Raw genomic sequence first — 57,671 nt, 5'->3', positions numbered from 1 at the left:
CGAGGTCGGCGTGCTCGACGAGGAGCTCTTCGACTGCCTCGAACATGGGGTGGCCTTCTTCCCGGGGAATCGGAACGTGTGTGCGGGGGGACGGAGCGGTGGAGCCGCGGAACGCGCGCTGGGACGCGAACGGCGCCGGTTCCCAGCGCCCCCGACAACGAGTACGGGGGCACCGGGAACCGGCGCCGAGGGAGCGCTAGGCCTTCGCGCTGTGCTGCTTGCCGAAGCGGGCCTCGAAGCGGGCGACGCGGCCACCGGTGTCGAGGATCTTCTGCTTGCCGGTGTAGAACGGGTGGCACTGCGAGCAGACCTCGGCGCGGATCTCGCCGCTGGTCTCGGTCGAGCGGGTGGTGAACTCGGCGCCGCAGGTGCAGGTCACGCGGGTGACCACGTACTCCGGGTGAACGTTGGACTTCAAGGGGTTCTCCTATAGTTCGGGAGGGCACCGGGTCGGCGGCTGGAGTGCCGCACGTGAACCGGGACCGACGGTCCAGTCTGCCAGGACCGGCCGCATCTTCCCAAACCGGGTCCGGCTGCGGCTTATTCCGGGGGATATTCCGGGCGCCGTCTCACCGTACGGCGTCGGCCTTCCCGGTGGCCTTCTCGGTGGCCTTCGGGGACGCGGTGGGGGCCGCCTGGGCGGGGTTCTCCGGCTGGGCGGAGACGACCGACCGCGGGACCGGCTGGTCGGCCCTGAGCGCCGCCCAGACGGTCCCGGCCTGCGGCTGCTGCTCGACCACCCGGTTGGGGTCGGCGGGGGCGGTCATCACCGGCAGGGTGACCATGGTCAGCCGGTCCGGCCCGATCCCCTTGAGCTCCTGCGCCAGCCCCACCAGGGAGTTCACCGAGCCGAGCGCGGAGTCGGTGGTGATGCTCCTGGTCATGGTGTCGCCGATCGACCACAGCTTGACCGGGTCGGAGAACAGCCCGATCCCACCGGCCTGCTGGAGCAGCGACTTGACCATCTGCTTCTGCAGCTCGATCCGGCCGAGGTCGCTGCCGTCGCCGACGCCGTGCCGGGTGCGCACGAAGGCCAGCGCCTGCTGCCCGTCGAGGTGGTGCTGCCCGGCCGGCAGGTCGAGCCCGCTGTCCTTGTCGTGGATGGCCACCGTGGTGGTCACGGTGGCCCCGCCTATCGCGTCCACGACCCGGGCGAAGCCGGCGAAGTCCACCTGCAGGTAGTGGTCCATCCGCAGCCCGGTGAGCTGCTCGGTGGTCTTGACCGCGCAGGCCGCGCCGCCGGTCTCGAAGGCGCTGTTGTACATGGCGCGCTTGACGGCCTGGACGGTCTTGCCGGCGCCGTCCGTGCACTGCGGGCGGTCGACCAGGGTGTCGCGCGGGATCGAGACGATCGAGGCCCGGGAGTGGTCCTGGCTGACGTGCACCACCATCGCGGTGTCGGAGCGGGCGGAGTCACCGGTGCTCCCGCCGGCCAGGTCGCCGTTCGCGCCGGCCCGTGAGTCGGAGCCCAGTACCAGGATGTTGAACGAGCCGTCGGTGGCGGCCGGAGGCCGGGCGTCGCCGAGGCGGGAGTCGATGTCGACGCTCTTGATGTTGCCGTTCAGCTTCAGGTACGCCCACCCGGCCGCCCCGGCACCGACGACGACGAGCGCGACGAACGCGCAGGCGGCCACCAGCAGGACCTTGCGGCGGCGACTCGGGACCCTCTTGTGCTCGGCCATACGGTCCAGAGTAAATCGGACAAGAAGATCGAAAACTCCCAAGTTGTCCCAACTCTGGAACAAACGGCCCCGAACGCGCGGAACCCCGGACCGCTCGCGCGATCCGGGGTTCCGTGCTCGATCAGCCCTGCGGCTACGGTCAGTCGCCGGAGCCGGGGGTGGTCTTGGCGATCTGCATCAGGAACTCGGCGTTGCTCTTGGTCTGCTTCATCTTGTCCAGGAGCAGCTCGATCGCCTGCTGCGAGTCGAGCGCGTGCAGCACCCGGCGCAGCTTCCAGACGATGGCCAACTCCTCGTTGCCGAGCAGGATCTCCTCCTTGCGGGTGCTGGAGGCGTCCACGTCGACGGCCGGGAAGATGCGCTTGTCCGAGAGCTTCCGGTCGAGCTTGAGCTCCATGTTGCCGGTGCCCTTGAACTCCTCGAAGATCACCTCGTCCATCCGCGAGCCGGTCTCGACCAGCGCGGTGGCCAGGATGGTCAGCGAGCCGCCGTTCTCGATGTTGCGCGCGGCACCGAAGAACTTCTTCGGCGGGTACAGCGCGGTCGAGTCGACACCACCGGACAGGATGCGGCCGGAGGCCGGCGCCGCCAGGTTGTAGGCGCGGCCCAGGCGGGTGATCGAGTCCAGCAGGATGACCACGTCGTGGCCCAGCTCCACCAGGCGCTTGGCGCGCTCGATGGCCAGCTCGGCGACGGTGGTGTGGTCCTCGGCCGGGCGGTCGAAGGTCGAGGAGATGACCTCGCCCTTCACCGACCGCTGCATGTCGGTGACCTCTTCCGGACGCTCGTCGACCAGGACGACCATCAGGTGGCACTCGGGGTTGTTGTGGGTGATCGCGTTGGCGACCGCCTGCAGCACCATGGTCTTGCCGGTCTTCGGCGGCGCCACGATCAGACCGCGCTGGCCCTTGCCGATCGGCGACACCAGGTCGATGATCCGGGTGGTCAGCACGCCCGGGTCGGTCTCCAGGCGCAGCCGCTCCTGCGGGTAGAGCGGGGTGAGCTTGTTGAACTCGGGGCGGCCGCGGCCGGTCTCCGGGTCCATGCCGTTGACGGAGTCCAGCCGCACCATGGCGTTGAACTTCTCGCGGCGCTCGCCCTCGCGCGGCTGGCGCACCGCACCGGTGATGGCGTCACCCTTGCGCAGGCCGTTCTTGCGGACCTGGGCGAGCGAGACGTAGACGTCGTTCTGGCCCGGCAGGTAGCCGGAGGTGCGCACGAACGCGTAGTTGTCGAGGATGTCGAGGATGCCCGCGACCGGGATCAGGACGTCGTCCTCGCCGATCTGCGGCTCGACGGCACCGGTCTCGAAGCCCTCGCGGCCGCGACGGCCCCGACGGTCCCGGTAGCGGCCGCGACGGCCCCGACGGCCCTCGCCGAACTCGTCGTCGTCGTAGCCGCCCTGCTGGGCCTGCGGCTGCTGGACCTGCTGGCCGCCCTCGCGGCGCTGCTGGCCGTCGCCCTGGCCCTGCTGCTGGCCCTGCTGGCCGCCCTGGCGGTCGGCGCGCTCGCGGCGGTTGCGGCGGTCGCGACGAGACTCGCGCCCCTCGCCGTCCTGCCCGGCCTGGGCCTCGGCGCCGTCCTGGCGCTCGGTGCGCTCGCCCGCGTCGCGGCGGTCACGGCGCTCGCGGCGGTCCCGACGGGTCTCGCGACCCTCCTCGCGGCCCTCGAAGCCGCGGGTCTCGGCCGGACGCTCGGCCTGCTTGGGCTCGACCACCGCGACGGTGGCGGCCTCGCCGGCGGCCTCGGCGGCCGGAGCCGTAGGGGCGCCGGCGGCCGAGGTGGCGCGGCGGCGGGTGCGCTCGGCCCGGGCGGGCGCGGCGGTCTCGGCGGCGGCCTGGACCGGGATCTCGATCTGGGCCTCGGCGGTCGGCGCCGCGGCAGCGGCGGCGGCCTTGCTGCGGCGGGCCGGCTTCTCGGCGGGGGCCTCGGCCTCCGCCTTGGCGGCGGTGCGCTTGGCGGCCGGGGCGCCACCGGCGGCGAGCAGCGGGTCCCCGCCGCTCTTCTCCTTGATGGTCTCGATCAGCTGGCTCTTGCGCAGGCGTCCGGTACCGGTGATGCCCAGGTCCGCGGCGAGCTTCTGCAGCTCGGCGAGGACCATGCCGTCCAGGCCCGCGGCGGCACTGCGGCGGCGGCGCGGGGCGGCGGGGGCGGCGGCGGCCGCGTCCGACGCATCGGCGTCCGGGCGCGCGCCCATCAGATCGGTGGAGTCGCTCACTAAGGGTCCTTCCCTGGAGCGGACGTCGGCCTGTCTGGCTCGGCGACCGGTTGTGCTGTCCTGACCAACGCTCGACTGCGTCGGTCCGAGGCGGTGGTCCCTCGAATGGCGGGAGCCCGTCGAGGGAGAGCTGCGAGGTGCGGTGCATGAAGCACGGTGGTGCTGAGGTGGCGCGTGGGCCGGTCGTGTGTCGACCTCCCCAGAGGGCGTTGCCCCCACGCTGCCTGCGAATCCCGGGCCCCCGTCGCGTGACGGTGACCCGTGCTCCGCCCGTCCTGGCCTCGAGGTTGGAGGCCGCGGGTGGGAGTCAGGTGCCGTCACGGCTTCGGGATGCGGCCGCATGTCGCGCAGGCAGGCTGCGTACGCGCTGCGGTGGGCTCCCGGAGAATCGTCGCCCCGGACATCGCCACGACTCCACGGCCGTGGAGTGCTGGGATCGGGACGCGGCGCACCGAGCCCCGGAGGGCACCTGGTGCAGCAATGAGGTTAACACTACCGACCCCCTCAGACATTCCCCGACCTCGGGCCTGCCAATCGTGTCCGGACGGCCCGGCTCGCCGCAGGGCCGAACGAGCTGCTCAGACGTCCAGCGGGAGCACGGTGGCCCCGGTCCGGTCGATGCCCAGCCGGTGCGCGGCGAACGCCGGGTCGCCGCCGTGGCCGTGGTGCCCGGCGAAGGAGAGCACCTTGTCGACGCCCGCCTCGTCGGTGAGCGCCAGCACGGTCGGGCCGGCCCCGGAGACGACCGCGGGGACGCCCTCCGCGCGCAGCGCGCCGACCAGCGCGGCGCTGTCCGGCATCGCGGAGGCGCGGTAGTCCTGGTGCAGCCGGTCCTCGGTGGCGGCGAAGAGCAGCTCGGGCCGCCGGGTCAACGCCTCCACCAGCAGCGCGGACCGGCCCGCGTTGACGGCGGCGTCGGCCAGCGGGACGGTCTTCGGCAGCAGGCCGCGGGCGGTCTCGGTGAGCACCTCGCCGGCCGGGACGAACACCACCGGGACGACCTGCTCGGAGGGCTCCAGGGCGACCGCCTTGGCCGACTCCTCGTCGGTCCAGGCGATGGTGAAGTTGCCGCGCAGGCAGGCCGCGACGTTGTCGGGGTGGCCCTCCAGCTCGGAGGCGAGGGCCAGCAGCGCGTCGTCGTCCAGCGCGGACGGTCCGCCGATGGTGACCGCGCGGGCGGCCACGATGCCGGCGCAGATGGCGGCCGAGGAGGAGCCCAGGCCGCGGCCGTGCGGTATCCGGTTGGCGCAGACCACTTCGAGGCCGCGCGGCTGGCCGCCGAGCCGGTCGAAGGCGGCCCGCATCGAGCGGACCAGCAGGTGGCGCTCGTCCCGGGGCAGCGTCTCGGCGCCCTCGCCGGCGATGTCGACGGAGAGGCCGGAGTCGGCGACCCGGACGACCACGTCGTCATACAGACCCAGCGCGAGCCCGAAGGCGTCGAAGCCCGGGCCGAGGTTGGCGCTGGTCGCGGGAACCCTGACCCGGACGGCGGCGGCACGGAACGCAGGACCGGCCATGCGGTGGACTCTCCTGGGGAAATCGGGCGGCGCGGAGCGCGTCGTCGGTGCGAGGGTGGGGGAAAGGGCCGCGGGCCCCTCGGGCCTGGCGGTCACAGTCGTCGGCGCGGCCCGTACCAGGACGGGCCCGGGGCATGTGCCACACGGCCGAACCCAGAGTATCGAAGAGAGGTTCCCCAGTGGTACACCCCGTGGGCCTTCGATCTGGTGTGTTGCCGGTTCTGGCCGGAATGCACACCCCGCTCGGTCAGGGAGAGGGGCGGAATCGGATCGGAATGCGCAGCGGAATTGACCAAAAGAGTCAGCGGAGAACTTTGACGGGCCGCCCCCCGAAAGGGTCGGCCCGTCGAAGCGTCAGACCCCGTCGTCAGTCCAGCAGTCCGAGCCGCCGGGCGGCCGTCTCCGGGTCGACCGGGACGACCTGCGGCTGCGGCGCGCCGGCCACCGCCCAGTCCGGGTCCTTGAGGCCGTTGCCGGTCACCGTGCAGACGATCCGCTGGCCCGGGTCGACCAGGCCGGCCTCCGCCTTGGCCAGCAGACCGGCCACCGAGGCGGCCGAGGCGGGCTCCACGAAGACGCCCTCCTGCGCGGCCAACAGCCGGTAGGCGGCGAGGATCTGACGGTCCGTCACCTTGTCGATGAGGCCGCCGGACTCGTCCCGCGCGGCGAGCGCGAAGTCCCAGGAGGCCGGGTTGCCGATCCGGATCGCGGTGGCGATGGTCTGCGGCTTGAGGACGGGCGCGCCGTCCACGATCGGCGCCGAGCCGGCCGCCTGGAAGCCCCACATCCGCGGGGTGCGCGCGGCCATCCCGTCGGTCGCGTACTCCCGGTAGCCCTTCCAGTACGCCGTGATGTTGCCCGCGTTGCCGACCGGCAGGACGTGGATGTCCGGGGCGTCGCCGAGCATGTCGACGATCTCGAAGGCCGCCGTCTTCTGACCCTCGATCCGCACCGGGTTCACCGAGTTGACCAGGGCGACCGGGTACTTCTCGGACAGTTCGCGGGCCAGCGTCAGGCAGTCGTCGAAGTTGCCGTCGACCTGCAGGATCTTCGCGCCGTGCACCAGCGCCTGGCCCATCTTGCCCAGCGCGATCTTGCCCTGGGGCACGAGCACCGCGGAGACCATCCCGGCCCGCACCGCGTACGCGGCGGCGGAGGCCGAGGTGTTGCCGGTGGACGCGCAGATGACGGCCTGCGCGCCCTCCTCCTTGGCCTTGGAGATGGCCATCGTCATCCCGCGGTCCTTGAAGGAGCCGGTCGGGTTGGCGCCCTCGACCTTGAGGTAGACCTCGCACCCGGTGCGCTCGGAGAGCACCTGGGCGGGCACCAGGGGCGTGCCGCCCTCCAGCAGGGTGACCACCGGGGTGGCCGCGGTGACCGGCAGGCGGTCCCGGTACTCCTCGATCAGGCCGCGCCACTGGTGGGTGTGCGCGCCTCGGACGACGTTCTCGGCAACGGCGTTCATGGCTGGTTCCTTATTCCCCTTCGACCCGCATGATGCTGGCCACGTCCCGCACGCTGTCCAGCGCGCGGAGCTTGTCGACCGTCGCCGACAGCGCGGCGTCGGTGGCACGGTGGGTGACCACGACGAGCGAGGCGTCGCCGTCGCGGCCCTGCTGGCGCACGGTGTCGATGGAGACGCCGTGCTCGGCGAAGACGGACGCGACCTGGGCGAGCACGCCCGCCCGGTCGTCCACGTCCAGGCTGACGTGGTAGCGGGTGACCACCTCGTCCATCGGCTTGGCGGGCAGCCGGGTGTACACCGAGTCGCCCGGACCGGTGGCCCCGGCCAGCTTGTTGCGGCAGACCGCGACCAGGTCGCCGAGCACCGCGGAGGCGGTCGGCGAGCCGCCCGCGCCCGGGCCGTAGAACATCAGCCGGCCGGCCGCCTCGGCCTCGACGAACACCGCGTTGTACGCCTCCCGGACGGAGGCCAGCGGGTGCGAGAGCGGGATCATCGCCGGGTGGACCCGCGCGGTGACGGACTCGCCGTCGGCGGCCCGCTCACAGATCGCGAGCAGCTTGACCACGCACCCCATCTCCTTGGCGGAGGCGATGTCGGCGGCGGTCACCTCGGTGATGCCCTCGCGGTAGACGTCCGCCGCGGTGACCTTGGTGTGGAAGGCGATGCCGGCCAGGATCGCGGCCTTGGCGGCGGCGTCGAAGCCCTCCACGTCGGCGGTCGGGTCGGCCTCGGCGTAGCCGAGCGCGGTGGCCTCCTCCAGCGCCTCCGAGTAGCCGGCGCCGGTGGTGTCCATCTTGTCGAGGATGAAGTTGGTGGTGCCGTTGACGATGCCCAGCACCCGGTTGACCTCGTCCCCGGCGAGGGACTCGCGCAGCGGGCGCAGCAGCGGGATCGCGCCCGCCACCGCGGCCTCGTAGTACAGGTCCACGCCGGCCGCGGCGGCCGCCGCGTGCAGTTCGGTGCCGTCCTGGGCGAGCAGCGCCTTGTTGGCGCTGACCACCGAGGCACCCTGCTTGAAGGCGGACAGGATCAGCGATTTGGAGGGCTCGATCCCACCCACCACCTCGACCACGACGTCGATGTCGCCCCGGCCCACCAGGGCCTCGGCGTCGGTGGTGATCAGGTGCTCGGGCACCCCGGGGCGCACCCGGCCGGCCCGGCGGACCGCGATCCCGGCGAGCTCGACCGGGGCACCGATGCGAGCGGCGAGGTCGTCGGCCGTCGTCGTCATGATGCGCGCCACCTCGGAGCCCACCACACCACAACCCAGCAACGCCACCTTCAGCGGGCGCGTACGCATCATCCGACTCCGCTCTGCATTCTTCGTGCTTCGGTATTTCCGGCGGTTTTCGGGGCCTGCCGGAAACTTCGGTCCGTACCAGTCTCGGGGACTTTCCGGACGGATCTACGGTCGTTCCATGATCTGAGACGAGAATTTCGTCATCCGATATCCAGGCGCAGGAGATCCTCCTCCGTCTCGCGCCGGACGATCACCCGCGCCGCACCGTCCCTGACGGCGAGCACGGGGGGCTTGAGGGCGTGGTTGTAGTTGCTCGCCATCGAGCGGCAGTAGGCGCCGGTGGCGGGCACCGCGATCAGGTCGCCCGGGGCCAGGTCGGCCGGCAGGAAGGCGTCCCGGACCACGATGTCGCCGGACTCGCAGTGCTTGCCGACCACCCGGACCAGCATCGGCTCGGCGTCACTGGTGCGTGACACCAGGGCCACCGAGTACTCGGCGTCGTACAGCGCGGTGCGGATGTTGTCGGACATCCCGCCGTCCACGCTGACGTAGGTGCGCAGGCCCTCCAGCGGCTTGACCGTGCCGACCTCGTACAGCGTGAACGCGGTCGGGCCGACGATCGCCCGGCCCGGCTCCACGCTCAGCCGGGGGGCGTTCAGGTTCGCGGCGGCGCACTCGCGGCGGACGATCTCGGCCAGCGCGGCGGCGATCTCGGCAGGCTCCCGCGGGTCGTCCTCGCTGGTGTACGCGATGCCGAGGCCGCCGCCGAGGTCGATCTCGGGCAGCTCGACGCCGTGCTCGTCCCGGATCCCGGCCAGCAGGCCGACCACCCGGCGGGCCGCCACCTCGAAGCCGGCCATGTCGAAGATCTGCGAGCCGATGTGCGAGTGGATGCCGCGCAGCTCCAGGCTGTCGTGGCCGAGCACCCGGCGCACCCCCTCGGCGGCGGCCCCGCCGTTCAGCGACAGGCCGAACTTCTGGTCCTCGTGCGCCGTGGCGATGAACTCGTGGGTGTGCGCCTCGACGCCGACGGTGATCCGGATCAGCACCGGCTGGCGCACGCCCTGGCGGGCGGCGATCGCCGCCAGGCGCTCGATCTCCTCGTAGGAGTCGACCACGATGTGCCCGACACCGGTCTTCACCGCGTGCTCGAGCTCGTCCACCGACTTGTTGTTGCCGTGCAGCGCGATCCGCTTCGGCGGCATCCCGGCGGCCAGTGCCACCGCCAACTCGCCGACGCTGCACACGTCGAGGTTGAGGCCCTCCTCGTGCAGCCAGCGGACGATCGCCTTGGAGAGGAAGGCCTTTCCGGCGTAGTAGACGTCCGCGTCGGCGCCGAAGGCGTCCCGCCAGGCGCGGGCCCGGGTGCGGAAGTCGTCCTCGTCCAGCACGTAGGCCGGGGTGCCGAACTCGGCCGCCAGCCGCTTGACGTCGATCCCGCCGACGGTGGCCACGCCCTCGGCGTCGCGGGCGACGGTGCGCGACCACACCTTGGGGTCGAGCGCGTTCAGGTCGGCCGGCGGGGCCTGGTAGTGGCCCTCGGGCAGGACGTCGCCGTGGCGGGGACCTGCGGGGTGTGCGGAGCGACTCATGCTCTCAGTGTCCTTCGAGACCTATGGCGAGGGGCGGCGACGGTCGCCGTTGACCGTCAGCCGCCCCCGCTGGTGCGCTTGGGGGGGGTGGTGCCTACATCCGCTCGGGCGCCGTCACGCCCAGGAGCGTGAGGCCGTTGGCGATGACCGTGCGCGTGGCGTCGGCCAGCCAGAGGCGGGCGCGCGTGAGGTCCGTGACCTCCTCGTCGCCCCGGGGCAGGATGCGGCAGTTGTCGTAGAAGCGGTGGTACTTGGCGGCCAGGTCCTCCAGGTACACGGCGACCCGGTGCGGCTCGCGCAGCTCGCCGGCCGCGGCCAGCACGCGCGGGAACTCGCCGAGGTGGCCGAGCAGGTCGGACTCCCACTCGGTGGCCAGCAGCTCCGGTTTGAAGCCCTCGGCCGCACCGCGCGTGATGCCCTGCTCGTCGGCGTTGCGCTGGACCGCGCACATCCGCGAGTGGGCGTACTGGACGTAGTAGACCCGGTTCTCGTTGGTCTGGCTGGTCAGGATGTTGATGTCCAGCGTGATCGTGGAGTCCGTGGAGGAGCGCGCCAGGGTGTAGCGGGCGGCGTCGACGCCGATCCACTCGACCACGTCGTCGATCGTGATGATGTTGCCGGCCCGCTTGGACATGCGGACCTCTTCGCCGTCGCGAAGCATCTTCACGAACTGGCCGATCCTCACCTCGATGTTGCGGTTCATGTCGTCGCCCGCGCAGGCCGCGATGGCCTTGAGACGGTTGACGTAGCCGTGGTGGTCGGCGCCCAGCATGTAGAGCGCGACCTCGGCGCCGCGGTCCCGCTTGGACAGGTAGTACGCGGCGTCGGCGGCGAAGTAGGTCTTGTCGCCGTCGGCCTTGATCAGGACGCGGTCCTTGTCGTCACCGAAGTCGGTGGTGCGCAGGAAGACCGCGCCGTCCTGCTCGAAGACGTGGCCCTGCTCGCGCAGCCGGTCGATGGCCTTCTCGACGGCGCCGGAGTCGTGCAGCGTCTTCTCCGAGAACCACACGTCGAAGTGGGTGCCGAACTCGTCCATCGAGCGCTTGATCTCGGCCACCATGAGCTTGAGGCCCTCGGTGCGGAAGACCTCCAGCTGCTCGGCCTCGGGCAGGTCGAGCACGCCCGGGATCGCGTCGGTGAGGGTCTTGGCGATGTCGACGATGTACTCGCCGACGTAGCCGCCCTCGGGCACCTCGCGGCCGTTCGCGGCGGCCTGCAGGGAGGCGGCGAACTTGGTGATCTGCACGCCGGCGTCGTTGAGGTAGTACTCGGTGGTGACGTCGGCGCCGGAGGCCCGCAGCACGCGCGCCAGCGAGTCGCCGACCGCGGCCCAGCGGACGCCGCCGATGTGGATCGGGCCGGTCGGGTTGGCGGAGACGAACTCCAGGTTGATCCGCAGGCCCTTGAGCGCCTCGTTGCGGCCGTAGGCCTCCCCCGCCTCGACGATGGTGCGGGCGAGCGCGCCGGCGGTGGCGGTGTCCAGGGTGATGTTCAGGAAGCCCGGACCGGCGATGTCGACCTCGGCGACGCCGGTGATCCCTCGCAGGCGGTCGGCCAGCACCTCGGCAACGGCTCGCGGCGGCTTGCCGGCCGCCTTGGCGAGCTGGAGGGCCACGTTCGTCGCGTAGTCGCCGTGGTCCCGGTTCTTGGGCCGCTCGACCGTCACGTGCTCGGGCACGGCGACGGCCAGCTCGCCCGCCTCGACGGCGGAGCTCACTGCGGCCTGGATTGCCTGGGAAAGGTCTGCGGGGGTCACGACGCCAAGCGTAGGCGAGACGGGGTACCCGCCCGCCACCCGGTTTGCCGGTTGAGACACCCGGAGGGGCCGCCGCGCCGTCCACTCGGGGGTCTCAGCCGCGATCCGTCCGCTCTGTTCGCTCAGGGCGAAATCCGCCGGGCCGTTCGCCGGCCCGCATCAGGCGGCGGACCAGGGCCACCAGGTCGGCGGGGTCGAAGGGCTTGCCGAGGTAGCCGTCCACGCCGACCGTCTCCCCCAGGTCGAGGTCCGCCGGAGTGCAGGCGCTCACGATCGCGATCGGCAGTCCACGGGTGTCCGGAGTCGCGCGCAGCCGGGCCGCCGTCCGCAGGCCGTCCAGCCGGGGCATCACCACGTCCAGCGTCACCACGTCGGGCTTCACCCGGCGGATGACCTCCAGGCACTCGGCGCCGTCGGCGGCGGTCACCACCTCAAAGCCCTCCAGCTCGAGGTTGACCCTGATCAGCTGGCGGATCACCTCGCTGTCGTCCACCACGAGGACCCGCCCGGACACTCCCGACACCTCACCGAGGGTATCGGCGGCCCCGCCGCCCCGTCCGGCCTTTGGGCACTTCCGCCCACCGGGCCTCCGGGGCCGCCCGGACGATCTTTCCGGAAACCCGTGCACGGACCGCCCTCGAAGCCTGGTAGTGTTCATCACGTCGGAACGCGCGAGCGGCCGACAGGCCAGTAGGCCCCCGTAGCTCAGGGGATAGAGCACCGCCCTCCGGAGGCGGGTGCGTAGGTTCGAATCCTACCGGGGGCACTTCGCAGGGAGTGCAACTGAGGCCCAGATCAGTGGAGTTGATCCACAGATCTGGGCCTTCGTCATGTTCCGAGGGCGGTTCGGCGGCCCCGCCCGGGCCGAAGGCCGCGCCGGTGCCGAAAGGGACGAGCGACCAGCGACGAAGGAGCGCCGGAGCGTGGGGGCACCTCCCAGCCGCCAGGCCGGGGGAGAGTGTCGGCACCGGGTCGGAGCGGTCCGGAGGCGAGGGGGCGAGTGCCCGGGCGGGGGCGGTCGGGCCGGGCGGCTCAGGAGGCGGCGGCCTCGGCCTGGGTGTACAGGTCGGCGATGGTGTGGTCGAAGTAGGCGCCGTACGAGGTGTCGTCGGTGTCGCCGCCCTGCTGGTAGCCGCCGATGGTGCCGACCACGTCGCCGGTGGCGGTGTCGATCCACGGGCCGCCGCTGGTGCCGCTCGGGTAGGACGGGCACCGGATGACGCGCTGGTAGGCGCTCTGCTGGGCGGTGGTGTTGGTGCAGAGGCTGGGCACCTCGGCGTCGGCCGGGTAGCCGTAGAGCCGGACGGTGGCGCCGAAGGGCTCGTCGGTGCCCAGCCGGTTGCCGCCGACCACGTCCTCGACCTTGCGGCCGTTGCTGGGGGCGGTCTCCAGGATCGCGAAGTCCTCGTCCACGTCGCCCTTCTGGGACCAGCCGGCGGCGGTGTGGATCGCCGTCACCCGCCAGGTGCCGTACGGGGCGGAGCCGTCCCGGTAGCCGGGGACGAAGGTCACGCCGTCGGTGCTGGTGAGGCAGTGCGCGGCGGTCAGCAGCAGGTTGCCGGTGTCGCTGTGCAGCACGCTGGCGGTGCAGAAGTGGTTGCCGGCCGCGACCGAGCCACTGAACAGGGCGCCGACGGTGGCGGTCTCCCGGTTGTCGGCGGGGGCGGGGGCGGTCGTCCCCAGAGCGACGTTGTGCAGGTCGGGGGCGGCGGCGGCAGTGGCCGACGGACTGTCCGCGGGGGTCGGCGAGGCGGTCGGGGGCGGCGCGGCGGTCGGAGTCGGGCTGCCGCTCGGGGTGGTGTCCGCGGCCGGGCCGGGCGAGGCGGGCGCCGCCGTGGTGGCGGCCGGGGCGGGCGCGACGGCCCGGGCGCTGCGGGCCTCCTTCCCGGCGGCCGTGGCGTCGGACAGGTCGAACCCGTGCGTCCCGGCCACCACCGCGGCCACCACGACGGCGGACAGCGCGGTGAACAGCGAAGGGGCCAGCAGACGGTGGCGGCGCGACCTCTGGCGGCGGTGCTGACCCATGCCTGTCTCTCTCCTGCAGTGGTCGATGGCGTCTGGTTCGGTCAATGACTATGACGCCTCAGCCTGGAAAGTTTGTTGCGTCAGGCTTGGATCTCGATGAGAAAACGGTCACCGACCCAGGAGCGTATCCAAAGCGGACGCCTCGATGAAGGCGGTGTGCGTCCCGGCGGTGGTGCAGGCGAACGCCCCGGCGGCCGAACCGGCCCGGGCGCAGTCCAGCGGCGGGTGGCCGCGGAACCAGGCGTACAGGAAACCGGTGACGAAGGCGTCCCCGGCGCCGTTGGTGTCCACCACCGGGCGGCCCGGGTCGACGGCGGGCAGCTGGCGCAGGACGCCGTCCTCGCGGGTGAGCAGGTGGCAGCCCTCGGCGCCCGCGGTGGCGACGACCACGGTGGCGCGGCCCTCGGCGAGGATCGCGCGCATCACCTGCTCGTGCCGGCCGCGGCAGCCGGCCACCGAGAGGAACACCAGGTCGGAGCCGAGCGCGTAGTCGCGGTGGTGCGGGTTCTCGCCGTCCCAGTCGTGCAGGTCGGTGGAGGTGGTGCGACCGAGCCGGTGGAGGTCGCCGTACATGTCCCGGTTGACGCCGGTGATCGAGAGGTGGACGTGCCGGCTGCGCTCGACGTACGGGAGGTGGAACTCGCGCGGCAGCCGAAGGCCGGCGGGGTGGCGGCCGTCGAAGAAGGAGAACCGGCGGCCGTCCGCGTCCACCAGGTTGACCCCGCGCGGGGTGCCGTACGGGCTGACCAGGTGGGCGAAGTGCAGTCCGTGGCGGCGGTAGGCGGTGCGGACCAGCTCGCCCTGGGGGTCGTCGCCGAGGAAGTCCAGGAGGGCGGTGCGCAGGCCGAGGTGATGGGCGCCGAGGGCCACGCCGTTGCCGGTGTGGCCGACGTAGTCGCGCACCGGCTCGACGAACCGCGAGTCACCGGGCGGGATCTCCAGCCGCTCGACCCGGACGACGGTGTCCACGCCCACACCGCCCACCACGAGCAGGTCGAACTCCGCTGACTCGGACTGCTGCTGCTCGGACTGCTGCGGCACGACGGCGCCTCCTTGATCCCCGGACGGTGGCCAGGAGTCAAGCAGGCGCCGGAGGTTGGCTGCAAGGCCTTGCTGCAAAGTTTCAATCACCCGCCGTCAGTCGGGCGTTGGCCGCTCCGCCCCCGCCTCCGCACGGACGTCGGCGGCCCGGACCAGGCCCCGGGCTCACGACGAGTCCCGGGGCCCTGGTCCTTCGAGCGCCCTACCGCCCTCAGAGCGCCGACAGCTCCGCGACCAGGTCGTCCAGCCCCAGCGAGCCCTGCGAGAGCGCCGCCATGTGCCAGGCCTTGAGGTCGAACTCCTCGCCGCGCGCCTCGTGCGCCGCCCGCGCCGCCGCCCGGCCGCGCAGCCAGGCGCGCTCGCCCAGCTTGTAGCCGATCGCCTGGCCCGGCAGGCCCAGGTAGCGGACCAGCTCGCTGTCCAGGAAGTCGGCGGACAGCCCGCAGTAGCGGCCGAAGAACTCCCGCGCGTGCTCCGGGCTCACCGGCTCACCCGGCCGGTACGGGGAGTCCGCCGGGAAGTCCAGGCCGACGTGCATGCCGATGTCCACGATGACCCGCAGCGCCCGCATCATCTGGGCGTTGAGGAAGCCCAGGCGGTGACCGGGGTCGGTGAGGTAGCCGAGCTCGTCCATCAGACGCTCGGCGTACAGCGCCCAGCCCTCCAGGTTGGCGCTCACCCCGCCGAGGCTCACCTGGTAGCTGGAGAGCCGGTCGGCGACGTACACCCACTGCGCGAGCTGCAGGTGGTGGCCCGGGACGCCCTCGTGGTACCAGGTCGAGACCAGGTCCCAGACCGGGAAGCGCTCCTCGCCGAGCACCGGCAGCCAGGTCCGCCCGGGGCGGCTGAAGTCCAGCGCGGGCTGGGTGTAGTACGGCGCGGCGGCGCTGCCGGGCGGGGCGATCCGCGACTCGACCCGGGTGACCGGCTCGGCCAGGTCGAAGTGGGTGCCCTGGAGGTCCCGGACGGCCTGGTCCATCAGGCCCTGCAGGTACTCCCGGGCGGCCTCGGCGCCCTCGATCGCCGGGCCGTCCGTCTCCAGCCACTTCATCGCCGCCATCGGGCCGGCGCCCGGGCGGACCTTCTCGGCCTCGGCCTCCATCTGCGCGAGCAGGTCGTGGAACTCGCTCCAGGCCCATGCGTACGCCTCGTCCAGGTCCAGGTCGGCACCCGTCCAGTAGCGCACCCAGCGGCCGTAGCGCTCCCGGCCGGCGGTGTCCGGGGTCCCTGCGGCGGCCGGGGCGTACACGTCGCGCATCCAGTCGCGCAGCGCGGCCAGTGCCTCGGCGGCGGCCACCGCGTGCTCGGACAGCTCGGCGCGCACGCCCTCCGGAGCGTCCTTGACGAACTCGCCGAACCAGCCGCCGGGCATCTCCCCCGCCAGCCACTCGCCGAACTGACCGACCACCGTCTCCACCTGGCGCGGGCCGGACAGCAGACCGCGCTCGATGCCCTCGGCCAGGGTCCGCCGGTACTGCTCCAACGCCAGCGGGAAACGGGCCAGCCGGCGGCCGATCAGCCGCCACTCGGCCTCGGTGCCGGTGGCCATCAGGGTGAAGGCCTCCCGGGTGTTGTGCACCGGGGAGCCCAGGTTGCGCACCGCGCGGTAGCTCTCCCCGGCGTCGTGGACGGCGAGTTCGGCGGTCAGCCGCTCCCGCAGCAGCCGGGCGCAGCGGCGCTCGGCCTCGTCGTCGGCGGCGCCCGCCCGCTCGGCCTCGTCCAGCCGGGCCAGGGTGCGGCGGGCGAGATCGGCGACCGCCTCGGCCCCGGCCGGGGACAGGTCGGGCAGCCGGTCGTCCTCGGGGTTGAGGCCGAGGTAGACGGCGGTCAGCGGGTCGAGGTCGGCCAGGGCCTGGACGTAACCGTCGGCGATGCGGCGGGGGGTGTCGCCGTCGGAGTTGATCAGTTCTTCAGCCATCCGGACATCATCGCGTCGCCGGGGCCGATTGCAAGCCCTCCGTCATCGACCGTTGACCTGCTGCGGGCGGGGATCTGACGCGGGGTCGGGCCGCGGTGGTGACACCGTTTCGGCACCGTGGCGGCGCAAACACCCGTTCGGAAGGATCCCGCGCCCGACCGGCCCCGATCGGTCCGACGACCATTACGCTGAGGCTCCATGGAAGCCCGCCCCACCACGGCAACCGGACCGGTGCCCGCCCCGGCCGCCCCCGAGCCGCGCCCGCGCCGCGCCGGCTACCGCCGGCTGTCGGTCGAACAGCGGCGCGAACAGCTGATCGCCGTCGCCCTGGAGCTGTTCGCGCACCGGCCGCCGGAGGAGGTCAGCCTGGACGACGTCGCCGAGGCCGCCGACGCCTCCCGGCCCCTGGTCTACCGCTACTTCGCGGGCGGCAAGCAGCAGTTGTACGAGGCCGCGCTGCGCACCGCGGCGGACGAGCTGACCAGCCGGTTCGCCGTGCCGCTGACCGGGACGCCGTCCGAGCAGCTGGCGGCCGCGCTGGACGGCTACTTCGCCTTCGTGGCCGAGCACGACGCGGGCTACTCGGCGCTGCTGCGCGGCGGTTCGGTGGTGGAGACGGCCCGGACCTCGGCGATCGTGGACGACGTCCGGCGGGCGGCGCTCAAGCGGACCCTGCGGCACCTGGGGGTGCGGGAGGCCGGGCCGCGGCTGACGCTGCTGGTGCGCTCGTGGATCGCGGTGGTCGAGGGGGCGTCACTGAGCTGGCTGGACGAGGGGCGCACGCTGCCGGTGGACGGGCTGCGGGACTGGCTGGTGGACCAGTTCACGGCGATGGCGGCGGCGACGGCGCTGCACGATCCGCAGACGGCGGAGGTGTTGGCGGGGCTGCTCGCGCTCGAGGGTCCGCGGGCGGAACGCGCCGAGCGGCTGCGGGCGGTGCTCGGTACGCCCTAGCGTTCCCGACCCCCGTGCCAAGGGTCGGGGCGGCCGGCGACTACGCCTTGCCGAGCACCTGGCACTGGCGGCCGAGGCCGTCGATCTCGATCTCGACGACATCGCCCGGGGCGAGGAAGGGCGTGCCGGGACGGCCCAGGGTGACCCCGGCCGGGGTGCCGGTGACGATCACGTCGCCGGGCTCCAGCACCATGAACTGGCTCGTGTAGCGGACGAGTTCGAGCACCGGGAAGATCATCTCCGCGGAGTTGCCGTGCTGCCGCTGCTCGCCGTTGACCCAGAGCCGCAGCTCCAGCGCCTGCGGGTCGGCCACCTCGTCGGCGGTGACCAGCCAGGGCCCGAGCGGGGTGAAGGTCTCCGCCGACTTGCCCTTGTCCCACTGGCCGCCGCGCTCGAACTGGAAGGCCCGCTCGGTGACGTCGTTGGCGATCGTGTAGCCGGCGATCACCCCGGCGGCCTCGGCGTGCGAGTCCAGGTAGCGGGCGGTGCGGCCGATCACGATGGCCAGCTCGGCCTCGTAGTCGGTCTTCTCGCCGCCGCGCGGCACCAGGACCTCGTCGTACGGGCCGACCACGGTGGAGCTCGGCTTGAGGAAGATCACCGGCTCGGCCGGGATCGCGGCCCCGGCCTCCTCCGCGTGGTCGCGGTAGTTGAGCCCGATGCCGACCACCTTGCCCGGCCGGGCCACCGGCGCACCCACCCGCAGGCCGTCCAGGTCCACCACCGGCAGCACGCCGGCCGCCACCTCGCGGGCCAGCGCGGCGGTGTCCAGCCCGGCCAGGAAGGCCTTGTCGAGGTCGCGGGCCCGCCCGGAGAGGTCGTACGCGGTGCCGTCCTCGCCCAGCACGACCGGGCGCTCGGCGCCCGGGGGTCCGACGCGGAGGAGCTTCATCGATCCGTCACCAGCCTTTCGTCGCAGCTCACCGGGGCGGCGCGGACACCGCTCCCGAGTCTGGCAACGAGGTATATCAACGGCCCGGGCCGGTGGACCAGACCGTCCCGATGGGCGGATTCCCATCAAGTCGCACCATGGCGCGGGGTCCCGAATCGGCGGCCCGCACGGTTGACACCCGCCCGCACGACCCGATCGCCAAGGGCGCCTCAGCGGCCCGGCGCGCCGCCGCCACTGCTACTTCCGCCCCCGCCCCCGCTTTCGCCTCCGCTTCCGCTTCCGCCGAGCAGTACCCGGGCGCTCAGCGCCGTCCGCGCCGGGCCCGGGCCGAGCCGGGCGGCCTCCCGGCGCCAGTGCGCGAGGTCGCGCCGCAGGTCGGCCCGGGCCTCCGGGGCGGCGCCCGGCTCCTCGGTCAGTGCCTCCAGCAGCGCGACGGCGGTGCCCCGACTGCCGTCCCGGGCCAGCCAGAGGGCCAGGTCGTGGCAGGTGCGCAGGGTGCGCGGGTCGGCCGGGCCGCAGATCCGGGCGAAGTCGGGCACCAGCTGCGCCAGGATGTCCACGGCCTCCCCGGCCCGGCCCTCGACGCCGTGCTGCCAGGCCAGGTCCGCCCGGCGGCGCAGCTGCTCCGGGCTGGGGTCGTCCGGCCGCAGCATCCCGGGCCGGATCCGGCGCAGCCGCTCCAGCACCTCGGCGGCGTCGGCCGGGCGGTCCGCGGGCCGTTTGGCGAGCAGCCTGGCGACCAGCTCGGCCAGCGCCGGGTCCTTGCCGCGCACTCGGGGCGGGGTCTCCTCCATGTGCTTGTGCATGTACTCGTACGGCGAGTCGGCGCGGAACGGCCGCCGGCCGGTGCTGACCTCGTACAGCATCACGCCGAAGGCGTAGAGGTCGGCCCGGCCGTCCACGGTGCCGCCGGACCAGCACTCGGGCGCCAGGTACGGGACGGTGCCGACCACGTTGCCGGTCGAGGTGAGCCCGGTGGACTGGGTGAGCAGCCGGGCAATGCCGAAGTCCAGCACCTTGGCGCGGTCCCCGCCGTCCGTGATCATCACGTTCTCGGGCTTGATGTCCCGGTGCACGACCCCGCTGCGGTGCGCGGCGTCCAACGCCTCGCAGACCTGCGCCATCCAGCCGAGCGCGCGCCCGTGGTCGGGCAGGCCGGCCTTGAGGACGGCGGCGAGCGGGCGGCCGCGGACCAGTTCCATCACCAGGTAGTGGATCTCCCCGGTGGTGTCGGTGACCCGGCCGTAGTCGTGCACCGTCACGATGTGCGGGTGGGACAGGTTGCCGGCCAGCTTGGCCTCGCGGACGAACCGCCCGACGGCCTCCCGGTCGGCGGCGTGCTCGGCCAGCAGCAGCTTCACCGCGACCGGCCGGTCCAGCACGGTGTCGGTCGCCCGCCAGACCACGCCGAAGCCGCCCTTGCCCAGCCACTCGTCCAGCCGGAAGCGACCGCCGAGCACCTCGCCCTTGTGCATGCCCTCCCCCAACTCGACCGCGGCCGTGCGGCGTTCGCCGCCGGAGGGTCGGAGGGGTCACCATAGCGGCGGGCGGGGACGAACGGGTGAACGAAACAGGGCCTGTTCTACGACTCGGGCCGGTCCTACGGCTTGGGCTTGGGGAGGCCCGGCGGGTTGATCTCGGAGGTCTGCACCGCCTCGGTCTCCAGGCCCCAGCGCTTCAGCACCTGCCCGTACGTCCCGTTCCTGATCACCTCGTTGAGCGCCTCGTTGAGCGCCCTGACCAGCCCGTTGTCCTTGCGGGTGGTCGCCCCGATCTTGCCGAGGACGTCCGCGCCGCCGCCCGAGTAGGTGCCGACCACCTCGGTCTCGCCGGTCTGCACGGCGTGGAAGGCCAGGCTGGGATCGGGGCCGGTGTAGACGTCGATCCGGCCGGAGGAGAGCGCCAGGTAGTACTCGGTGCCGGAGAAGTACTTGATGTCGATCGGCTTGAGGCCGCTCCGGACGTTCTCCTCGCTCCAGGCGATCAGCAGCTTCTCCTGGTTGGTGCCGGTGGAGACGCCGACGGACCGGCCGGCCAGGTCCTTGGGGCCGGTGACCTTGATGCCGCTGCCCTTCTTCGCCTCGAAGCCGAGGACGTCCAGCCGGTAGGTGGCGAAGTCGTACTTCTCCTTGCGCTCCTCGGTGACGGTGATGTTGGACAGGCCCGCGTCGTACTTGCCGCTGTCCAGGCCGACGAAGATGTTCTCCCAGGAGACCGGGTTGAACTCGACCTTGAGGCCGAGCACGTTGCCGACCAGCGAGGCGATGTCCGGCTCGACGCCGATGATCGTCCTGTCGTCGTCGGCGTAGAAGTCCAGCGGCGGGGTGGTGCCGAGGGAGTCGACGATCTTCAACGTGCCTCTTCGCCTGATCTCCTCCGGCACCAGCGCGGCGATCGCCTCGACCTTGGGCGTGGTCACCCGGTTCTGCTCGGGCGACAGGTTCACCACGGTGCCGTTCGGTGCAGTGCTGCCCTTGGCCGGGGCGAGTTCCGCCGAGGCGCCCGTGGCGCCGCTGCCGCAGCCGGCCAGGACGAGGGCGGCGGCGAGCGCGCCGGCGGCGGTCACGAGGGCGCGACGGGGTAGGGACATGGCGGAACTCCTGCTCGATGAAGGGGGGTTGGGGGCGGTCGGGATTCAGAGCACCTTGGCCAGGAAGGCCCGGGTGCGCTCGTGCTGCGGGCGGTCCAGGACCTCGGCGGGCGGGCCCTGTTCGACCACCACGCCGCCGTCCATGAAGACCACGGTGTCGGCGACCTCGCGGGCGAAGCCGATCTCGTGGGTGACCACGATCATCGTGGTGCCGCTGCGGGCGAGGTCCTTGATGACGTCCAGCACCTCGCCGACCAGCTCGGGGTCGAGCGCCGAGGTGGGCTCGTCGAACAGCAGCACCTTGGGCTCCAGCGCCAGCGCCCGGGCGATCGCCACCCGCTGCTGCTGCCCGCCGGACAGCTGCCGGGGGTAGGCGGCCGCCTTGTCGGCCAGCCCGACCCGCTCCAGCAGGCCCAGCGCCGTCGCCCTGGCCTCGGCCCGGGGCCGGCCGAGCGCGGCGATCGGCGCCTCGACCAGGTTCTCCAGCACGGTCAGGTGCGGGAAGAGGTTGAAGTTCTGGAACACGAAGCCGATGCCGGTGCGCTGGCGCAGCACCTCGCGCTCCTTGAGCTCGTACAGCCGGTCGCCGGAGCGCCGGTAGCCGATCAGCTCGCCGTCGACGGCGACGTAGCCCCGGTCGAGCCTCTCCAGGTGGTTGATCGCCCGCAGCAGGGTGGACTTGCCGGAGCCGGACGGGCCGAGCACCACGGTGACCGAGCCGGCCGGGACGTCCAGGTCGACCCCGCGCAGCACGTCCAACCGGCCGAAGCTCTTGTGCAGGCCGCGGACCTGCACCATCGGGGCGGTCTTCGTCAGCGTGGTCATGAACGTCCTCCGGCAGTACGGTTCGGCAGGGTCCGCAGGAAGGTCCGCAGGCGCTGCAGCGGGGTGGGCGGCGGGGTGCGCCGGGCGCCGCGGGAGAAGTAGCGCTCGACGTAGTACTGGCCGATCGACAGCACCGTGGTCAGCACCACGTACCAGACCGTGGCGACCATCAGCAGCGGCACCACCCGGCCGGTCCGGCCGTAGATCACCTGGGCCTGGTAGAAGAGCTCGCCGATGGCCATCACGTAGACCACCGAGGTGCCCTTGAGCAGCGAGATCACCTCGTTGGCGGCGGCCGGCAGGATGCCCCGCATCGCCTGCGGCAGGACGATCCGCCAGGCCTGCCGTCCGCGCGGGATGCCCAGCGCGGCGGCGGCCTCCCGCTGGCCGGCGTCCACCGCGATGACGCCGCCGCGGATGATCTCGGCGGCGAACGCGGCCTGGTGCAGCCCGAGGCCGAGCACCGCGGCGCCGAGCGCGCCCAGCACCCCGACCGTCTCGAACTCCCCGAAGGTCGGGCCGAACGGGATGCCGAAGCCGAACCGCTTGTAGAGGTAGGAGAGGTTGAACCAGAACACCAGCTGGACGATCAGCGGGATCGAGCGGAACACCCAGACGTACGCCCAGGCGAGGGTCTGCAGGATCGCGCTGCGGGACAGCCGCATCGCGGCCACCACGGCGCCGAGCGCGAAGCCCAACAGGGTTCCGTAGGCGGTGAGTTCGAGGGTGCGGCCGATCGCCTGCAGGATGGTGTCGGCGGTGAAGTAGAGCCGGAAGGTGGCCCAGTCCCAGGCGGGGTTGGTGGCCAGGCCGTGGAGGAACTGGACCAGGACGACGAGGGCGGCGGCCCCGGCGGCCCAGCGCCACGGGTGCCGGGCGGGGACGGTCCGCAGGCCGTCCAGCTCCTCGGGGTCAAGGCCGCGGTCGAGGCCGCGGTCGGGGCCGGCCGTGCCGGCGGTTCTCGCCGGGGCCGGCGGTGCTTGAGTGCGGACGGTCATCGGAGGACTCCTTCGACGGACCTGACGGTCACGGGTGTTCGGGCGGACTGATCTGCGACTCCTTGATCGCCGAGTCGGTGAGCCCCCACTTCCGGAGGATCCGCTCGTACGTCCCGTCCTTGATCAGCTGGTTGACCGCCGCCTGGAAGGCCGGGGTGAGCGGGGAGCCCTTCCTGAAGGCGAAGCCGACGTCCAGCCGGTGGAACTCGTTGAGGAAACGCACTCCGGCGGCCGGCTGCGCGGCCTGATGGCGCAGGCCGTTGATGGTGGACATCTCGACGTCCACCCGGCCCTGCTGGAGGCTGGTCAGCAGCGCACCGCCGTCGCTGAACGCCTTGACCTCGTACGGCTTCTTCCCAGCGTCGGCGCAGACCCCCTTCTTGCTGTCGAGGGTGCTCTCGAAGGTGGTGCCGGCGCCGGTGCCGATGGTCAGCCCGCAGAGCTGGGCCAGGTCGGTGACCGGCTGGAACGCCGTGTTGTCCTGCTTCACCGCGAAGCCCTGGCCGTCGTCGATGTAGGTGACGAAGTCGACGGTCTTCAGGCGGGCGGTGGTGACCCCGAAGTTGCCGGTGCCGACGTCGTACTTGCCGCTGCCCAGGGCGGGCAGGATGGTCTCGAAGGCGGCCTCCTCGCGCTGCACGGTCAGGCCGAGCAGCTTGGCGACGGCCTCGGAGAAGTCGATGTCCACGCCGGCCGCCTTCTTGGTCGCCTGGTCGACGTAGAAGGCGCCGGGCGGAGTACCGAAGGCCGAACCGAACTTCAGCACCCCGGACTTGCGCACCTCCTCGGGCAGCAGCGCGGCGGCGGCCTCCGACCGGCCCAGGCCGGAGACGACGTCCTCGGTGGCGGTCGCGGCGGGCCCGCTCGCTCCGGCCGCGCCCGCGATCTTCGGGTCCGAGCCGCACGCGGCCAGCGCCAGGACCGGCAGCAGGGCGGTGGTCGCGAGGAGGCGGCGGCGGACGGTGGTGGTTCTCACGGGGGGCCTTTCAGTGGGTGGGGAGCAGGGCCGGCAGGGGCTTCTCGAAGGGGAGCGGGCCGATGGGAATGGGCCCCTCCTGCCCGTCGGCGGGCAAGGAGGGAGGATCGGCGGTGACGTCGAACAGCGGGGTGTAGCCGGCCGCCAGGTAGAGGCCCTTGGCCTCGGGCTGGCGCGGGCCGGTGGTGAGGAAGATCCGGCGGTAGCCGGCGGCCGCGGCGGTGCGCTCCAGTTCGGCCAGCACCCGGCGGGCCAGGCCCCGGCGGCGGTGCGCGATGGGCCCCTCCTGCCCGTCGGCGGGCAAGGAGGGAGCGTCCACATCCGCTTCACCTCGGCGGTGTGCTCGTCGCGGCGCATGTACGCGCCGCCGGCCACCGGCTCGCCGTCCTCCAGCAGGAGCAGCAGCGCACCGTGCGGCTCGGCGAAGGCCTCGGCCGGGTAGCGGGTCATCTCCTGGTGGGCGCCGGGGCCGTAGCGGCTGACGTACTCGTGGGTGAGCTCGCGCAGCAGCGGTTCGACCAGCGGGTCGGCCAGGGTGACCCGGCGGAACTCCTTGTGGTGCACCTCGCTCAACTTTGGTCTCCCAAGATGCCCCGGCCTGCAGGCCGGGGAGATGGGGGTCCCCCCGCCCGGAGGGTGGGGGAGGGGCGTTGACCCGGAGCCGCGAAGCGGCGGAGTGACCTTCGCAGGTTCTGACGTGAGCCGTTGTCAGTGCCTGTCGGTAGGTTGATCTGGTGCATCTTCGGTACTCCTATCGCATCTACCCGACGGCAGGTCAGCGTGCCTCGCTGGCCCGGACGTTCGGGTGTGCCCGGGTGGTGTACAACGACGCTCTCGCGGTGCGGAAGGAAGCCCGGAAGGGCGGCCTGCCGTACCCCAAGTCCGCGGACTTGCAGAAGCTGGCGATCACGGCGGCAAAGAAGACCCCCGAACGGGCGTGGCTTGCATCGGTCGGGGTGGACCCGCTGATCCAGTCCCTTCGGGATCTGGACACGGCTTACCGGAACTTCTTCGACTCGGTGTCCGGCAAGCGGCAGGGGCGCCCGGTCGGTTTGCCGCGGTTCAAGTCGAAGCGCGATGCCCGGCAGAGCCTGCGGTTCACCCGCAACGGGTTCCGCATCCGGTCCAACGGCAAGCTGAACCTGGCGAAGATCGGCGATGTGCGGATGAAATGGTCTCGGGCACTGCCCGCCGATCCGTCGTCCGTGACGATCGTGCTGGACCCGGCTGGCCGGTACCACGCCAGCTTCGTCGTGGACGTCGAACCGGTCCACCTGCCCGAGGTCGATGCCGAGATCGGCATCGACCTCGGACTGACCACCTACGCCGTCCTCTCCGACGGCAGCGTGATCGACAACCCGCGCTTCCTCCGCAAGGCGGAGAAGAAGCTCAAGGCCGCGCAGCGGGAACTGTCCCGCAAGGCGAAGGGCAGCAAGAACCGGGCGAAGGTCCGCATCAAGGTCGCCAGGGCGCACGCCAAGGTGGCCGACACCCGCATGGACTGGCTGCACCAGCAGACCACCAGGATCATCCGCGAAACCCAAACGGTGTACCTGGAGGACCTGAACGTGCGCGGCCTCGCCAGGGGCCGACTGGCCAAGTCCGTCCACGACGCCGGCTGGTCCACCTTCCGGCGACTGCTCGAAGAGAAGGCCGCCCGATACGGGCGCACCATCGGCATCGTGCACCGCGCATTCCCGTCCTCCCAGCTCTGCTCGGACTGCGGACACCGCGACGGACCCAAACCCCTGCAAATGAGGGAGTGGGCCTGCGGCGTGTGTGGTGTGCTGCATGACCGTGACCTCAATGCTGCTCGCAACATCCTGGCCGCCGGGCAGGCGGACAGGCTAAACGCCCCTGGAGGGCCGGTGAGACCTGGCGCGGCGATCCCGCGCCAGGCGCGGCCCGTTGAACGGGGAACCCGCCTCGGCGATCTGCCACGCACGGGTGTCCGTGCCGCAGGCGCGGGAGGAATCCCCGTCCCTTGAGGGCGGGGAGGATGTCAAGCCTGCACCGCGATCAGCTGGTGCCGGTCCCGCTCGGCCTGCTCAGCGGCCTCGGCGGCCTTGGCGGCGTCCCGCTTGGCGACCTCCTCGCGGACGATCGGGATGACGTAGCGGCCAAAGTCGATCGCGTCGCCCAGCAGGTCGTAGCCGCGCGCGGAGAGGATGTCCACGCCGAGGTCGTAGTAGTCCAGCAGCGCCTGGGCGACGGTCTCCGGGGTGCCGACCAGCGCGTTGGAGTTGCCCGCCCCTCCGGTGGCCGCGGCGGTCGGGGTCCACAGCGCGCGGTCGTAGCGCTCGCCGGCCTCGGCGATCTCGATCAGCCGCTGGGAGCCAGTGTTTTCCGGGGTGGCGGTGACCGGGCGGCGCCGGGGTGCCAGCGCCCCGCTCTCCCGGCGGGCCCGGATGGTGGCCACCGTGCGGTGCGCCTTCTCCCAGGCCAGCTCCTCGGTCGGCGCGATGATCGGCCGGAACGCCACCTGGATCCGCGGCAGGTCGGTCCGTCCGGCGGCCCGCGCCGCCTCCTTCACCCGCTCGATCTGCTCGGCGGTGCGGGCCAGCGGCTCGCCCCACAGGCAGTAGATGTCCGCCTCGGCGCCGCCGGCCGCGTAGGCGGCGTCCGAGCTGCCGCCGAACGAGACCGCCGGGCGCGGCTGCTGAACGGGGAAGACGTCGGAGACGAAGTCGTTGAAGCGGTAGTGCGGGCCCTCGTGGTCGAAGGGCTCCCGACTGGTCCAGGCCTTCTTCACGATGCCGATGTACTCGCGGGTGCGCTCGTAGCGCTGGTCCTTGGTGAGGAAGTCGCCCTCGCGCTGCTGCTCGTGGTCGGTGCCGCCGGTGATGAAGTGGACGGTCAGCCGGCCGTCGCTGATCCGGTCGAGGGTCGCGAAGGTCTTGGCGGCGAAGGTCGGGTAGGAGACGTTCGGGCGGTGCGCGAGCAGGATCTGCAGCTTGTCGAGGTGCGAGGCCAGGAAGGCCGCCGCGGCCGCGGGCTCCGGGGAGCCGGAGCCGTACGCGAAGAGCACCCGGTCCCAGCCGTGGTCCTCGTGCGCCCGGGCCAGCCGCAGGGTGTAGTCGCGGTCGAAGGCGGCGGTGGTGCGCGGGTGGGTCTCCGAACCGTCGGCGGTGGCGGCGATGCCGAGGAATTCGACGGGCATGGCGGAACCTTTCGGGGTGGGCGGGGTCCGGCGGACTGCGGGCGGGCAAGCCGGAGGAGGAGGCGGGTGGCCGCCGGGCAGGGGCGATACGGGTTGTGCGAGGGAGGGGAGTGCCGGAGCGCAGTGCGAAGTCATCTGTGACAGCGAGGCGCGCTGACGCATCGTCGGACGACGGTGCCGGGCCGCGGCGGGGCACACTGAGGGAGGGCTCCCCGCTGGGAGATCAGGCCGGACGGGCGGCCCGCTGCCGGGTCAGCCGTGACACGCCGCGGACCACACCCGACCGAAGTCGATGTGGTCGCGGGTGACCAGGGGCTGCTCGGCGTACATGGCCTCAAGTTGAGCAGTCGGCCGAGCGGTACGTCAACCACCCATCATTGCCGCACTGTTGCGATCTCCTGTCACTTTTCCGACGCCCCGTGACGGCCCCGACCACCCTTGACAGCCGTCGATCGCGCATGCGTACGATCGAAGCGGAGTGCAGTGCGACGCACCGGCCGCGTTGAGGGACGCGGGCCGGCGCCCCGAGGGCCCGTACGTGATCACACCCGTACCTCTCCCCCTGCCCGCACTCCGCCCAGGAGGCGCCGCCATGGCCACCCCGCAGGACGTCCTGCCCGCCCCCGCCCCCGCCCAGGGCCCACCGCCGGCCCCGGCCCCCGAGGCCCGGGTCGTCGCCCGCCGCAAGCCCGGCCAGTGGATCGCCGCGGCCGTCGCCCTGCTGCTGGCCGCGATGGCGGTCAGCTCGGTGATCCGCAACCGGGCCTTCCAGTGGAGCGTGGTCGCCGACTGGTTCACCGCCCGGTCCGTCCTCGACGGCCTGACCCTGACGCTGTGGCTGACCGCCGTGACCCTCGCCCTCGGCTTCGTCTTCGGCACCGTCCTCGCCACCATGCGGCTGTCCACCAACCCGGTGCTACGCACGCTCAGTTGGGGCTACATCTGGATCTTCCGCTCCACCCCGCCGCTGGTGCAGCTGCTGTTCTTCTTCAACATCGGCGCGCTCTACCCGACCCTCGGCCTCGGCATCCCCTTCGGCCCCGAGTTCGTCACGGTGAAGACGGTCAACCTGATCGGCCCCACCCTGACCGCCGTCATCGGGCTCACCCTGCTGGAGACCGCGTACGCCGCCGAGGTGATCCGCGGCGGCATCCTCTCCGTGGACCGCGGCCAGCTGGAGGCGGCGGCCGCGCTCGGGCTCGGCCGGTGGCGGGTGCTGCGGCGGATCGTGGTGCCGCAGGCGATGCGCGCGATCGTGCCGACCGCCGGGAACATGCTGATCGGCGCACTCAAGGGGACCAGCATCGTCAGCGTGCTGGCCGTCTCCGACCTGCTCTACTCGGTGCAGCTGGTCTACCTGCAGTCCTACCAGGTCATCCCGATGCTGATGGTCGCCACCCTCTGGTACCTGGTGGTCACCACCGTGCTGTCCATCGGCCAGTACTACGTCGAACGCCACTTCGCCAAGGGCGCCAGCCGGGACGGCCTGCCGCCCACCCCGCTGCAGCGCGCCCGGGCGGCCCTGGTCAAGGTGGTGCGGGCATGACGTCCCTGGTCATCGTCGGGGCCGGCCCGCGCGGCACCGGACTGCTGGAGCGGATCGCCGCCAACGCCGCCGAACTGCTGCCCGCCGAGCGCCGGTTGGAGATCCACCTGGTCGACCCGCACCCGCCCGGCGGGGGCCGGATCTGGCGCCACGACCAGTCCCCGCTGCTGCGGATGAACTCGATGGCCGAGGACGTCACCATGTTCACCGACGAGCGCTCCACCATCGACGGACCCGTCCGCCCCGGCCCCTCGCTAGCCGAATGGGCCCGCCGGCAGCGGGAGTTCGCGCCCTACCGGGAGGTCGCCGACCCGGCCGTCCGGGCCGAGCTGCGCGAGCTGGCCCCAACCGACTTCCCCACCCGGCGCGCCCAGAGCGCCTACCTGGACTGGGCGTTCCGCCGCGCCGTCGCCGACCTGCCGGAGCACGTCACCGTCACCGTCCACCGGGACACCGTGCGCCGGATCGACGGACCGGCCGACGGCCCGCAGACCGTCCACCTCGGCGGCACCACGCTCACCGCCGACCACGTCGCCCTCACCCTCGGCCACCTCGACTCCACCCCGCACCCCCGGTACGCCGCCGACGCCGCGTTCGCCGCCCGGCACGGCCGCTTCCACCTCCCGCCCGCCTACTCCGCCGACATCGAGGCCGAGTTGGCCCGGATCGCCCCCGGCGAGCAGGTGGTGCTGCGCGGTCTCGGCCTGGCCGCCGTCGACCTGATCGCGATGCTCACCGAGGGGCGCGGCGGCCGCTTCGAGCCCACCGGCGACGGGCCCGCCCTGCGCTACCGTCCGTCCGGCCGCGAACCGGTGCTGCACCTCGGTTCCCGGCGCGGCGTCCCGTACCACTCCAAGACCGACTACCGGCTCCAGGGGCCGCCCGCCCCGCTCCCCCGGTACTTCGACGCGGCCGCCGTGGACGCCCTGCTGGCCACCGGCCAGCCGCTCGAACTGCGGCGCGACGCCTGGCCGTTGATGGCCAAGGAGATCGGCTTCGGGCACTACCACGAGCTGTTCCACGCCCACCCCGAACGCACCGCGCTGCCCTGGCCGGAGTTCCTCGCCCGCTACGACCGGCACGGCTGGTACTCCCCCGGACTCGCCGCGCTGGTCGCCGAGGCCGTCCCCGACCCGGCCGACCGGATCGACTTCGAGCGGCTCGACCACCCGCTGGCCGGGCTCGAACTCGGCTCCGCCGAGGAACTGCAGGAGCACCTGCGCGCGTACGTCACCGCCGACGCCGACCGCCGCGCCGACCCGGCCCACAGCGCCGACCTGGGCGCCTTCCTCGCCCTGCTCTCGCTGTTCGACCAGCTCCCCCGGCTGGTCGCCGGCGGCCGGCTCACCGCCCGCTCGGTCGCCGAGGAGGTGGACGAGTGGTTCTTCGGCTACTTCAGCTTCCTCGCCTCCGGCCCGCCGGGCTTCCGGCTGCGCCAACTGCTCGCGCTCTCCGAGGCCGGGGTGGTGCGCTTCCTCGGCGCGGGCGTCCGGGTCGACCGGGACGAGGCCACCGGCACCTGGCGGGCCTCCGGCACCACCGTCCCCGGCCACACCGTGACCGCCACCGCGCTGGTCGAGGCCTACCTGCCCAAGCACGCACTGGCCCGCACCCTCGACCCGGTCCTGGGCGAACTGCACCGCGCCGGACGGGTGGTGGAGGAGGTGGTGAGCGACAGGGAACACACCCACCACTCCGGCCTGGTCACCATCGACCCCGCCGACAGTCGGCTGATCGACCCGGCCCTCGGCGGCGCCCCGCACCCGCGCCGCACCGCCCTCGGCCCGCACACCAGCCTCCGCTCGGCCGCCGCCTTCGCCCGCCCGCGCACCGACGCCCCGGCCTTCCGGCAGAACGACGCGGCCGCCCGGGCCCTGCTCCGGGCCCTGGCCGCCCTCCCGGCGGCGGCCCTGGTGGGGTGAGAGCCGGAGCGGACGTGCGGGGGCTACCGCGGGATGGGCGTCACGGGCCGAAGATCTCCTCCACCAGGTCCTCGTCCGAGACGTGGTCCGGCGCGTCGAAGACCACGTCGGCGGCGCCCTTCACGCCGAGTCCCCGCTCCAGCGCCTCGACGCAGGCCCCGGCCTCCTGGTCGGTGGCGAAGTCCCACACCCGCAGGCGCCGGACCAGCACCAGCAGCTCCATCCGGCTGATCCGCGGCGCCCGGCTCCGGTGCGTGCCGCCCTTGCGGCCGGCTTGGGCGAGCCGCTGCTGGTAGCCGGCCAGGTCCTGCCAGGCCTGGACGGTGCTCGGGTGGTGCTCGCCGAACGCCCGGGCGAGGTCGGGCAGCAGCGCGTGTAGCCGCATCACCGCGCCCTGCAGGTCGCCCCGGTTGGCCTGGTGGACGGCGAGGTCGTGCCGGGCCTTCAGGACCCGGCCGTCCTGCGGGCCCCAGGCGGCGTGCAGGTCCGGCAGCAGTTCGTTCAGCAGCCGGATCGCGGTGACGTCCGAGCCGCTCTCGCCGACGCACCACACCAGGTGGTAGCGGGCGCCCAGGGTGTCCGGGTCGGCCGGGCCGAGCGCCGGGCGCATGTCGTCCACCAGGGTGGACAGCAGCCGGATCGCGCCGTCCAGGTCCCCGGCCCGGCTGAGGTACCAGGCGAAGTCCCGCCAGGTGCACAGGGTGTCCCGGTCGGTCGCGCCGAGCGCGGCGACGCAGTCCTGGGCGACCGCCTGCAGCAGGATCGCCGACTCGCCCGCCGTCGCCGCCCGGTAGGCGGCCGACCGGCGCTCGCGCAGCCCGGCCCGTACGGCGTCCTCGGAGGGCGCGGCGGCGACCACCGGCGGGGTGGTCAGCGGGGACAGCACCTGCGAGGCCGAGGGCACCCGCGGCGCCACCGGCGGGTGCGCCGGAACGGGCGGCGGGGGCGTGACGGGCATCGGCGGGGCGGTCACCGGCGAGTGGGTCGGCGCCGGCCGCGACGGATCCACCGCGGTCGGCTCCGGAGCCGCCGCCTCCCCGCGCCACTCGGCCAGCTCCGCGAGCCGCCGCTCGACCGTACGGGCGTCCGCCGGCCGCTCCTGCGGGTCCTTCGCCAGCAGCTCCGCGATCAGCCCGGCCACCTGTGGCGGCAGCCCGAGCCGCGCCGGGTCCAGCGCCGGGGGCGGCTCGTTGAGGTGCTGGTAGAGCAGCACCGGCGTCGAGTCCCCGCCGAACGGCCTTGCCCCGGTAAGGAGTTCGACCAGAACGCAGCCGAGCGCGTAGAGGTCGGCCCGCCCGTCCACCCGGCCGCCGGTCCAGCGCTCGGGCGCCATGTACGCCGGGCTGCCGACGATCGTGCCGGTGGTGGTCAGCCCGCCCACGCCGGTGTCCAGCTGGGCGATCCCGAAGTCCAGCACCTTCAGGTGCCCGGCGTCGGTGATCATCACGTTGTCCGGTTTGATGTCCCGGTGCACCATGCCCGCGTCGTGCGCCGCCGCGAGGGCCCCGCAGATCTGCCGCGCCCAGCGCAGGCTGAGCGCGGGCTGGGGCACTCCCGCCCGCAGCACCTCGGTCAGGGTGCGGCCGGTGAGCAGCTCCATCACCAGGAAGGTGACCTCCTCGCCGGCGGTCTCGCTCTGCCCCAGGTCGTGCACGGTGACGATGTGCGGGTGCGAGAGGTTCCCGGCCGCGCAGGCCTCCCGGACGAACCGCAGCGCCGCCTTCGCGTGGTCGCCGCCGTGGTGCCCGATCACCTTGACCGCCACCGGCCTGCGCATCCGGGTGTCCCGGGCCCGCCAGACCACCCCGAACCCGCCCTGTCCGAGCTTCTCCTCCAGCTCGTACCGGCCGTCCAGGACGTCACCGACTCGCACGCGCCCCTCCCCCTCCCGTTGTGACGCCCCCCGTTGTGACGCCCAGACTCTACCGACGGCCCTCCCCCTGCCAGGGCGCAGGTGGAAGGATGGGCGGACGGCCCCGCGACGGTGCGGCGGCCCGCACCAGCAACGCCCGAGGAGCGCAGTCATGGCCAAGCAGGCCCCGCAGAGCGACCCGGCGCAGGACGCCCCCGAGGTGTCCGCGCCCCAGCACGCGGCCGCCGGCCTGCCCGCGGTCGGCCACAGCCTGCGGATGGCCGCCGAACAGATGGGCGCCCGCCGCACCCTCGCCACCCTGCTCAAGGTGAACCAGCCGAACGGCTTCGACTGCCCCGGCTGCGCCTGGCCCGAGCCGGACAAGACCCACACCGCCGAGTTCTGCGAGAACGGCGCCAAGGCCGTCGCCGAGGAGGCCACCGAGCGCCGGATCCGGGCCGAGTTCTTCGCCGCCCACCCGGTCGCCGACCTGGCCGAGCGCTCCGGCTACTGGCTGGGCCAGCAGGGCCGGCTCACCCAGCCGATGCTGCTCGACGAGGGCGCCACCCACTACGCGCCGGTCTCCTGGGACGACGCCTTCGCGCTGATCGCCGAGGAGCTGCGCGCCCTGGACACCCCGGACGGCGCCGCCTTCTACACCTCCGGCCGCACCAGCAACGAGGCCGCGTTCGCGTACCAGCTGTTCGCCCGCCGGCTCGGCACCAACAACCTGCCGGACTGCTCCAACATGTGCCACGAGTCGTCCGGTTCGGCGCTCACCGAGACCCTCGGCGTCGGCAAGGGCAGCGTCAGCCTCAAGGACCTCTACCAGGCCGACCTGATCATCGTGGCCGGCCAGAACCCGGGCACCAACCACCCCCGGATGCTCTCCGCCCTGGAGCGCGCCAAGCGGGCCGGCGCCACCGTCGTCAGCGTCAACCCGCTGCCGGAGGCCGGCCTGGAGCGGTTCAAGAACCCGCAGCAGGCCCGCGGCCTGGTCGGCCACGGCACCAAGCTGACCGACCTCTTCCTGCAGATCCGCCTCGGCGGGGACCTCGCCCTGTTCCGCGCGCTCAACCGGATCATCGTGGAGAAGGACGGCGTCGACCGCGCCTTCGTCGCCGAACACTGCCACGGCTACGAGGAGTTCGAGGCGCAGGTGCTGGCGACCGAGCGGGCGGAGGTGCTCGCCGCGACCGGTCTGCCCTGGGAGCAGATCGAGGAACTCGGCCGCCTGGTGCTGACCTCCAAGAAGATCATCGTCTGCTGGGCGATGGGCCTCACCCAGCACAAGCACTCCGTGCCGACCATCCGCGAGGTGGTCAACTTCCTGCTGCTGCGCGGCAACGTCGGCCGCCCCGGCGCCGGGGTCTGCCCGGTGCGCGGGCACAGCAACGTCCAGGGCGACCGCACCATGGGCATCTTCGAGCGGCCGTCGACAGCCTTCCTCGACGCGCTGGGCAAGGAGTTCGGCTTCGAGCCGCCGCGCGAGCACGGCCACGACGCGGTGGACACCATCCGCGCGATGCGCGACGGCAAGGTCAAGGTGTTCTTCGCGATGGGCGGCAACTTCGTCGCGGCCACCCCGGACACCGACGTCACCGAGGCCGCGATGCGGCGCTGCCGACTGACCGTCCACGTCTCCACCAAGCTCAACCGCTCGCACGTGGTCACCGGCGCGCGCGCCCTGATCCTGCCCACCCTCGGCCGCACCGACCGGGACGTCACCCCCGCCGGCGCCCAGTTCGTCAGCGTCGAGGACTCGATGGGCCAGGTCCACGCCTCCCGCGGCGGCCTGCGCCCGCCCGCACCCGGCCTGCTCTCCGAGACCGCGATCGTCTGCCGCCTCGCCCGCACCGTCCTCGGGCCGCAGGACACCGTGCCGTGGGAGGACTTCGCGAGCGACTACGACACCCTGCGCGACCGGATCGCCCGGGTCGTGCCCGGCTTCGAGAACTACAACGACAAGGTCCGCCGCCCCGGCGGCTTCACCCTCCCGCACGGCCCCCGCGACTCCCGCACCTTCCCCACCGCCACCGGCAAGGCCAACTTCACCGTCAACCCGCTCACCGCCCCCGAGGTCCCGCCGGGCCGCCTGCTGCTGCAGACCCTGCGCTCCCACGACCAGTACAACACCACCATCTACGGCCTCGACGACCGCTACCGCGGCATCAAGGGCGGCCGCCGCGTGGTCCTGGTCAACCCCGCCGACGCCGTCGACCTCGACCTCCCCGAGGGCCGGTACGTCGACCTGGTCAGCGAGTGGACCGACGGCACCGAACGCCGCGCCCCCCACTTCCGCGTCGTCCACTACCCCGTCGCCCGCGGCGGCGCGGCGGCGTACTACCCGGAGACCAACGTCCTGGTCCCCCTCGACTCCACCGCCGACATCAGCAACACCCCCACCTCCAAGGCCGTCGTCATCCGCTTCGAACCCGACTCGACCCCGGCCGGCTGACCCGCCGCCGCCCCGGACAGCACGGAGGCCGCCCCACGTCCGTGGACGTGGGGCGGCCTCCTCCTACCGAATCAGTGCAGCAGTCCACCCAGCGGCAGCGTCGCCGTGGGGCTGCCGGGCGCGGAGGCGCTGGACGAGCCCGTGGTGCTCGGGGTGCCGGTGCCCGTAGGCGTGCCGGTCGGGGTCTGGGTCCCGGTGCCCGTCGGCGTGCCCGTCGGGGTCTGGGTCGGCGTACCGGTGGGCTTGTCCGTCGGGGTGCCCGTGCCCGTCGGGGTGCCCGTGCCCGACGGAGTGCCCGTGCCCGACGGGGTGCCCGTGCCGGACGGGGTGCCCGGGTTGCTCGGCGTGCCGGTGCCGGACGGCGTACCGCTCGGGGTCGGCGGCGTGCTCGGCGTGCTCGGGTTGCCGGTCGGCTGCTGGTTGGCCGGCGGGGTCGGGGCCGGGCTGGGGGCGATCGGGGTGACGGTGTCCCAGCCCTTCGGCAGGTCCGGCACCTTCCAGGCGCCGCCGACGTCGTCCGCCGCGCCGTCCGGGTCGGGCCGGACGGCCCCGAGGATCGGCATCGAGCCGATCGGCGACACCTTGATGAAGGCGCCGGGCCGCGGGGCCTGGACGATCAGCCCGCCGCCGATGTACATCGCGACGTGCGAGGCGTCCTGGAAGTAGACCACCAGGTCGCCCGGCCGCAGCTGGTTCAGCGGGACGTGCTGCAGCTGTGCCCACTGCTCCTGGCTGGTGCGCGGGATCGGCTTGCCGGCGTGCAGCCAGGCCTGCGAGGTGAGGCCGGAGCAGTCGTAGGAGTCGGGGCCGATGCCGCCCCACAGGTACGGCTTCCCCAGCTGCGCCAGCGCGAAGGCCACCGACGCGCGCCCGGCCAGTGAGGGGGTGCGCTCGCCCTTGCCGAGGGCGCCGGAGGCGAGGAAGGCGAGCTGGGCCTCGTCGGCCTTGGCCTTCTCGAGCTGCTCCAGCTCGGACCGCTGTGCGCCGGTGAGCGAGGAGACCAGCTGTTCGACCGAGGCGAGGTCGGCGGCGACCTTGGCCTTGGCGGCGTCCTGCTGGGCGACCAGCGCCTGGGAGGTCTTGAGCGCCTCCTCGGTCTGCTTCTTCAGCCCGTCGAGCGCCTCCCGGTCGGCCTTCAGCTTGTCCAGGAACTCGGACTGGGAGCGGCTCGCCGCCTTCAGCAGTTCGGCGATGGTGACGGCCTCGTACGGGTCCTTGGAGAGCAGCAGTTCGGCGTACGCGGAGGCGGCGCCGTTGCGGTACTGGGCGGCGGCGAGCTGGGCGGCGATGTCCGTCCCGGTGTCGACCTGCTTCTGCTGCCGGTCGAGTCTGCCCTGGAGGTCGGTGAGCGCGGCCTGCTGTTCGGTCACCTTGGCGACCGCGCCGTTGTACTGCTCGGTGGCGGCCTCGGCGCTCTGGTAGAGCCCGTGCAGCTGGTCGAGCAGCGGTCCGAGGGTGGCCTTGGCGGCGGCCAGCGGGTCCGCGCCGGGGGCGACCGCGGCGCCGGTTCCGGGGTCGGGTGCGGCGTAGGCGGCCTGGGTGGCCGCCGGCAGGGCAAGTGCGGCGGCCGCGAGGACGGCTCCGCACCTCAGGGCGGCCCGCACCCAGGGGCGTACGCCCGACGTCTCCGTGCGCTGTGCAGCCCCGCCCATGGGATGGTCCTCCCCGCCCTTGCCTGTCCTGCCCCGGTGGACCGTCGCGGGGCTCCCCCCGGGAACGATCCCGCAGATCCTCCCACGGGTTACTCGTCGGAAACAGAGCGCACGCGGACTGGGAGGTTAAATCTCCATTGATCTGTCGATGTGTGAGACAGCTCTCAACAAACGGGGTCGAACCGGGACGTAGTCGGCCAATGCCCAGCTCAGCGCGGCCCAGGACACCCCTCCGAAAGCTTCCGGCCACCACTGGGACACCGCAGGAACCACGATTCCCGGCTCAGTTCACCTTCCGTTTACCCAACAGACCTACGGTCGCGACGACACCAACGTCCGTGCGACAACTACGACGATTGTTTGGGTATGGAACACATCTCGTTCCTGGTGGCCGTTGTGATCATCACGGCGCTCGCCTTCGACTTCACCAACGGGTTCCACGACACCGCCAACGCGTCCGCCACCGCGATCGCGACCGGGGCCCTTCGTCCGAAGGTCGCGGTCACCATCGCGGCCCTGCTCAACTTCGCGGGCGCGTTCCTGTCCGTGAAGGTCGCCACCACCATCTCCGGCGGCATCGTCAACGAGAAGGCCGGGGTCCACCCCGAGATCATCTTCGCCGCACTGGCCGGCGCGATCCTGTGGAACCTGCTGACCTGGCTGCGCGGCCTGCCGTCCAGCTCCTCGCACGCCCTGTACGGCGGCCTGATCGGCGCCACGATCGTCGGCGTCGGCATGAACGGCGTCAACTTCGACACCGTGATCACCAAGATCATCATCCCGGCGGTCGCCTCCCCCTTCGTCGCCGGCCTGGCCTCCTGGGGCGCCACCAAGCTGGCCTACGCGATCACCCGCAAGGGCGACTCCGCGGTCACCGACAAGGGCTTCAAGACCGGCCAGATCTTCTCCTCCTCGCTGATCTCGCTCGCGCACGGCACCAACGACGCCCAGAAGACGATGGGCATCATCACCCTGACCCTGGTCTCGGTCGGCGCCCTGCCGCACGGCGCGCTGCCCCCCACCTGGGTGATCGTCTCGGCGGGCGGCGCGATCGCGCTCGGCACCTACATGGGCGGCTGGCGGATCATCCGCTCGATGGGCAGGGGCCTGGCGGACATCAAGCCGCTGCAGGGCTTCGCCTCCGAGTCGGCCGTCTCGACCGTCATCCTGACCTCCTCGCACATGGGCTTCGGCCTCTCCACCACCCAGGTCTGCACCGGCGGCATCATGGGCGCCGGTCTCGGCGGCCCGAAGCCGGAGCTGCGCTGGAGCCTGGTCCGCCGCATGGTCTACACCTGGGGCCTGACCCTGCCGGCCGCCGGCCTGGTCTCCGGCGGTGCCGCGGTGCTGGCCCGGCAGGGCACCTGGGGCGTCGCCCTGGTGGGCGCCGCGCTGGTGGCCGGTTCGGCCGCGATGTGGATGCTCTCCCGTCGTGAGCGGGTCGGCGCGGACAACGTGAACGACGTCGCCGAGGTCACCCCGATCGAGGTCACCCCCGTCGAGGTCGCCACGGCCTCCCCGGCGAACGCCGCCCCCACCCCCGCCTCGACCACCGTCGCGGCCTGAGCGCCGACGCCCGAGGAGCACTCACCATGCACATCAAGTGGAACGCCCTGGCCCAGACCGCCGGCATCAGCTTCGGCGTCACCGTCGCCGTGGTCGCCGTCTTCGCCCTCGGCATCCTGGCGCTGTCCCGCCGCGAGGCCGCGCTGGGCGCGCGCGAGGCGGAGGGCGGCCGGGCCTCCGGCGGCCGGCCGGCCCTGCTGGCGGGCGCGTACGCCTGCTTCGCGCTCTGCGCCACCGCCGTGGGCTACGGCCTGGTGCTGATCGCCGCACCGTAGCCGGTCCGTACGGCTGTCCGTACGTCCGAAGAACCGCGAACGGGCCGGGGAGTGTCGAACACTCCCCGGCCCGTTCCGCGTGTCCCCGCGTCCGGTCAGCTCTGCTGGGTGGTCCGCAGCGCGGTCTCCCGGATGAACAGCACGGTGACGAAGGCCAGCGCCGCGAAGGGCGCGGCCCACAGGAAGACGGTGCCGACGCCGTGGCCGAAGGCGTCGGTCACCAGCGGCAGGATCGGGGCGGGCAGCTTCGCCAGGTCCGGGATGCCGCCGCCGGCCGCCGCGTGCCCGGCCGGGATGTGCGCCGCGGCCAGGTTCTCGGCCAGGTAGCGGCCGACCTTGTCGGTCATCAGCGCGCCGAGGGCGGAGACGCCCATCGCCCCGCCCATGGTGCGGAAGAAGGTGACGACGGAGCTGGCCGCGCCGAGCTCGTGCCGGGGCACCGTGTTCTGCACCGCGAGCACCAGGTTCTGGCTGGTCAGGCCGAGGCCGATGCCGGTGATCGCCATGTAGAGCGAGAGCAGCCCGTAGTCGGTGTCGACCCGGGCGGTGCCGAGCAGGCCGAAGCCGATCGCGAGCAGCGCGGTGCCGGAGACCAGGTAGGCCTTCCACTTGCCGTACTTGGTGATCAGCCGGCCGGCCACGGCGGAGGAGAGCGCCAGGCCGGTGATCATCGGCAGGGTCATCAGGCCGGCCATGGTCGGGGACTCGTCCTTGGCCAGCTGGAAGTACTGGCTGAGGAAGGTGGTCGCGCCGTACATCCCGACGCCGACCAGCACGCTGGCGATCGCGGCCAGGGTGACGGTGCGGTGCTTGAACAGGGACGGCGGCATGACCGGCTCGGCGGCGCGGCGCTCGACCACCACGGCCAGCCCGGCCAGCAGCAGGCCGCCGCCGACCATCACCGCGGTCTGCCAGGACAGCCACGGGTAGTCGGTGCCGGCCAGCGTGATCCAGATCATCAGCAGGCTGACGGCGGCGGTGATGACCAGCGCGCCCAGGTAGTCGATCTTCACCGGGCGCTTGACCACCGGCAGCTTGAGGGTGCGCTGCACCACCAGGATCGCGGCCAGCGCGAACGGGATGCCGACGTAGAAGCACCAGCGCCAGCCGAGCCAGGAGGTGTCCACGATGACGCCGCCGATCAGCGGGCCGCCGATGGTGGCGAGGGCGAAGACCGCGCCGAAGTAGCCGCTGTAGCGGCCGCGCTCGCGCGGCGGGACCATCGCGGCCAGGCAGATCTGGCCGAGCGCGACGACACCGCCGGCGCCGATGCCCTGCAGGGCGCGGCAGGCGATCAGCTCACCGGTGTTCTGCGAGAGGCCGGCCAGCGCGGAGGTCGCGATGTAGATCAGCAGGGCGATCTGGAGCAGCAGCTTCTTGCTGGCCAGGTCGGAGAGCTTGCCCCAGATCGGGGTGGAGGCGGTCAGCGTGAGCAGGGCCGCGGTGATCACCCAGGTGTAGGCGGACTGGCCGCCGTGCAGGTCGGTGAGGATGTGCGGCAGGGCGTTGGAGACGACGGTCGAGGAGAGCACGGCCACGAACAGGCCGAGCAGCAGGCCGGACAGTGCCTCCATCACCTGCCGGTGGGTCATCGGTCGGTCGTCGACGGCGGCTGCGGTGCCGGTCGAGGCCTCGGTGGTCGCGGTCATCTGGGTCCTTCGGCGGAGCGGGCGGAGTGCGGAGCGGGTGCGGAGTGCGGGGATGCGCGGGCACGAAAATTTGTTGCCTTAAGCAACCATACGGCTAAATGGTTGACTTAGTCAACCTTCTTCAGGTCGCGCACCGGTGGCCGGAAACCGGCGCGGAGATAGGACAAGCCAACTAGTTCATGGTATTAAGTATCCGATTTCCACCGATACGCAAGGAGATGAGGATGGCCGCCCCGGGGCAGGGTTTCGTCGCTGAACTGAAGGGCGCGGTCACCCCGCGTGCGGCACTGCTCGTGATCGGCGTGCTGCTGCTGCAGCTCGGCTTCATCACCTCGTACGTCGGGGCGCTGCACCACCCGACCCCGCACAAGCTGTCCATCGCGGTGGTCGCCCCGCCGCAGATCACGCCCAAGCTGGTGCAGGCCCTGGAGTCGGTGCCGGACGAGGCGGTCAAGCCCGTCACCGCGCCGGACGCCGAGACGGCGGCCCGGCAGATCAAGGACCAGAAGATCTACGCCGCGCTGGTCGTGAACCCGACCGGCACCGAGGACACCCTGCTCACCGGCGGCGCCCGCGGCACCTCCGCCGCCAAGGCCGCCGAGGGCATCACCACCGCGCTGGACAAGGCCCAGGGCCGGACCGTCAAGGTCGAGGACGTCGTGCCGCTGGCCAAGGGCGACACCAACGGCCTCACCGCCTTCTACCTGGTCATCGGCTGGTGCGTCGGCGGCTACCTGGTCGCCTCGATCCTCGGCATCAGCGCCGGTTCCAAGCCCGCCAACGTCCACCGCCTGCTGATCCGCCTCGGTGTCCTGGCGCTGTACTCGGTCGGCGCCGGCCTCGGCGGCACGATCATCGCCGGCCCGGTGCTGGACGCGATGCCCGGCTCGATCCCGGCCCTGACCGCCGTCGGCGCCCTGGTGGTGTTCACGGTCGGCGCGTTCACCATGGCACTGCAGTGCCTGTTCGGCATCATCGGCATCGGCCTCGCGGTGCTGGTCTTCGTGGTGCTGGGCAACCCGAGCGCCGGCGGCGTCTACCCCGCCCCGATGATGCCGCCGTTCTGGCGGGCGATCGGCTCGCTGATCCCGAACGGCGCCGGCACCAGCGCCACCAAGTCGATCGCCTACTTCGGCTCCACCAACCTGGGCATGCCGATCCTGGTCCTGGTGGTCTGGGCGGTCGTCGGCATCGCCGTCGCCTTCCTGTCCGTCCTGCGCGGCCCGCGCCCCGGGGGCCCCGCGATCGGCTCCGGGAGCCCCGCCGAGGCCTGAGCACGACCGGCCCGAGCCCCCGGCCAGCGCGGCCGGGGGCTCGATCGCGTTTCCGGTACGGATGCCGGCTCAGCCGCCCGTGAGCGGACCGGGGTCGGCGACGATGGCGCGCACCACGCCCACCGCCGCGCCCAGCAGCGCCCCCCGCCGGCCCAGCCGGGAGACCGTCAGCCGGTCCTCCGCCCACGGCCGCACCGTCACCCGGGCGGCCAGCTCGCGCCGCATCGCCGGCAGCAGCCAGGGCGCCAGCCGGGCGTAGCCGCCGCCCAGCACCACCCGGGCCGGGTCCAGCAGGTTGACCGCCCCGGCGGCCGCGATGCCGAGCGCCGAGCCGGCTCCGGCCAGCGCCGCCCGGGCGGGCTCGTCACCGGCGCCGGCGCGTTCGGCGAGCAGCGTCACCCAGTCGCCGCGCACGCCCGCCAGCCCGGCCGCCCGCAGCACCGCCGCCTCGCCCGCGTACTGCTCCAGGCAGCCGTGCGCCCCGCAGGCGCAGCGCGGCCCCTCCGGGTGGACGGGGACGTGGCCGAGCTCGCCCGCGTAGCCGCGCGCGCCGCGCAGCAGCCGGCCGCCGACCACCACGGCCGCGCCGACGCCGGCCTCGGCGGAGACGTACAGGAAGTCCTCCGGGCTGCCGCCCAGCCACCGTTCGGCCAGTCCGCCGAGGTTGGCCTCGTTGTCCGCCTCGACCGGCAGCTCGGCCAGGCGGTCCCCGGCGAGGCGCAGCGCGGGGCGCAGTTCGGCGGCGAGCGGGATGTCCTGCCAGCCGAGGTTGGCGGCCCGCTGGAGCACCCCGCTGGCGCCGACCAGCCCGGGCACCGCCAGGGTGAGCCCGGCGGGGCGCAGGCCGGACTCGGCGACGGCCGCGCGCACCAGCTGGGCGAGGTCGGCCAGCACGGCGGCGGGCTGGCGGCCGCGGTTGGCGCTCTCCCGGCGCCGCCAGGCGCGGACCTCGCCGCGCAGGTCGACCACGCAGACGCCGAGGTGCCGGACGCCGATCTCGGCGCCGAGGCCGCCGGGCCCGAGCGGGTTGAGTCCGAGCGCGGTGCCGGGGCGGCCGACCTTGCCGCTGGGGGCGGCGGGGCCCTCCTCGACGACCAGGCCGGCCGAGATCAGCTGTTCGGCGAGCGAGGAGACCGCGGCCCTGGTCAGCCCGGTCTCGGCGGCCACCTCGGCGCGCGAGCGGGGGCCGCTCGCGATCACGCCGAGCACCAGGGCCAGGTTGGCGCGGCGCATCCCCTGCTGGCTGGCGGGCCCGGTCCGGACGCCGTCCGGCTCCGCGCGCATGTCGCTCATGCGCCCCACCTCACTTCGTTCGGGAGGCACTTCGCACAACGCGCACCTCTCAATTGTGAGCTCGCTCCGCTCGCTCACCCCACCGTTTCGGGGCACCTCACGGACTTACGGGACATCCCGTGGCATCTCGGGTGCAGCGTAACCGGGTTCCGGCCCGGTCTGCGTCCGGGCGACGGGGCTGGTCGCGACCGGGCCGGTGAAGACCCAGCGCCGCATCGCCCAGTACCGGAACAGCATGGCGACGAAGGTGCCGAGGACCATCCCGCTGAGGAAGTCCGCGATCTCCTGCTGGAAGGCGGTGACGTACGGCTGGCGCAGCTCGAAGGCGTACCGGGAGAGCGCCAGCGGGATGTCGTTGACGCCGATCGCCACCGCGCTGACCAGGAAGAACAGCAGGGCCTCGGGGCGGCTCCCGTTCGTCCGGAAGGCCCAGCGGCGGTTGAGCACGTAGGAGACGGCGGTGGCGATCACCGTCGCCACCGTCAGCGCCACCACCGGTTTGTGCGCCAGCACGGTGAACTTGAGCTCGAGGTCGATCACCGTGGTGAGCACGAAGCAGCCGCTGCCGACCAGCAGGAACTTCACCAGCCGGCGGTGCCGGAGCAGGAGCGGTCGCAGCCGCGCCGGCACCCGGGCCAGGACGCGCTGCGTGGGGGACGGCATGTCCGCAGTCTGGCACGCGGAGCCGCCGTCCCCCCTTCGATCACCGTCAGGCCGCGGCGACCAGCACCCCGGCCGGCTCCAGGGCCAGCTCGAGCACCTCGCGGACGTCCGCCACCGGGTGGACGGTGAGCCGCTCCAGCACCTCGGCCGGGACGTCGTCCAGGTCGGCCTCGTTGCGCTTGGGGATGATCACCGTGCTGAGGCCGGCCCGGTCGGCGGCGAGCAGCTTCTGCTTCACCCCGCCGATCGGCAGCACCCGCCCGGTCAGCGACACCTCGCCGGTCATCGCCACGTCGGTGCGCACCTTGCGGCCGGAGAGCAGCGAGGCGAGCGCCGTGGTCATGGTGATGCCGGCGCTCGGCCCGTCCTTGGGGACGGCCCCGGCCGGGACGTGCAGGTGCACGCCGCGGTCGCGCAGCGAGGTGACCGGCAGCTCCAGCTCGGCGCCGCGCGAGCGCAGGTAGGAGAGCGCGATGTGCGCGGACTCCTTCATCACGTCGCCCAGCTGCCCGGTCAGGGTCAGCCCGGTGCCGCCGGTCTCGGCGTCGGCCAGCGAGGCCTCGATGTAGAGGACGTCGCCGCCGGCGCCGGTGACCGCGAGGCCGGTGGCCACGCCGGGGACGGCGGTGCGCCGTTCGGCGGGCTCCTGGGCGGACTCCGGCACGTGGTGCGGTCGGCCGATCAGGGCGCGCAGGTCCTCCGCGCCGACCGCGGCGGGCAGCTCGCGCTCGCCCAGCTCGGCCTGTGCGGCGATCTTGCGCAGCACCCGGGCGATCGAGCGCTCCAGGGTGCGCACGCCCGCCTCGCGGGTGTACTCCCCGGCGAGCCGGCGCAGTGCCGCCTCGTCCACGCTGACCTGCCCGTCGCCGAGGCCGGCCTTCTCCAGCTGGCGCGGGAGCAGGTGGTCGCGGGCGATGACGACCTTCTCGTCCTCGGTGTAGCCGTCGAGCCGGACCAGCTCCATCCGGTCGAGCAGCGGCTCGGGGATGGCCTCCAGCACGTTGGCGGTGGCGAGGAAGACGACGTCGGAGAGGTCGAGCTCGACCTCCAGGTAGTGGTCCCGGAAGGTGTGGTTCTGCGCCGGGTCCAGCACCTCCAGCAGGGCGGCGGCCGGGTCGCCCCGGTAGTCGGAGCCGACCTTGTCGATCTCGTCGAGCAGGACGACCGGGTTCATCGAGCCGGCTTCCTTGATCGCCCGCACCAGGCGGCCAGGCAGCGCGCCGACGTAGGTGCGCCGGTGGCCGCGGATCTCCGCCTCGTCCCGGACGCCGCCGAGCGCGACCCGGACGAACTTGCGGCCCATGGCGCGGGCCACCGACTCGCCGAGCGAGGTCTTGCCGACGCCGGGCGGGCCGACCAGCGCGAGCACCGCGCCCCCGCGGCGGCCGCCGACCAGGCCGAGCCCCTGGTCGGCCCGGCGCTTGCGGACGGCCAGGTACTCGACGATCCGCTCCTTCACGTCGGTGAGGCCGGCGTGGTCGGCGTCGAGCACGGCGCGGGCGCCGGCGATGTCGTAGGCGTCCTCGGTGCGCTCGTTCCAGGGCAGCTCCAGGACGGTGTCCAGCCAGGTGCGGATCCAGGAGCCCTCGGGCGACTGATCGGACGCGCGCTCCAGCTTGTCGACCTCCTTGAGCGCGGCCTCCCGCACCTTCTCCGGGAGGTCGGCGGCCTCGACCCGGGCGCGGTAGTCGCCCTCCTCGTCGGCCGGGTCGCCGTTCAGCTCGGCCAGCTCCTTGCGGACGGCCTCCAGCTGGCGGCGGAGCAGGAACTCCTTCTGCTGCTTGGCCACGCCCTCCTCGACGTCCTTGCGGATGGTGTCGTTGACCTCCTCCTCGGCGAGGTGGTCGCGCAGCAGGGTGAGCGCGTACTCCAGGCGGGCGACCTGGTCGGCCTCCAGCAGCACCTTGAGCTTCTGCTCGGCGGTGGCGAAGGGCGCGTAGCCGATGTTGTCGGCGAGCTCGCCGACGCCCTCGATCTGCGCGACCCGGTCGACGATCTGCCAGGCGCCGCGCTTGCGCAGCCACTGGGTGGACAGCGCCTTGTACTCCTTGACCAGCTCGGCGGCCCGCCCGGCCACCGGCATGCCGACCGAGGACTCCCGGAACGGCGTGGTCTCCACCCAGAGGGCGGCGCCGGGGCCGGTGGTGCCGACCCCGATCCGGACCCGGCGCACGGCGCGCACCAGCGCGGCGGGCTCGCCGTCGGCCAGCCGGCCGACCTGCTCCACGGTGGCCAGCGTGCCGGCCGCCGCGTACGAGCCGTCCACCCGCGGAACCAGCAGGACCTGGGGCTTGCCGGAGCCGGCGACCGCGGCGCGGGCGGCCTCGACCGCGGCGCGCACCTCGGTGTCCTTCAGGTCCAGCGGGACGACCATGCCCGGGAGGACGACCTCGTCGTCGAGCGGCAGCACGGGCAGGGTGAGCGGTGTGGACGTGGATGCCATGATCTCTCCCCAGTCAGTGAACTTGAGTCGACCTGACTAAGCCTCGGCGGGCGCAGGATGTTCCCGAGGCCTTGTTCGCTGCGAGCGAACGCGGCGTCACCGGAACGACCAGGGGGTGGCGCCGTCAAAAGAGCCGGGAAAGAACGGCCCAAGAGGGCCCCGGCGTCAGCGCGCGGCGGACGGACGGGCGCCGGCCCGCACCGTCGCGGCGGCCGGGGAGGCGGAGCCGACCGCCGGGGTCTGCGCCGCACGGGTGCGCGGCCGCGGCGGGCGCCGCTCGATCCGCCGCAGCCAGCGCGACAGCGCCACCCCGGTGAGCACCGCGGCCGGGTGCCCCACGGCCGTGACCAGGTCCTTCTCCGTGGCGATCTGCTCGGCGATCATCAGCCCGACGCCACCCAGCGCCAGCACCCGCCCGTGCCGGGGCAGCAGCCCGGCCACCGCGCCCAGGCAGGCGAGCACGCCGTAGCTGACCCCGATGTCCAGGGAGTCCATCGCCTCCGGCGCCATCCGCCCGGTCTCCACCGCGGTGATCACCACGCCCTGGGAGAGCAGCGTCGCCGCGACGTGCCCGATCGCGAACACCGCCGCCGCCCGGCCGGTGCCGACCCTGCGCTCCAGCGGCGCCAAGGTGACGGCGAAGCCCCACAGGTAGGGCATCCACACCTCCCCGGCCACCCAGAAACCGCTGAACAGGAGGGCCCGCAAGGGGTGCTGGAGCAGGTTGTGACCGTCCGAACTGGAGGCCTCCTGCAGGCGCTGGACGAGATCCGGATCGGCGAGCCCGGCAAAGGTCGTGGTGGCTCCCACCACGGCGAGGTACCCGAGCGTGAAGGGAGTGCGCCGGGGCGTCGGCACGCGTTCCAGCAGCCATTCCAGGACGCCGGCGCGCAGTCCGTACCGGAGCATTCCGTACGGCACCGCCGCGGGCGCGCTCCGGTCGGCCTCCCGCCGAAGTCCCGCCATGCCGCCTCCGTCCACGCCCGCCGTCACCGGTGCTCGCAGCTGCCCAACGTACCGGCGCGCGCGCCGGACTCCGCTCGGCGGGGCGTTGTCGTGGCCACGTTACGTCGAGGTTCTGAGAGGCAGCTGAGAAAAGCCCGTGAAGACCGTCGACGCGGGGACCCGCCGGATTCCCGGTATTGGTCCAGACCTTCTTCCTATTAACGCGTCAGTAGGGCCTCTGACCGGCAACTTGGCGTCAACTGGAGTGCATACGTACCGTTACGCAGAGAAAATTCGCCGGGTAAGGTACCGACCCGTGCCCACTCATGCGGTGGGTCCACGGGCGGACGGACAGCCGGCCCACGGGCCGGAAACGTCCGGTCCACCTGCCGGAAAGCATCCGCTGTCCGTACGCTGCGAAGTGCGTGGGAGAAGTGGACGGGAGACCATCCGTCCACCCGACTCCCGGGCGCGCGAACGGGACGGCGGACCCGGCACAGTCCACGACGGAACAAGACTACGAGCGGAGCCCCGCCATCCCCACAGGTGGCCGGCCCGCAGCCCTGGGGGCGGTGGCGTGACCGTGACAGAAATTCAGCAGGACAACCCCAACACCGGTGGCACGGTGAGCAGTCAGCGCAGAGTGCTGGTGGTGGAGGACGAGCCCACGATCGCCGAGTCGATCGCGGCCCGACTGGGCGCGGAGGGGTTCAAGGTCGCCGTGGCCCACGACGGCCCCGGCGCGGTGGACGGCTTCCACACCTGGCAGCCGGACCTGGTGGTCCTGGACATCATGCTGCCCGGCTTCGACGGGCTGGAGGTGTGCCGCCGGATCCAGGCCCAACGCCCGGTCCCGGTGCTCATGCTGACCGCCCGCGACGACGAGACGGACCTCCTGGTCGGCCTCGGCGTCGGTGCCGACGACTACATGACCAAGCCGTTCTCGATGCGCGAACTGGCCGCCCGGGTCAACGTGCTGCTGCGCCGCGTCGAGCGCGCCCAGCAGGCCGCCCGCACGCCCGCGCTCGGCAGCCTGCGCTTCGGCGAACTGGAGATCGACCACGTGCAGCGCCGGGTCCGGCTCGCCTCTGGCGACGTCCACCTGACGCCGACCGAGTTCGACCTGCTGGCCTGCCTGGCCGCCCAGCCGCGCGCGGTGCTCACCCGCGAGCAGCTGCTGGCCGAGGTGTGGGACTGGACCGACGCGTCCGGCACCCGCACCGTCGACAGCCACGTGAAGGCGCTGCGCCGCAAGATCGGCGCCAGCTGGATCCGCACCGTGCACGGCGTCGGATACGCACTGGAGGCCCCGCTCTCCTGACGGGAGTCTCGGGCGACGGGCCTCCGGGGGGCCCGTGTCCCGGCACCGCCGTGACACCACGCGGGGATCACAGGGACCACATGACCTTTCCACAGCAACGCAACGGGGACGCCGACGGCGCGCGCCCGCAGACGCTGGCCGCACGCGCGGCCAGACGGGTCTGGGCCGACATCCGCCCGCTCGACCCGGTCCGGTCGATCAAGGGCAAGCTCGCCCTGCTGGTGATCGTCTCCGTGTTCCTGGCCACCGGGATGGTGGTCGTGGCGATCCGGTCCGAGACCCAGATCCGGATCATCATGGTCTTCTCCATGATCGCCTCGCTGCTGTTCATGCAGTTCCTCGCGCACGGGCTGACCGCCCCGCTGCGCGAGATGACGGCCGCCGCCCGCGCGATGGCCTCCGGCGACTACAGCCGCCGGGTCGAGGTGAACTCGCGCGACGAGATCGGCGAGCTGGCGGCCGCCTTCAACGCCATGGCCGCCGACCTGCAGGCCGCCGACCAGCACCGCCGCGAGCTGGTCGCCAACGTCTCGCACGAGCTGCGCACGCCCATCGCCGCGCTGCGCGCCGTGCTGGAGAACGTGGTGGACGGCGTCGTGCAGCCCAATCCGGCGACGCTGGGGGCCGCGCTGGAGCAGACCGAGCGGCTCGGCCGCCTGGTCACCCACCTGCTGGACCTCTCCAAGATCGACGACGGCGTGGTCGACCTGGACGCCCGCCCCTTCGAGGTGCGGGAGTTCCTGGACGGCGTGCTGCGCGGGGTCACCGTGGACGGCGCGACGGCCGGCGGGGCGTTCTCCAGACGCGGCGACGTGCGGCTGGCCCTGGAGGTCAGCCCGGCCGGCCTGACCGCCGTGGCGGACCCGGAGCGGCTCCACCAGGTGGTCGCCAACCTGGTCGACAACGCCTGCAAGCACTCCCCGCCCGGCGGCACCGTCACGGTGCGCGCGAGACCGGACGGCGAGGACGGCGGCCTGCTGCTGGAGGTCCAGGACGAGGGTCCGGGCATCCCGCTGGCGGACCGCAGCCGGGTCTTCGAGCGGTTCAGCCGCAGCGGCACCGCGACCGCCTCCGGTCCCGGCGCCGACGGCGGCACCGGGCTGGGTCTGGCGATCGCCCGCTGGGCGGTGGACCTGCACGGCGGGCGGATCGCCGTCGCCGAGTCGCCGACCGGCTGCCGGATCGAGGTCCGGCTGCCCGGGCAGTGCTGAGCGGGCCGGGGCATTTGTCACAGATCCGACACAGACGCACACGAAGATCGTCGGCGAATCAGTTCGGATCTTTGTCCGTTTTTGCCCTGATTTGGGGGGCGGTCGGGCCCGATCGTTTCCCCTCAGACACGGCTTTCTAACGTACTTTTTCAGCCAATCTGCAGGTCAGGACTGTGATCTGGGCGACGCCTGGGGCCCGGGGACTGCGCGATCACTGGTCAGGGGCGTAGCCTTAATCCCCGCTGTCCAAACATCCCAAAAGGAAGCGGAAGAGGGCGGTTGCCGCCGTGTCGCCACAACCTGAAACCCCCAGCTCGGCAAGCTCCACTGGCTTTGGTCCCAATGAGTGGCTCGTCGATGAGATCTACCAGCAGTACCTCCAGGACCCGAACTCGGTCGACCGAGCCTGGTGGGACTTTTTCGCCGACTACAAGCCCGGTACCGAGGTGACCCCAGTGACCCAGGCCGCGACCCAGGCCGGCCCCACGCCGACCCCTGCCGCTGCCCCCGCGCCCGCCGCTGCCGCTCCGGCCGCACCCGCGCCCGCCGCCGCCGCTCCGGCCGCTCCGGCCGCACCGGCCCCGGCTGCCGCCCCGCTCGCCGCCGCGCCCGCCGCGCCCCCGGCCCCCAAGGCCGCCGCCGCCCCGGCTCCCGCCGCCGCCCCGGCCGGCCCCGAGCTGGTCCAGCTGCGCGGCCCGGCCAAGGCCGTCGCCAGCAACATGGACGCCTCGCTGGAGGTGCCGACCGCGACCTCGGTCCGCGCCGTCCCGGCGAAGCTGTTGATCGACAACCGCATCGTCATCAACAACCACCTGCAGCGCGCCCGCGGCGGCAAGGTCTCCTTCACCCACCTGATCGGTTACGCCCTGGTCCAGGCCATCAAGGCCGCCCCGGGCATGAACCACAGCTACAAGGTGGAGGACGGCAAGGCCTTCCTGGTCAAGCCGGAGCACGTCAACCTCGGTCTGGCGATCGACCTGGTCAAGCCGAACGGCGACCGCCAGCTGGTCGTCGCGGCCATCAAGAAGGCCGAGACCCTCGACTTCTTCGGCTTCTGGCAGGCCTACGAGGACATCGTCCGCCGGGCCCGCGCCAACAAGCTGACCATGGACGACTTCACCGGCGTCACGGTCTCGCTGACCAACCCCGGCGGCATCGGCACCGTGCACTCCGTGCCGCGCCTGATGCAGAACCAGGGCACCATCGTCGGCGTCGGCGCCATGGAGTACCCGGCCGAGTTCCAGGGCTCCGCCCCGGAGACCCTGTCCCGCCTGGGCGTCTCCAAGATCATGACGCTCACCTCGACCTACGACCACCGCGTCATCCAGGGCGCGGCGTCCGGCGAGTTCCTGCGCGAGATCCACCGCCTGCTGCTCGGCGAGAACGGCTTCTACGACGAGATCTTCGAGTCGCTGCGGATCCCGTACGAGCCGGTCCGCTGGGCCACCGACGTCGCCACCACCCACGACGACGAGGTCAACAAGACCGCCCGCGTCATGGAGCTGATCCACTCCTACCGGGTCCGCGGCCACCTCATGGCCGACACCGACCCGCTGGAGTACAAGCAGCGCAAGCACCCCGACCTGGACGTCACCACCCACGGCCTCACCCTGTGGGACCTGGAGCGCGAGTTCGCGGTCGGCGGCTTCGGCGGCCAGAAGATGATGAAGCTCCGCGACATCCTCGGCCTGCTGCGCAACACCTACTGCCGCACCGTCGGCATCGAGTACATGCACATCCAGGACCCGAAGCAGCGCAAGTGGCTGCAGGAGCGCCTGGAGAAGCCGTACGCGAAGCCCGAGCGCGAGGAGCAGCTGCGGATCCTCCGCCGCCTGAACTCCGCCGAGGCCTTCGAGACCTTCCTGCAGACCAAGTACGTCGGCCAGAAGCGCTTCTCGCTGGAGGGCGGTGAGTCGCTGATCGCCCTGCTGGACGCGACCATCGACGCCGCCGCCGAGCACCGCCTGGACGAGGCCGTCATCGGCATGGCCCACCGCGGCCGCCTGAACGTGCTGGCCAACATCGTCGGCAAGCCGTACGGCAAGATCTTCGGCGAGTTCGAGGGCAACCTCGACCCGAAGTCGATGCACGGCTCCGGCGACGTCAAGTACCACCTGGGCTCCGAGGGCACCTTCACCGGCCTGGACGGCGAGCAGATCAAGGTCTCGCTGGCCGCCAACCCGTCCCACCTGGAGACGGTCGACCCGGTCGTCGAGGGCATCGCCCGCGCCAAGCAGGACATCCTGGACCAGGGCGGCACCACCTTCCCGGTGCTGCCGATCCAGATCCACGGCGACGCGGCCTTCGCCGGCCAGGGCGTCGTCGCGGAGACCCTGAACATGTCGCAGCTGCGCGGCTACCGCACCGGCGGCACCGTGCACATCGTGGTGAACAACCAGGTCGGCTTCACCGCCGCCCCGGCGTCCTCGCGCTCCTCGATGTACTGCACCGACGTGGCCCGCATGATCGAGGCCCCGATCTTCCACGTGAACGGCGACGACCCGGAGGCCGTGGTCCGCGTCGCGCGGCTCGCCTTCGAGTTCCGCCAGGCGTTCCACAAGGACGTCGTGATCGACCTCATCTGCTACCGCCGCCGCGGTCACAACGAGGCCGACAACCCGTCGTTCACCCAGCCGCTGATGTACGACCTGATCGACAAGAAGCGCTCGGTGCGCAAGCTGTACACCGAGGGCCTGATCGGTCGCGGCGACATCACCATGGAAGAGGCGGAGCAGGCGCTCCAGGACTTCCAGGGCCAGCTGGAGAAGGTCTTCGCCGAGGTCCGCGACGCGGCCCAGGCGCCGGCCGACACCACCGCGGGCAAGCCGGTCGCCGACTTCCCGGTCTCCATCCAGACCGGCATCTCCCAGGAGATGGTCAAGCGGATCGCCGCCTCGCAGGTCAACCACCCGGACTGGCTGACCGTCCACCCGCGCCTGCTGCCGCAGCTGCAGCGCCGCGCCGCCTCGGTCGAGGACAACACCATCGACTGGGCGATGGGCGAGACCCTCGCCATCGGCTCGCTGCTCATGGAGGGCCACCCGGTCCGCCTGGCCGGCCAGGACAGCCGCCGCGGCACCTTCGGCCAGCGGCACGCCGTCCTGATCGACCGCAAGACCGGCGAGGACTACACCCCGCTGCAGTACCTCACCGAGGACCAGGCCCGCTACACCGTCTACGACAGCCTGCTGTCGGAGTACGCGGCCATGGGCTTCGAGTACGGCTACTCGCTGACCCGCCCGAACGCGCTGGTCATGTGGGAGGCGCAGTTCGGCGACTTCGTCAACGGCGCGCAGACCATGGTGGACGAGTACATCGCCTCCGCCGAGCAGAAGTGGGGCCAGCACTCGGGCGTCGTCCTGCTGCTGCCGCACGGCTACGAGGGCCAGGGCCCGGACCACTCGTCCGCCCGCCCGGAGCGCTTCCTCCAGCTGTGCGCGCAGGACAACATGACGGTCGCCATGCCGACCCTGCCGTCGAACTACTTCCACCTGCTGCGCTGGCAGGCGCACAACCCGCACCACAAGCCGCTGATCGTCTTCACCCCGAAGTCGATGCTGCGTCTGAAGGCCGCGGCGAGTGCGACCGAGGAGTTCCTGTCGGGCTCGTTCCGCCCGGTCATCGGTGACACCACCGTCGACCCGGCGCAGGTCCGCAAGGTGGTCATCACCTCCGGCAAGTTCTACTACGACCTGGCGGCGGCCCGGACCGAGCGCGGCGTGACCGACACCGCGATCGTCCGCATGGAGCGGCTCTACCCGCTCCCGGTGGCCGAGCTCCAGGAGGAGCTGGCCCGCTACGGCGACAACGTCCAGTTCGTCTGGGCGCAGGAGGAGCCGGCCAACCAGGGTGCCTGGCCGTTCATCGCGATGAACCTGGTCGACCACCTGCAGGTCGTCATCGGCCGCAGCGGCGGCGACGCCCGGCTGCGCCGCGTCGCCCGCCCGGCGGCCTCGTCGCCGGCGGTCGGCTCGGCCAAGCGGCACGGTGCCGAGCAGCAGGCGCTGATCGAGGAGGTCTTCGCGCTCTGACGCGCTGAGGCCCCGCACCGCTGATACGCCCGCGGCCCCCGTCCCCCACCCAGGGGGACGGGGGCCGCGGGCGTTCCTGTTCACGTCAAGGTCGCAGCTCTGCAACCAAACGGGGACCGGGCCGCACGTCCTCCTGACGGATCGATAGGTTATGGCTCGCCAGGTCGCCGCCCGGCGCCCGTCATCGCGCCCGCGGCCCGGCCGAACGACCTCACCGCTCTCCCAGGGGGATCACCACATGACCGCCGACACGCCGCACCCCGGCAAGCTTCCTCCGGTCTTCCAGCCGCTCCTCCCGGACGACCCCCGGGAGGTCGGCGGCTACCGGCTGTTCGCCCGGCTGGGCGCCGGAGGCATGGGCCGGGTCTACCTCTCGTACACCCCGGGCGGGCGCCCGGTGGCGCTCAAGGTGGTCCGTCCCGAGTTCGCCGAGGACGGCGAGTTCCGCCGCCGCTTCGCCCAGGAGGTCAGCAACGCCCAGCGGATCCACGGGCTGTACACCGCGCAGGTGATCGACTCCGGCGGCCTGGACTCGGACGCCCCCTGGCTGGTCACCGCGTACGTCCCGGGCCCGTCGCTGCAGCAGGTGGTGCGGGAGAACGGCGCGCTGCCGGTGCGCACCGTGCTGCTGCTGATGGGCGGCATCGCCGAGGCGCTGCAGGCGATCCACAGCGTCGAGGTGGTCCACCGCGACCTCAAGCCCGCCAACGTGCTGGTCGCCGGGGACGGCCCGCGGGTGATCGACTTCGGCATCGCCCGGGCCGCCGACGCGACCGCGCTGACCGGCACCGGCTACCGGATCGGCTCCCCCGCCTTCATGTCCCCCGAGCAGGCCCAGGGCCGCCCGGTCACCCCGGCCACCGACGTCTTCGCGCTCGGCGCCCTGGCCGCGTACGTGGCCGGCGGCACCCCGCCGTTCGGCGACGGGCCGGACACCGCCGTGCTCTACCGGGTGGTGCACGAGGAGCCGGACCTGGAGGCCGTCCCGGCGGACCTGCGCGAGCTGATCCAGCGCTGCCTGGCGAAGTCCCCGGAGGACCGCCCCAAGCCCGCCGAGATCATCCAGGTCGCCCGCAACCACCCCGAGGTCGGCGGCCAGCTGCGCTTCGCCGACGACTGGCTGCCGCGGCAGGTCAACACCGAGATCACCCGCCGCTCCGACCTGCCCAGGACGCCGCCCACCCCGCTGCCGGCCGCGCCCGCCACCCCGCCGCCGGCCCCGGCCGCTCCCCCGCTGCCCACCCACCCGGCCACTGCGGTGGCCCACGCCCCGCAGCAGCCGGCCACGCCCCCGCCGGGCTTCGCGCCGCCGCCGCTCGGCGCGTACGGCGCCCCGCAGCCGCCCACCGAGACGCCGACCGCCCCGGTGCTGCCCGCCCCGCCCACCGTCCAGCTGCCGCAGCCGGAGCAGCCGTCCCACGACACCCCGCCGCCCGGCCCGGTGGTCACCGCCGTCACCTCGGCGCCCGAGCCGGCGCCCGGGAAGAAGGGCGGGGTGTCCTGGAAGGTGCTGCTCACCGTCGCCCTGGTGATGGCGGTCGGCGGCACCGCGGGCGGCGTGCTGTTGATGAAGAAGCTGGACGACGGCGGCAAGAGCGACACCAGCGCGTCCTCCTCCTCGCGGTCCACCGGCGGGGCCAACCCGCCGGCGCCCGCTCCCAGCCAGAGCGCGGGCCCGAGCGCCGACGGCACCGCCACCAACCCGCCGGTGACGGCCGCTCCCTCGAAGTCCGGTGGGAGCACCGTCTCGGCCCCCGCCCGGCCGACCGGCTACTCCCCGATGTTGGACAAGAAGTCTCTGGCGATCCCCGGCGCCGAGTACTCCTCCGACGCGTACCGGATCGACCTGGACGCGGGCACCGTGGTGCCGCGCAGCAGCAACGACCTGAAGTGGGGTCTCGGCGTCACCAACACCGGCACCGGCAGCAAGGCCAACTCCTTCGACAGCTTCGGCGACGACAAGTCGGACTTCGCGGTGATCACCGAGCCGTCCATCACCGCCGAGCAGTGCGCCGCCGCGATCGACTCCCGGCCCGACACCGACCTCTCGTACAACCGCGTCGCGCCCGGCCGCCTGCTGTGCGTCCGCGACCGGGTCACCCGCAACATCGCCATCGCGGTGATCGAGCAGGCCGACCCGACCACCGGCGCCGCCAAGGTCACCGTCAGCACCTGGCGCGCCGCCTGACCGGACTATCCTGACCAGGTCAATTCCCATCGGACCGGAGCGAACCGTGTACTTCACCGACCGAGGCATCGAGGAGCTGGAGAACCGGCGCGGCGACGAGGAGGTCACCTTCGAGTGGCTGGCCGAGCGTCTGCGCGAGTTCGTCGACCTCAACCCGGACTTCGAGATCCCGGTCGAGCGGCTGGCCACCTGGCTGGCCCGGCTCGACGACGAGGACGACGACGAGTGACGTCCTGACGCCGCGATCGCCGAAGGGGCCCGGGAGGCAACCGCCTCCCGGGTCCTTTCGCGTCCATGGCGGAGGGACCCCGTAGGGGACGGCTCCGGGGCGGGTCCGGGCCCGTCTCGGGGGCGGAACCGCTTGCTTTTCCCGGCACGCGATATATCGTCTTCTACAGAGAACGCGATACATCGCGATCCGCGACGGGAGGCGGCAGAGATGAGCCAGTGGACGATCGAGGGGCCCGGCAGGACCACCTTCGAGGACGCGGTCCGCGCGCTGCACGTGCGCGTCATCGACGGCAGCGTGAACGTGGTCGCGGCCGAGGGCCCGGCCCGCCTGGAGGTCACCGACCTCAAGGGCGAGCCGCTGCACGTGACTCTGGTGGACGGCGTCCTGACCGTCACCTACAAGGACATCAACAGCTGGGGCGAGTTCGGCGACTGGATCAAGTCGATCGGCTCGGTCCGCAACTTCTTCGACTCCTTCAAGCGCAAGCGCTCCGTCGACGTCACCCTGACCGTCCCGGCCGACGCCGAGGTCAAGGTCGGCACCGTGTCGGCCCACTCCACCGTCACCGGCATCGACGGCCGCGTCTCGGTGCAGGGCGCCAACGGCGACACCACCCTGGCCGGGGTCACCGGGCGGATCGACGCCAGCACCGTCACCGGCGACGTGGACGCCCAGGAGGTGGGCGGCCAGCTCAAGGTCAACACCGTCTCCGGGCAGCTCACCGTGATCGCCGGCACCGCCGACCGGATCCAGGCCAACACCGTCACCGGCGCCGTCACCCTGGACCTCGACGTGGCCGGCGAGACCGACGTCAAGGTCAACACCGTCAGCGGCCCGGTCGTGGTCCGGATCCCCTCGCTGGCCGACGCCACCGTCAACGCCGGCTCCACCAGCGGCGACGTCTCCAGCACCTTCGACGAACTCACGATGACCAGCACCTGGGGCGCCAAGAAGATCTCCGGCCAGCTCGGCGAGGGCCGCGGCAGCCTCCACGTCACCACCGTCTCCGGCGCGGTGACGGTGCTGCGCCGCCCCGACGCCGAGGACGACGCCCCGGTGGTGATCAAGGAGCTCCCGGCCTCCCCCGCCGCCACTGAGCCCACCGACGCCGGGCCGGCCGGCCCCGACCTGACCAAGGAGGCCTGAGATGACCCCCGTGTTCGGCCACGGCCGACTCCGGCTCTACCTGCTGAAGCTGCTGGACGAGGCCCCGCGGCACGGCTACGAGGTGATCCGCCTGCTGGAGGAGCGCTTCCAGGGCCTGTACGCCCCGTCCGCCGGCACGGTCTACCCGCGGCTGGCCAAGCTGGAGCAGGAGGGCCTGGTCAGCCACAGCTCCGAGGGCGGCCGCAAGGTCTACCGGCTGACCGACGCCGGCCGCACCGAACTCGAAGCCCGGCAGGGCGAGTTGGACGAGCTGGAGGTGGAGATCCACGACTCCGTGGCGCAGCTCGCCGGGGCGATCCGGGAGGACGTCCGGGACAGCGCCAAGGACCTGCGCGAGGAGCTGTGGCAGGCCGCCAAGCAGGCCCCCCGGCCGGACCACCCCTCCGCCGGGGCGGGCGGCGACCCGTGGGCCGGGCCCTGGGGCGACAACGAGTCCTGGCAGCGCGCCAAGGAGGAGTTCGCCCAGTTCAAGCGGCAGGCCAAGGAGCAGGCCAAGCGGGCCCGGGAGCAGGAGAAGGCCGCCAAGGCCAAGGCGAAGGCCGCCGAGGAGGAGGCCCGCCGGCTGCGCGAGCAGGCCAAGGCCTCCCGCACCGCCGCCCAGCAGGAGGCGCTGCGGATCAAGCGCCGGGTCGAGCAGCAGGTGCGCGAGCACGCCGCGAAGGGCGACTGGCCGACCGGACTGGCCGAGGGCCTGTCCGAGCTGACCAAGGGCCTGGCCGGCCTGGCCGACGCCGCCCGCTGGGGCCACCCGGCGGACGAGCCCCCGGCCGAACCGGCCGAGCGGATCACCGTGACCCGGATCGACCTGGACAAGGACCAGGACGGGACGGCCACCCCCACCGACCTGCCGCCGTGGGCGCGCACCGACCCGGACGCCGACCCGTCCCGCGAGCTGGAGCGACTGCTCGACCGCTTCCGCGACCAGGTCCGCGACGCGGCCCGGGACGGCGGGGTCGGCCCGGACAAGCTGGCCGAGGCCCGCTCGGTGCTGGGCGCGGCCGGCGAACGCTTGAAGCGGCTGCTCGGCTGATCCGAAGCGGCGGCCCTGCCGATCCACATCGCCGAGAACCCGCTCGACTCGGTCGCACTCGGCTCCGGCAAGTGCGTCGAGGAGTTCGAGGCGCTCCAGCAGGT

42 protein-coding genes, 1 tRNA gene and 1 pseudogene (1 of these 44 running past the window's edge) are annotated in these 57,671 nt (G+C 72.8%); 16 read left to right on the top strand and 28 right to left on the bottom strand.

The genetic code is table 11. The features are described 5' to 3' along the window. From prfA to ACWCYO_RS08660, 10 genes are all read right to left on the bottom strand, one after another. On the bottom strand, positions 1 to 46 hold the 5' end (the start) of the coding sequence (gene prfA, locus ACWCYO_RS08705; protein ID WP_449783821.1) for a peptide chain release factor 1. It extends 1,031 nt beyond the left edge of the window; only the first 46 of its 1,077 coding nucleotides appear in the window; it begins with the start codon at positions 44 to 46; its stop codon lies off the left edge, out of view. A gap of 150 nt (positions 47 to 196) precedes the next feature. Further along, positions 197 to 418 (bottom strand): 50S ribosomal protein L31, encoded by a 222-nt coding sequence (gene rpmE, locus ACWCYO_RS08700; RefSeq protein WP_030235761.1) that lies wholly within the window; start codon positions 416 to 418, stop codon positions 197 to 199. Positions 419 to 569: 151 nt separating this feature from the next. After that, complete coding sequence (locus ACWCYO_RS08695) at positions 570 to 1,682, bottom strand: LCP family protein (protein ID WP_449783820.1); 1,113 nt, start codon at positions 1,680 to 1,682, stop codon at positions 570 to 572. 139 nt (positions 1,683 to 1,821) lie between these two features. Further along, positions 1,822 to 3,900 (bottom strand): transcription termination factor Rho, encoded by a 2,079-nt coding sequence (rho, locus tag ACWCYO_RS08690; protein ID WP_270144040.1) that lies wholly within the window; start codon positions 3,898 to 3,900, stop codon positions 1,822 to 1,824. A 578-nt stretch (positions 3,901 to 4,478) separates the two neighbouring features. Then, positions 4,479 to 5,417, bottom strand: coding sequence for a homoserine kinase (gene thrB, locus ACWCYO_RS08685; RefSeq protein ID WP_449783819.1), 939 nt, complete (start codon positions 5,415 to 5,417; stop codon positions 4,479 to 4,481). Positions 5,418 to 5,784: 367 nt separating this feature from the next. After that, positions 5,785 to 6,882: a threonine synthase gene (gene thrC / locus ACWCYO_RS08680; RefSeq protein WP_270144044.1), complete on the bottom strand. Its 1,098-nt coding sequence runs from the start codon at positions 6,880 to 6,882 to the stop codon at positions 5,785 to 5,787. Between the two features lie 10 nt (positions 6,883 to 6,892). After that, positions 6,893 to 8,185: a homoserine dehydrogenase gene (locus ACWCYO_RS08675; RefSeq protein ID WP_270144045.1), complete on the bottom strand. Its 1,293-nt coding sequence runs from the start codon at positions 8,183 to 8,185 to the stop codon at positions 6,893 to 6,895. A gap of 137 nt (positions 8,186 to 8,322) precedes the next feature. After that, positions 8,323 to 9,714: a diaminopimelate decarboxylase gene (gene lysA / locus ACWCYO_RS08670; RefSeq protein WP_449783818.1), complete on the bottom strand. Its 1,392-nt coding sequence runs from the start codon at positions 9,712 to 9,714 to the stop codon at positions 8,323 to 8,325. A 94-nt stretch (positions 9,715 to 9,808) separates the two neighbouring features. Then, the gene (gene argS, locus ACWCYO_RS08665; RefSeq protein ID WP_449783817.1) at positions 9,809 to 11,470 is read right to left on the bottom strand and encodes an arginine--tRNA ligase; all 1,662 of its coding nucleotides are present in this window, start codon (positions 11,468 to 11,470) and stop codon (positions 9,809 to 9,811) included. Positions 11,471 to 11,564: 94 nt separating this feature from the next. Further along, positions 11,565 to 11,984 carry a response regulator gene (locus ACWCYO_RS08660; RefSeq protein ID WP_405000805.1) on the bottom strand — a complete coding sequence of 140 codons (420 nt, stop codon included), beginning with the start codon at positions 11,982 to 11,984 and terminating at the stop codon, positions 11,565 to 11,567. A gap of 180 nt (positions 11,985 to 12,164) precedes the next feature. On the opposite strand from ACWCYO_RS08660, the gene ACWCYO_RS08655 reads away from it, so the two are divergent. Beyond that, positions 12,165 to 12,236: transfer RNA gene (locus tag ACWCYO_RS08655), tRNA-Arg, on the top strand. A 266-nt stretch (positions 12,237 to 12,502) separates the two neighbouring features. On the opposite strand, the gene ACWCYO_RS08650 is transcribed toward ACWCYO_RS08655, so the two are convergent. The 3 genes from ACWCYO_RS08650 to ACWCYO_RS08640 form a co-directional block, all read right to left on the bottom strand. Continuing rightward, on the bottom strand, positions 12,503 to 13,495 hold the full coding sequence (locus ACWCYO_RS08650) for a trypsin-like serine peptidase (protein ID WP_449783816.1): 993 nt from the start codon (positions 13,493 to 13,495) through the stop codon (positions 12,503 to 12,505). Positions 13,496 to 13,603: 108 nt separating this feature from the next. Beyond that, positions 13,604 to 14,536 (bottom strand): carbohydrate kinase family protein, encoded by a 933-nt coding sequence (locus ACWCYO_RS08645; RefSeq protein WP_449783815.1) that lies wholly within the window; start codon positions 14,534 to 14,536, stop codon positions 13,604 to 13,606. Positions 14,537 to 14,747: 211 nt separating this feature from the next. Continuing rightward, positions 14,748 to 16,454: a DUF885 domain-containing protein gene (locus tag ACWCYO_RS08640; RefSeq protein ID WP_270144056.1), complete on the bottom strand. Its 1,707-nt coding sequence runs from the start codon at positions 16,452 to 16,454 to the stop codon at positions 14,748 to 14,750. Positions 16,455 to 16,652: 198 nt separating this feature from the next. Between ACWCYO_RS08640 and ACWCYO_RS08635 the strand changes: the two genes are divergently transcribed. Beyond that, the gene (locus ACWCYO_RS08635) at positions 16,653 to 17,408 is read left to right on the top strand and encodes a TetR/AcrR family transcriptional regulator (protein WP_449783814.1); all 756 of its coding nucleotides are present in this window, start codon (positions 16,653 to 16,655) and stop codon (positions 17,406 to 17,408) included. Between the two features lie 40 nt (positions 17,409 to 17,448). Here ACWCYO_RS08635 and ACWCYO_RS08630 read toward each other — a convergent pair whose 3' ends face one another. The 7 genes and pseudogenes from ACWCYO_RS08630 to ACWCYO_RS08600 form a co-directional block, all read right to left on the bottom strand. Next, complete coding sequence (locus ACWCYO_RS08630) at positions 17,449 to 18,300, bottom strand: fumarylacetoacetate hydrolase family protein (RefSeq protein ID WP_449783813.1); 852 nt, start codon at positions 18,298 to 18,300, stop codon at positions 17,449 to 17,451. A 209-nt stretch (positions 18,301 to 18,509) separates the two neighbouring features. Beyond that, positions 18,510 to 19,775 carry a serine/threonine-protein kinase gene (locus tag ACWCYO_RS08625; protein ID WP_449783812.1) on the bottom strand — a complete coding sequence of 422 codons (1,266 nt, stop codon included), beginning with the start codon at positions 19,773 to 19,775 and terminating at the stop codon, positions 18,510 to 18,512. Between the two features lie 125 nt (positions 19,776 to 19,900). After that, complete coding sequence (locus tag ACWCYO_RS08620; protein ID WP_449783811.1) at positions 19,901 to 20,890, bottom strand: ABC transporter substrate-binding protein; 990 nt, start codon at positions 20,888 to 20,890, stop codon at positions 19,901 to 19,903. 45 nt (positions 20,891 to 20,935) lie between these two features. After that, a complete protein-coding gene (locus ACWCYO_RS08615) occupies positions 20,936 to 21,715 on the bottom strand; it encodes an amino acid ABC transporter ATP-binding protein (RefSeq protein ID WP_270144064.1) in 780 nt (259 codons plus the stop codon). Further along, a complete protein-coding gene (locus ACWCYO_RS08610) occupies positions 21,712 to 22,713 on the bottom strand; it encodes an amino acid ABC transporter permease (RefSeq protein WP_449783810.1) in 1,002 nt (333 codons plus the stop codon). Before ACWCYO_RS08610 ends, ACWCYO_RS08615 begins: the two co-directional genes overlap by 4 nt. A 28-nt stretch (positions 22,714 to 22,741) precedes the next feature. Beyond that, on the bottom strand, positions 22,742 to 23,689 hold the full coding sequence (locus ACWCYO_RS08605) for an ABC transporter substrate-binding protein (protein ID WP_449783809.1): 948 nt from the start codon (positions 23,687 to 23,689) through the stop codon (positions 22,742 to 22,744). A 10-nt stretch (positions 23,690 to 23,699) separates the two neighbouring features. Further along, positions 23,700 to 24,262 (bottom strand): annotated as a pseudogene (locus tag ACWCYO_RS08600) (GNAT family N-acetyltransferase). 161 nt (positions 24,263 to 24,423) lie between these two features. On the opposite strand from ACWCYO_RS08600, the gene ACWCYO_RS08595 reads away from it, so the two are divergent. Then, on the top strand, positions 24,424 to 25,677 hold the full coding sequence (locus tag ACWCYO_RS08595) for an RNA-guided endonuclease InsQ/TnpB family protein (RefSeq protein ID WP_449783808.1): 1,254 nt from the start codon (positions 24,424 to 24,426) through the stop codon (positions 25,675 to 25,677). A gap of 14 nt (positions 25,678 to 25,691) precedes the next feature. On the opposite strand, the gene ACWCYO_RS08590 is transcribed toward ACWCYO_RS08595, so the two are convergent. Then, entirely contained in the window at positions 25,692 to 26,849 is a 1,158-nt protein-coding gene (locus ACWCYO_RS08590; protein ID WP_270144070.1) for an LLM class flavin-dependent oxidoreductase, read from the bottom strand. A gap of 541 nt (positions 26,850 to 27,390) precedes the next feature. Between ACWCYO_RS08590 and ACWCYO_RS08585 the strand changes: the two genes are divergently transcribed. Next, complete coding sequence (locus tag ACWCYO_RS08585; protein WP_449783835.1) at positions 27,391 to 28,395, top strand: amino acid ABC transporter permease; 1,005 nt, start codon at positions 27,391 to 27,393, stop codon at positions 28,393 to 28,395. Next, complete coding sequence (locus ACWCYO_RS08580) at positions 28,392 to 30,317, top strand: FAD/NAD(P)-binding protein (protein ID WP_449783807.1); 1,926 nt, start codon at positions 28,392 to 28,394, stop codon at positions 30,315 to 30,317. The genes ACWCYO_RS08585 and ACWCYO_RS08580 overlap by 4 nt, the downstream gene beginning before the upstream one ends. Before the next feature lie 40 nt (positions 30,318 to 30,357). Here ACWCYO_RS08580 and ACWCYO_RS08575 read toward each other — a convergent pair whose 3' ends face one another. After that, the gene (locus tag ACWCYO_RS08575; RefSeq protein WP_449783806.1) at positions 30,358 to 32,190 is read right to left on the bottom strand and encodes a protein kinase domain-containing protein; all 1,833 of its coding nucleotides are present in this window, start codon (positions 32,188 to 32,190) and stop codon (positions 30,358 to 30,360) included. Positions 32,191 to 32,341: 151 nt separating this feature from the next. Between ACWCYO_RS08575 and ACWCYO_RS08570 the strand changes: the two genes are divergently transcribed. Continuing rightward, positions 32,342 to 34,627 carry an FdhF/YdeP family oxidoreductase gene (locus ACWCYO_RS08570; protein WP_449783805.1) on the top strand — a complete coding sequence of 762 codons (2,286 nt, stop codon included), beginning with the start codon at positions 32,342 to 32,344 and terminating at the stop codon, positions 34,625 to 34,627. Positions 34,628 to 34,698: 71 nt separating this feature from the next. Here ACWCYO_RS08570 and ACWCYO_RS08565 read toward each other — a convergent pair whose 3' ends face one another. Further along, complete coding sequence (locus ACWCYO_RS08565) at positions 34,699 to 36,279, bottom strand: NlpC/P60 family protein (RefSeq protein ID WP_449783804.1); 1,581 nt, start codon at positions 36,277 to 36,279, stop codon at positions 34,699 to 34,701. A gap of 366 nt (positions 36,280 to 36,645) precedes the next feature. Between ACWCYO_RS08565 and ACWCYO_RS08560 the strand changes: the two genes are divergently transcribed. Both ACWCYO_RS08560 and ACWCYO_RS08555 read left to right on the top strand, forming a co-directional pair. Next, the gene (locus ACWCYO_RS08560) at positions 36,646 to 37,845 is read left to right on the top strand and encodes an inorganic phosphate transporter (protein ID WP_270144081.1); all 1,200 of its coding nucleotides are present in this window, start codon (positions 36,646 to 36,648) and stop codon (positions 37,843 to 37,845) included. Between the two features lie 26 nt (positions 37,846 to 37,871). Then, positions 37,872 to 38,120, top strand: a complete 249-nt coding sequence (locus tag ACWCYO_RS08555) for a hypothetical protein (RefSeq protein ID WP_270144082.1) — start codon at positions 37,872 to 37,874, stop codon at positions 38,118 to 38,120. 95 nt (positions 38,121 to 38,215) lie between these two features. Here the strand turns inward: ACWCYO_RS08555 and ACWCYO_RS08550 are convergent, their stop codons facing one another. Then, complete coding sequence (locus ACWCYO_RS08550; protein WP_449783803.1) at positions 38,216 to 39,769, bottom strand: MDR family MFS transporter; 1,554 nt, start codon at positions 39,767 to 39,769, stop codon at positions 38,216 to 38,218. 224 nt (positions 39,770 to 39,993) lie between these two features. On the opposite strand from ACWCYO_RS08550, the gene ACWCYO_RS08545 reads away from it, so the two are divergent. Next, entirely contained in the window at positions 39,994 to 41,043 is a 1,050-nt protein-coding gene (locus ACWCYO_RS08545; RefSeq protein ID WP_449783802.1) for an ABC transporter permease, read from the top strand. A 69-nt stretch (positions 41,044 to 41,112) separates the two neighbouring features. Here ACWCYO_RS08545 and ACWCYO_RS08540 read toward each other — a convergent pair whose 3' ends face one another. The 4 genes from ACWCYO_RS08540 to ACWCYO_RS08525 form a co-directional block, all read right to left on the bottom strand. Further along, entirely contained in the window at positions 41,113 to 42,336 is a 1,224-nt protein-coding gene (locus ACWCYO_RS08540; protein WP_270144088.1) for an ROK family transcriptional regulator, read from the bottom strand. Positions 42,337 to 42,441: 105 nt separating this feature from the next. Further along, positions 42,442 to 42,999 carry a GtrA family protein gene (locus tag ACWCYO_RS08535; protein ID WP_449783801.1) on the bottom strand — a complete coding sequence of 186 codons (558 nt, stop codon included), beginning with the start codon at positions 42,997 to 42,999 and terminating at the stop codon, positions 42,442 to 42,444. A 46-nt stretch (positions 43,000 to 43,045) separates the two neighbouring features. Beyond that, on the bottom strand, positions 43,046 to 45,442 hold the full coding sequence (lon, locus tag ACWCYO_RS08530; RefSeq protein ID WP_449783800.1) for an endopeptidase La: 2,397 nt from the start codon (positions 45,440 to 45,442) through the stop codon (positions 43,046 to 43,048). A 165-nt stretch (positions 45,443 to 45,607) separates the two neighbouring features. Beyond that, the gene (locus tag ACWCYO_RS08525) at positions 45,608 to 46,408 is read right to left on the bottom strand and encodes a rhomboid-like protein (RefSeq protein ID WP_449783799.1); all 801 of its coding nucleotides are present in this window, start codon (positions 46,406 to 46,408) and stop codon (positions 45,608 to 45,610) included. 562 nt (positions 46,409 to 46,970) lie between these two features. On the opposite strand from ACWCYO_RS08525, the gene ACWCYO_RS08520 reads away from it, so the two are divergent. The 7 genes from ACWCYO_RS08520 to ACWCYO_RS08490 all read left to right on the top strand — a co-directional run bounded on the left by ACWCYO_RS08520 (position 46,971) and on the right by ACWCYO_RS08490 (position 57,567). After that, entirely contained in the window at positions 46,971 to 47,708 is a 738-nt protein-coding gene (locus tag ACWCYO_RS08520) for a response regulator transcription factor (protein ID WP_094742879.1), read from the top strand. Between the two features lie 80 nt (positions 47,709 to 47,788). Then, positions 47,789 to 48,919, top strand: coding sequence for a sensor histidine kinase (locus ACWCYO_RS08515; protein WP_270144158.1), 1,131 nt, complete (start codon positions 47,789 to 47,791; stop codon positions 48,917 to 48,919). A gap of 287 nt (positions 48,920 to 49,206) precedes the next feature. Continuing rightward, positions 49,207 to 52,950, top strand: a complete 3,744-nt coding sequence (locus tag ACWCYO_RS08510; RefSeq protein ID WP_449783798.1) for a multifunctional oxoglutarate decarboxylase/oxoglutarate dehydrogenase thiamine pyrophosphate-binding subunit/dihydrolipoyllysine-residue succinyltransferase subunit — start codon at positions 49,207 to 49,209, stop codon at positions 52,948 to 52,950. A 238-nt stretch (positions 52,951 to 53,188) separates the two neighbouring features. Beyond that, positions 53,189 to 55,138, top strand: a complete 1,950-nt coding sequence (locus tag ACWCYO_RS08505) for a protein kinase domain-containing protein (protein ID WP_449783797.1) — start codon at positions 53,189 to 53,191, stop codon at positions 55,136 to 55,138. Between the two features lie 46 nt (positions 55,139 to 55,184). After that, positions 55,185 to 55,367 (top strand): DUF6104 family protein, encoded by a 183-nt coding sequence (locus ACWCYO_RS08500; RefSeq protein WP_270144164.1) that lies wholly within the window; start codon positions 55,185 to 55,187, stop codon positions 55,365 to 55,367. Between the two features lie 210 nt (positions 55,368 to 55,577). Beyond that, a complete protein-coding gene (locus ACWCYO_RS08495; RefSeq protein ID WP_270144166.1) occupies positions 55,578 to 56,516 on the top strand; it encodes a DUF4097 family beta strand repeat-containing protein in 939 nt (312 codons plus the stop codon). A 1-nt stretch (position 56,517) separates the two neighbouring features. Then, complete coding sequence (locus ACWCYO_RS08490; RefSeq protein ID WP_270144168.1) at positions 56,518 to 57,567, top strand: helix-turn-helix transcriptional regulator; 1,050 nt, start codon at positions 56,518 to 56,520, stop codon at positions 57,565 to 57,567. The last annotated feature ends 104 nt before the right edge of the window (positions 57,568 to 57,671 follow it).

Source organism: Kitasatospora sp. NPDC001683, assembly GCF_053596495.1.
This window is presented reverse-complemented; position numbering and strand designations above follow the sequence as displayed.

Bases quoted from the DNA above. Each gene is read 5' to 3' on its own strand.
- lysA (WP_449783818.1), bottom strand. From the start codon at position 9,714: ATGAGTCGCTCCGCACACCCCGCAGGTCCCCGCCACGGCGACGTCCTG.
- ACWCYO_RS08560 (WP_270144081.1), top strand. From the start codon at position 36,646: ATGGAACACATCTCGTTCCTGGTGGCCGTTGTGATCATCACGGCGCTC.
- ACWCYO_RS08570 (WP_449783805.1), top strand. From the start codon at position 32,342: ATGGCCAAGCAGGCCCCGCAGAGCGACCCGGCGCAGGACGCCCCCGAG.
- ACWCYO_RS08565 (WP_449783804.1), bottom strand. From the start codon at position 36,279: ATGGGCGGGGCTGCACAGCGCACGGAGACGTCGGGCGTACGCCCCTGG.
- ACWCYO_RS08545 (WP_449783802.1), top strand. From the start codon at position 39,994: ATGGCCGCCCCGGGGCAGGGTTTCGTCGCTGAACTGAAGGGCGCGGTC.
- thrB (WP_449783819.1), bottom strand. From the start codon at position 5,417: ATGGCCGGTCCTGCGTTCCGTGCCGCCGCCGTCCGGGTCAGGGTTCCC.
- ACWCYO_RS08525 (WP_449783799.1), bottom strand. From the start codon at position 46,408: ATGGCGGGACTTCGGCGGGAGGCCGACCGGAGCGCGCCCGCGGCGGTG.
- ACWCYO_RS08620 (WP_449783811.1), bottom strand. From the start codon at position 20,890: ATGTCCCTACCCCGTCGCGCCCTCGTGACCGCCGCCGGCGCGCTCGCC.
- ACWCYO_RS08675 (WP_270144045.1), bottom strand. From the start codon at position 8,185: ATGATGCGTACGCGCCCGCTGAAGGTGGCGTTGCTGGGTTGTGGTGTG.
- ACWCYO_RS08695 (WP_449783820.1), bottom strand. From the start codon at position 1,682: ATGGCCGAGCACAAGAGGGTCCCGAGTCGCCGCCGCAAGGTCCTGCTG.
- ACWCYO_RS08635 (WP_449783814.1), top strand. From the start codon at position 16,653: ATGGAAGCCCGCCCCACCACGGCAACCGGACCGGTGCCCGCCCCGGCC.
- ACWCYO_RS08650 (WP_449783816.1), bottom strand. From the start codon at position 13,495: ATGGGTCAGCACCGCCGCCAGAGGTCGCGCCGCCACCGTCTGCTGGCC.
- lon (WP_449783800.1), bottom strand. From the start codon at position 45,442: ATGGCATCCACGTCCACACCGCTCACCCTGCCCGTGCTGCCGCTCGAC.
- ACWCYO_RS08640 (WP_270144056.1), bottom strand. From the start codon at position 16,454: ATGGCTGAAGAACTGATCAACTCCGACGGCGACACCCCCCGCCGCATC.
- ACWCYO_RS08625 (WP_449783812.1), bottom strand. From the start codon at position 19,775: ATGCACAAGGGCGAGGTGCTCGGCGGTCGCTTCCGGCTGGACGAGTGG.
- ACWCYO_RS08535 (WP_449783801.1), bottom strand. From the start codon at position 42,999: ATGCCGTCCCCCACGCAGCGCGTCCTGGCCCGGGTGCCGGCGCGGCTG.
- ACWCYO_RS08505 (WP_449783797.1), top strand. From the start codon at position 53,189: ATGACCGCCGACACGCCGCACCCCGGCAAGCTTCCTCCGGTCTTCCAG.
- ACWCYO_RS08495 (WP_270144166.1), top strand. From the start codon at position 55,578: ATGAGCCAGTGGACGATCGAGGGGCCCGGCAGGACCACCTTCGAGGAC.
- ACWCYO_RS08580 (WP_449783807.1), top strand. From the start codon at position 28,392: ATGACGTCCCTGGTCATCGTCGGGGCCGGCCCGCGCGGCACCGGACTG.
- ACWCYO_RS08490 (WP_270144168.1), top strand. From the start codon at position 56,518: ATGACCCCCGTGTTCGGCCACGGCCGACTCCGGCTCTACCTGCTGAAG.
- ACWCYO_RS08615 (WP_270144064.1), bottom strand. From the start codon at position 21,715: ATGACCACGCTGACGAAGACCGCCCCGATGGTGCAGGTCCGCGGCCTG.
- ACWCYO_RS08590 (WP_270144070.1), bottom strand. From the start codon at position 26,849: ATGCCCGTCGAATTCCTCGGCATCGCCGCCACCGCCGACGGTTCGGAG.
- ACWCYO_RS08515 (WP_270144158.1), top strand. From the start codon at position 47,789: ATGACCTTTCCACAGCAACGCAACGGGGACGCCGACGGCGCGCGCCCG.
- ACWCYO_RS08550 (WP_449783803.1), bottom strand. From the start codon at position 39,769: ATGACCGCGACCACCGAGGCCTCGACCGGCACCGCAGCCGCCGTCGAC.
- ACWCYO_RS08610 (WP_449783810.1), bottom strand. From the start codon at position 22,713: ATGACCGTCCGCACTCAAGCACCGCCGGCCCCGGCGAGAACCGCCGGC.
- ACWCYO_RS08540 (WP_270144088.1), bottom strand. From the start codon at position 42,336: ATGAGCGACATGCGCGCGGAGCCGGACGGCGTCCGGACCGGGCCCGCC.
- ACWCYO_RS08555 (WP_270144082.1), top strand. From the start codon at position 37,872: ATGCACATCAAGTGGAACGCCCTGGCCCAGACCGCCGGCATCAGCTTC.
- thrC (WP_270144044.1), bottom strand. From the start codon at position 6,882: ATGAACGCCGTTGCCGAGAACGTCGTCCGAGGCGCGCACACCCACCAG.
- ACWCYO_RS08630 (WP_449783813.1), bottom strand. From the start codon at position 18,300: ATGAAGCTCCTCCGCGTCGGACCCCCGGGCGCCGAGCGCCCGGTCGTG.